This window comes from Streptomyces umbrinus (genome assembly GCF_030817415.1).
Lineage (GTDB): Bacteria > Actinomycetota > Actinomycetes > Streptomycetales > Streptomycetaceae > Streptomyces > Streptomyces umbrinus_A.
The window spans coordinates 5789834-5847504 of sequence record NZ_JAUSZI010000002.1 but is presented as its reverse complement, the minus strand read 5'-3'; the positions used below and the strand labels follow the sequence as shown (position 1 = coordinate 5847504).

43 protein-coding genes, 7 tRNA genes, 1 other RNA gene and 3 pseudogenes (2 of these 54 running past the window's edge) are annotated in these 57671 nt (G+C 70.5%); 27 read left to right on the top strand and 27 right to left on the bottom strand.

Annotated elements, in window-relative coordinates:
• A protein-coding gene (locus tag QF035_RS25560) for a helicase HerA-like domain-containing protein (protein WP_307522927.1) crosses the window boundary here: on the top strand, nt 1-940 show its 3' portion. Its footprint begins 677 nt before the window's first position; 940 of the gene's 1617 nt are visible here — the last part of the coding sequence; the start codon falls outside the window, past its left edge; it ends in the stop codon at nt 938-940.
• 58 nt (nt 941-998) lie between these two features.
• Here QF035_RS25560 and QF035_RS25555 read toward each other — a convergent pair whose 3' ends face one another.
• The 4 genes from QF035_RS25555 to QF035_RS25540 all read right to left on the bottom strand — a co-directional run bounded on the left by QF035_RS25555 (nt 999) and on the right by QF035_RS25540 (nt 4068).
• Nucleotides 999-1154 carry a hypothetical protein gene (locus QF035_RS25555; RefSeq protein WP_307522926.1) on the bottom strand — a complete coding sequence of 52 codons (156 nt, stop codon included), beginning with the start codon at nt 1152-1154 and terminating at the stop codon, nt 999-1001.
• A 737-nt stretch (nt 1155-1891) separates the two neighbouring features.
• Complete coding sequence (locus tag QF035_RS25550; protein WP_307522925.1) at nt 1892-2596, bottom strand: HdeD family acid-resistance protein; 705 nt, start codon at nt 2594-2596, stop codon at nt 1892-1894.
• Between the two features lie 125 nt (nt 2597-2721).
• Nucleotides 2722-3315 carry an HhH-GPD-type base excision DNA repair protein gene (locus QF035_RS25545; protein WP_307522924.1) on the bottom strand — a complete coding sequence of 198 codons (594 nt, stop codon included), beginning with the start codon at nt 3313-3315 and terminating at the stop codon, nt 2722-2724.
• Between the two features lie 24 nt (nt 3316-3339).
• Nucleotides 3340-4068 carry a siderophore-interacting protein gene (locus QF035_RS25540; protein ID WP_307522922.1) on the bottom strand — a complete coding sequence of 243 codons (729 nt, stop codon included), beginning with the start codon at nt 4066-4068 and terminating at the stop codon, nt 3340-3342.
• Nucleotides 4069-4146: 78 nt separating this feature from the next.
• On the opposite strand from QF035_RS25540, the gene QF035_RS25535 reads away from it, so the two are divergent.
• The 4 genes from QF035_RS25535 to QF035_RS25520 all read left to right on the top strand — a co-directional run bounded on the left by QF035_RS25535 (nt 4147) and on the right by QF035_RS25520 (nt 10525).
• Nucleotides 4147-6927, top strand: coding sequence for a GNAT family N-acetyltransferase (locus QF035_RS25535; protein WP_307522921.1), 2781 nt, complete (start codon nt 4147-4149; stop codon nt 6925-6927).
• Nucleotides 6928-7039: 112 nt separating this feature from the next.
• Complete coding sequence (locus QF035_RS25530) at nt 7040-7519, top strand: cupin domain-containing protein (RefSeq protein ID WP_307531409.1); 480 nt, start codon at nt 7040-7042, stop codon at nt 7517-7519.
• Nucleotides 7516-8409 carry an SDR family NAD(P)-dependent oxidoreductase gene (locus QF035_RS25525; RefSeq protein WP_307522920.1) on the top strand — a complete coding sequence of 298 codons (894 nt, stop codon included), beginning with the start codon at nt 7516-7518 and terminating at the stop codon, nt 8407-8409. The genes QF035_RS25530 and QF035_RS25525 overlap by 4 nt, the downstream gene beginning before the upstream one ends.
• A 205-nt stretch (nt 8410-8614) precedes the next feature.
• Nucleotides 8615-10525 (top strand): copper resistance CopC/CopD family protein, encoded by a 1911-nt coding sequence (locus tag QF035_RS25520; RefSeq protein WP_307522918.1) that lies wholly within the window; start codon nt 8615-8617, stop codon nt 10523-10525.
• 6 nt (nt 10526-10531) lie between these two features.
• Here QF035_RS25520 and QF035_RS25515 read toward each other — a convergent pair whose 3' ends face one another.
• Entirely contained in the window at nt 10532-10987 is a 456-nt protein-coding gene (locus tag QF035_RS25515) for a MarR family winged helix-turn-helix transcriptional regulator (RefSeq protein ID WP_307522917.1), read from the bottom strand.
• A gap of 81 nt (nt 10988-11068) precedes the next feature.
• Between QF035_RS25515 and QF035_RS25510 the strand changes: the two are divergent.
• A pseudogene (locus QF035_RS25510) lies at nt 11069-11476 on the top strand (PaaI family thioesterase); the annotation flags it as partial.
• A gap of 79 nt (nt 11477-11555) precedes the next feature.
• Here QF035_RS25510 and QF035_RS25505 read toward each other — a convergent pair.
• Nucleotides 11556-12958: pseudogene (locus QF035_RS25505) on the bottom strand (DUF2079 domain-containing protein).
• 656 nt (nt 12959-13614) lie between these two features.
• Between QF035_RS25505 and QF035_RS25500 the strand changes: the two are divergent.
• The 4 genes from QF035_RS25500 (at nt 13615) to QF035_RS25485 (ending at nt 17042) form a co-directional block, all read left to right on the top strand.
• Complete coding sequence (locus QF035_RS25500; protein ID WP_055614605.1) at nt 13615-14133, top strand: toxin-antitoxin system HicB family antitoxin; 519 nt, start codon at nt 13615-13617, stop codon at nt 14131-14133.
• Between the two features lie 111 nt (nt 14134-14244).
• The gene (locus tag QF035_RS25495) at nt 14245-15087 is read left to right on the top strand and encodes a DUF4097 family beta strand repeat-containing protein (RefSeq protein WP_307522916.1); all 843 of its coding nucleotides are present in this window, start codon (nt 14245-14247) and stop codon (nt 15085-15087) included.
• 102 nt (nt 15088-15189) lie between these two features.
• Nucleotides 15190-16254 carry an ATP-binding cassette domain-containing protein gene (locus tag QF035_RS25490; RefSeq protein WP_307522915.1) on the top strand — a complete coding sequence of 355 codons (1065 nt, stop codon included), beginning with the start codon at nt 15190-15192 and terminating at the stop codon, nt 16252-16254.
• Nucleotides 16251-17042 (top strand): ABC transporter permease, encoded by a 792-nt coding sequence (locus tag QF035_RS25485; RefSeq protein WP_307522913.1) that lies wholly within the window; start codon nt 16251-16253, stop codon nt 17040-17042. The genes QF035_RS25490 and QF035_RS25485 overlap by 4 nt, the downstream gene beginning before the upstream one ends.
• 138 nt (nt 17043-17180) lie before the next feature.
• Here QF035_RS25485 and QF035_RS25480 read toward each other — a convergent pair whose 3' ends face one another.
• From QF035_RS25480 to QF035_RS25460, 5 genes are all read right to left on the bottom strand, one after another.
• Nucleotides 17181-18113 (bottom strand): alpha/beta fold hydrolase, encoded by a 933-nt coding sequence (locus QF035_RS25480; protein WP_307531408.1) that lies wholly within the window; start codon nt 18111-18113, stop codon nt 17181-17183.
• A 275-nt stretch (nt 18114-18388) separates the two neighbouring features.
• Nucleotides 18389-19009, bottom strand: coding sequence for a mycothiol-dependent nitroreductase Rv2466c family protein (locus QF035_RS25475; RefSeq protein ID WP_307522912.1), 621 nt, complete (start codon nt 19007-19009; stop codon nt 18389-18391).
• A gap of 331 nt (nt 19010-19340) precedes the next feature.
• Complete coding sequence (locus QF035_RS25470; protein WP_307522910.1) at nt 19341-20762, bottom strand: ATP-binding protein; 1422 nt, start codon at nt 20760-20762, stop codon at nt 19341-19343.
• A gap of 37 nt (nt 20763-20799) precedes the next feature.
• Nucleotides 20800-23253 carry a helicase C-terminal domain-containing protein gene (locus QF035_RS25465; RefSeq protein WP_307522908.1) on the bottom strand — a complete coding sequence of 818 codons (2454 nt, stop codon included), beginning with the start codon at nt 23251-23253 and terminating at the stop codon, nt 20800-20802.
• 275 nt (nt 23254-23528) lie between these two features.
• Nucleotides 23529-23616 (bottom strand) — tRNA-Ser (locus QF035_RS25460).
• 71 nt (nt 23617-23687) lie between these two features.
• Between QF035_RS25460 and ffs the strand changes: the two genes are divergently transcribed.
• From ffs to QF035_RS25430, 6 genes are all read left to right on the top strand, one after another.
• Nucleotides 23688-23786, top strand: an RNA gene (gene ffs / locus QF035_RS25455) — signal recognition particle sRNA small type.
• A 151-nt stretch (nt 23787-23937) separates the two neighbouring features.
• Nucleotides 23938-26265 (top strand): DNA polymerase III subunit gamma and tau, encoded by a 2328-nt coding sequence (locus QF035_RS25450; RefSeq protein ID WP_307522907.1) that lies wholly within the window; start codon nt 23938-23940, stop codon nt 26263-26265.
• Nucleotides 26266-26393: 128 nt separating this feature from the next.
• Complete coding sequence (gene purD, locus QF035_RS25445) at nt 26394-27653, top strand: phosphoribosylamine--glycine ligase (protein WP_307522906.1); 1260 nt, start codon at nt 26394-26396, stop codon at nt 27651-27653.
• A 325-nt stretch (nt 27654-27978) separates the two neighbouring features.
• Complete coding sequence (locus tag QF035_RS25440) at nt 27979-29769, top strand: hypothetical protein (protein WP_307531407.1); 1791 nt, start codon at nt 27979-27981, stop codon at nt 29767-29769.
• Nucleotides 29770-30001: 232 nt separating this feature from the next.
• A complete protein-coding gene (locus QF035_RS25435) occupies nt 30002-31528 on the top strand; it encodes a N,N-dimethylformamidase beta subunit family domain-containing protein (RefSeq protein WP_307522905.1) in 1527 nt (508 codons plus the stop codon).
• Nucleotides 31529-31622: 94 nt separating this feature from the next.
• A complete protein-coding gene (locus QF035_RS25430) occupies nt 31623-32522 on the top strand; it encodes a phosphoribosylaminoimidazolesuccinocarboxamide synthase (RefSeq protein WP_307522904.1) in 900 nt (299 codons plus the stop codon).
• A gap of 60 nt (nt 32523-32582) precedes the next feature.
• Here the strand turns inward: QF035_RS25430 and QF035_RS25425 are convergent.
• The 8 genes and pseudogenes from QF035_RS25425 to QF035_RS25390 all read right to left on the bottom strand — a co-directional run bounded on the left by QF035_RS25425 (nt 32583) and on the right by QF035_RS25390 (nt 37351).
• A tRNA-Gly gene (locus tag QF035_RS25425) sits at nt 32583-32655 on the bottom strand.
• 23 nt (nt 32656-32678) lie between these two features.
• On the bottom strand, nt 32679-33299 hold the full coding sequence (locus QF035_RS25420; RefSeq protein WP_307522903.1) for a response regulator transcription factor: 621 nt from the start codon (nt 33297-33299) through the stop codon (nt 32679-32681).
• Nucleotides 33296-34611: pseudogene (locus QF035_RS25415) on the bottom strand (sensor histidine kinase). The gene QF035_RS25420 and the pseudogene QF035_RS25415 overlap by 4 nt, the downstream one beginning before the upstream one ends.
• Nucleotides 34612-34634: 23 nt before the next feature.
• Nucleotides 34635-35441, bottom strand: coding sequence for an ABC transporter permease (locus QF035_RS25410; RefSeq protein ID WP_307522901.1), 807 nt, complete (start codon nt 35439-35441; stop codon nt 34635-34637).
• Nucleotides 35438-36400 (bottom strand): ABC transporter ATP-binding protein, encoded by a 963-nt coding sequence (locus QF035_RS25405; RefSeq protein ID WP_307522899.1) that lies wholly within the window; start codon nt 36398-36400, stop codon nt 35438-35440. The genes QF035_RS25410 and QF035_RS25405 overlap by 4 nt, the downstream gene beginning before the upstream one ends.
• Before the next feature lie 159 nt (nt 36401-36559).
• A tRNA-Gly gene (locus QF035_RS25400) sits at nt 36560-36635 on the bottom strand.
• A gap of 81 nt (nt 36636-36716) precedes the next feature.
• A tRNA-Gly gene (locus QF035_RS25395) sits at nt 36717-36788 on the bottom strand.
• Nucleotides 36789-37033: 245 nt separating this feature from the next.
• Nucleotides 37034-37351 (bottom strand): histone-like nucleoid-structuring protein Lsr2, encoded by a 318-nt coding sequence (locus QF035_RS25390; protein WP_055613837.1) that lies wholly within the window; start codon nt 37349-37351, stop codon nt 37034-37036.
• Between the two features lie 370 nt (nt 37352-37721).
• On the opposite strand from QF035_RS25390, the gene purS reads away from it, so the two are divergent.
• The 9 genes from purS to purM all read left to right on the top strand — a co-directional run bounded on the left by purS (nt 37722) and on the right by purM (nt 47011).
• Nucleotides 37722-37985: a phosphoribosylformylglycinamidine synthase subunit PurS gene (purS, locus tag QF035_RS25385; protein WP_055613836.1), complete on the top strand. Its 264-nt coding sequence runs from the start codon at nt 37722-37724 to the stop codon at nt 37983-37985.
• Nucleotides 37982-38662 (top strand): phosphoribosylformylglycinamidine synthase subunit PurQ, encoded by a 681-nt coding sequence (gene purQ, locus QF035_RS25380; protein ID WP_307522897.1) that lies wholly within the window; start codon nt 37982-37984, stop codon nt 38660-38662. Before purS ends, purQ begins: the two co-directional genes overlap by 4 nt.
• Nucleotides 38659-40917, top strand: coding sequence for a phosphoribosylformylglycinamidine synthase subunit PurL (purL, locus tag QF035_RS25375; protein WP_307522896.1), 2259 nt, complete (start codon nt 38659-38661; stop codon nt 40915-40917). The genes purQ and purL overlap by 4 nt, the downstream gene beginning before the upstream one ends.
• Before the next feature lie 192 nt (nt 40918-41109).
• Nucleotides 41110-41604, top strand: a complete 495-nt coding sequence (locus tag QF035_RS25370) for an ArsR/SmtB family transcription factor (protein ID WP_307522895.1) — start codon at nt 41110-41112, stop codon at nt 41602-41604.
• Nucleotides 41605-41635: 31 nt separating this feature from the next.
• Nucleotides 41636-42529: a M23 family metallopeptidase gene (locus QF035_RS25365; protein ID WP_307522894.1), complete on the top strand. Its 894-nt coding sequence runs from the start codon at nt 41636-41638 to the stop codon at nt 42527-42529.
• 10 nt (nt 42530-42539) lie between these two features.
• Nucleotides 42540-43337, top strand: a complete 798-nt coding sequence (locus tag QF035_RS25360; protein WP_307522893.1) for a maleylpyruvate isomerase family mycothiol-dependent enzyme — start codon at nt 42540-42542, stop codon at nt 43335-43337.
• An 86-nt stretch (nt 43338-43423) separates the two neighbouring features.
• A complete protein-coding gene (locus QF035_RS25355) occupies nt 43424-44284 on the top strand; it encodes an META domain-containing protein (protein ID WP_307522892.1) in 861 nt (286 codons plus the stop codon).
• Nucleotides 44285-44346: 62 nt separating this feature from the next.
• On the top strand, nt 44347-45873 hold the full coding sequence (gene purF, locus QF035_RS25350) for an amidophosphoribosyltransferase (RefSeq protein WP_143643622.1): 1527 nt from the start codon (nt 44347-44349) through the stop codon (nt 45871-45873).
• Between the two features lie 52 nt (nt 45874-45925).
• Complete coding sequence (purM, locus tag QF035_RS25345; RefSeq protein ID WP_307522890.1) at nt 45926-47011, top strand: phosphoribosylformylglycinamidine cyclo-ligase; 1086 nt, start codon at nt 45926-45928, stop codon at nt 47009-47011.
• A 202-nt stretch (nt 47012-47213) separates the two neighbouring features.
• On the opposite strand, the gene QF035_RS25340 is transcribed toward purM, so the two are convergent.
• Together QF035_RS25340 and QF035_RS25335 are read right to left on the bottom strand one after the other, a co-directional pair.
• On the bottom strand, nt 47214-47465 hold the full coding sequence (locus QF035_RS25340; protein ID WP_055613827.1) for a DUF3073 domain-containing protein: 252 nt from the start codon (nt 47463-47465) through the stop codon (nt 47214-47216).
• 301 nt (nt 47466-47766) lie between these two features.
• Nucleotides 47767-48864, bottom strand: a complete 1098-nt coding sequence (locus QF035_RS25335; RefSeq protein ID WP_307522889.1) for a Leu/Phe/Val dehydrogenase — start codon at nt 48862-48864, stop codon at nt 47767-47769.
• Nucleotides 48865-49097: 233 nt separating this feature from the next.
• On the opposite strand from QF035_RS25335, the gene QF035_RS25330 reads away from it, so the two are divergent.
• Nucleotides 49098-49973 carry a hypothetical protein gene (locus QF035_RS25330; RefSeq protein ID WP_307522887.1) on the top strand — a complete coding sequence of 292 codons (876 nt, stop codon included), beginning with the start codon at nt 49098-49100 and terminating at the stop codon, nt 49971-49973.
• Between the two features lie 582 nt (nt 49974-50555).
• Entirely contained in the window at nt 50556-50762 is a 207-nt protein-coding gene (bldC, locus tag QF035_RS25325; RefSeq protein ID WP_027749187.1) for a developmental transcriptional regulator BldC, read from the top strand.
• Between the two features lie 517 nt (nt 50763-51279).
• Here bldC and QF035_RS25320 read toward each other — a convergent pair.
• From QF035_RS25320 to QF035_RS25295, 6 genes are all read right to left on the bottom strand, one after another.
• Nucleotides 51280-51471 carry a DUF6274 family protein gene (locus QF035_RS25320; protein ID WP_200396847.1) on the bottom strand — a complete coding sequence of 64 codons (192 nt, stop codon included), beginning with the start codon at nt 51469-51471 and terminating at the stop codon, nt 51280-51282.
• A gap of 320 nt (nt 51472-51791) precedes the next feature.
• A tRNA-Asp gene (locus QF035_RS25315) sits at nt 51792-51866 on the bottom strand.
• Nucleotides 51867-51960: 94 nt separating this feature from the next.
• Nucleotides 51961-55917 carry an ATP-dependent RNA helicase HrpA gene (gene hrpA, locus QF035_RS25310; protein ID WP_307522885.1) on the bottom strand — a complete coding sequence of 1319 codons (3957 nt, stop codon included), beginning with the start codon at nt 55915-55917 and terminating at the stop codon, nt 51961-51963.
• 108 nt (nt 55918-56025) lie between these two features.
• Nucleotides 56026-56099: transfer RNA gene (locus tag QF035_RS25305), tRNA-Phe, on the bottom strand.
• Nucleotides 56100-56122: 23 nt separating this feature from the next.
• Nucleotides 56123-56197: transfer RNA gene (locus QF035_RS25300), tRNA-Asp, on the bottom strand.
• Nucleotides 56198-56536: 339 nt separating this feature from the next.
• Nucleotides 56537-57671 carry the 3' portion of an MFS transporter gene (locus QF035_RS25295; protein ID WP_307522884.1) on the bottom strand. Its footprint extends 161 nt past the window's final position, so the window shows 1135 of its 1296 coding nt (coding positions 162-1296); its start codon lies beyond the right edge, outside the window; its stop codon occupies nt 56537-56539.

Here is a 57671-nt window from a genome sequence, read left to right as displayed (position 1 = left end):
GCGCTCGCTGACGGCGTTCGAGGCGCAGGGGATGAGCCCGTTCTTCGGGGAGCCGGAGTTCGACACGAGTGAGCTGTCGCGCGTGGCGAGGGACGGGCGGGGCACGGTCTCTGTTCTGGAGCTGCCCGCAGTGCAGGACAAGCCGCAGCTCTTCTCCACGTTCCTGATGTGGCTGCTCGCCGACCTCTTCCACGATCTGCCGGAGGTCGGTGACGTGGACAAGCCGAGGCTCGTCTTCTTCTTCGACGAGGCGCACCTGCTCTTCAACGACGCGTCGAAGGCCTTCCTGGACGCCATCACCCGGACCGTCCGGCTGATTCGCTCGAAAGGGGTCGGTGTCTTCTTCGTCACGCAGACGCCCAAGGACGTGCCCGGAGATGTCCTCGCCCAGCTCGGCAACCGGGTGCAGCACGCGCTGCGCGCCTTCACGCCCGACGACCAGAAGGGCCTCAAGTCGACCGTGAAGACCTTCCCCAACTCCCCGTACGACCTGGAGGAGGTCCTCACCGCGCTCGGGACCGGCGAGGCCGTGGTGACCGTCCTCAGCGAGAAGGGCGCGCCGACGCCGGTCGCGGCGACACGGCTGCGGGCGCCGGAGTCCCTGATGGGGCCCGTCGACCCGGCCGTCCTCGACCGGGCGGTCGAGCAGTCGCCGCTGTACGGGCGTTACGCGGAGGCGGTCGACCGGGAGTCGGCGTACGAGAAGCTGACGGCGAGGGAGAAGGAGGCCGCGTCCTCCCCGGCGCCCGCGGCGCCCTCGGCCCCCGCGGAGTCGGCTTCGTCGCGGGGCCGCGGCCGGCAGGCCGACGACCAGGACTCCTCCGTCGTCGAGCAGGTCGTCGGCAGCGGTGTCTTCAAGTCCCTGGCCCGGAGCCTGGGTACGCAGATCGGTCGCGAGATCACCCGGTCGATCTTCGGAACGGCTCGGCGGAGGCGGTAGCCCCGTGCCGGGGGCCCGGGGAGGCGGTACAGGTCCGCCTCCCCGGCGGTGGGGCGGCTCAGTCGCGCTTGTGGTCCTTCGGCGGGGACTGCTGCTCCGGGGCGGGTTCCGGGGTGACCTGGTGGGTGTCACGCGCCGGCGTCGGCTTCGGGGCGTTGCGGAGGGATTCGGCGCGTACGAGGGCACGCAGGATCGCGTACGGGTCCTTCGACATGGGGGTCCTCTCGTGCTGCTGGTGGGGAGGGGGAGCGGTCCGGAGCGGGACCGTCAGCAGCGGAGGACCATGCAGCGCTGGGCGCGCGGGGTGGGGGCGTACGGAGGTACGGGGTGGGCGTGTGGCCTCGGGCGCGGGTGAGTGGGGACGGGGGGTCGTGCGGGGCGCTGGGGTACGAGGGGGCGGTGGCCCTGGCGGGCCGGGGGGCGTAGGGCTGTGTCCAGGAGGTCGTGGGGGTGTTCCAGACCGGACTCGGTGGAGACGGCGGCCGGTGGTGCGGTGCGGGTTCCTGTGTGGCCGCCCACGGCACTCACCGTGCACGTCGCGCACAGCACGGCCGCGAGCGCCATGAGGAACCGTGGCCAGGTGGGCCGACGGTTCCGGCGCTCGCGCCGTGGGGTGAACCGGTCGGGGCTCATGAGTGGTCATGTCCCCGGGACGGGTGGGTGGTTCATCGGCCGGGTCCCGAGAACCCCCCTCTTGGCGTACGCCGTCGCCTGCGGCGGGCTGCGTTTTCGGGTGCGGGTGAGTGGGGGCTTGTCGCGCAGTTCCCCGCGCCCCTGGAGTGGGTGGGGGTTCGGTGTGGTGGGTGGGTGCGGGTTCGTTCGGGCTGAGCGCGCAGTTCCCCGCGCCCCTTAAAGACGAAAGCCAGGGGCGCAGCCCCGCTGCTTCAGGGGCGCGGGGAACTGCTTGACAAGCCCCCACCGGGCCCGCACCCGACCACAACCCGGCCCACCTCAAAGCGCCCGCGGCGCATACCGCGCCCGCCTGCGCAGCTGTACCGCCGTGATGATCTCCGTGATGCCGAGGGCCAGGAGCCAGCAGCCGCCGACCACCGTGAGGACGGCGACCGACTCGAAGGGGGAGACGATCAGGACGACGCCCGCGAGGAAGCTGAGGACGCCGAGGAGGATCTGCCAGCCGCGGGCGGGGGCGGACGGGTCGGACACGGCGGCCAGGGTCTGTGTCACGCCCCGGAAGAGCCAGCCGATGCCCATCCACAGCGCGAGCAGCAGGATCGACTGCATCGCCCCGCGGAAGCAGAACAGGCCGAGCAGGATCGACAGGGCTCCGCTGATGAAGGCCATGACCCGCAGGGAGGTCGCCGCGTGCGTACCGAAGGCGGAGACCAGTTGGAGTACGCCGCTGAAGAGCAGGTAGAGCCCGAAGAGCACCCCCGCCGCGAACAGCGTCGCCTCCGGCCACACCAGGATCATGACGCCGAGCAGCAGTGTCGCGATCCCGGCGGCCAGTACGGCCTGCCAGGCGGTGCGCGTGAGGCGGAAGAGCGGATTCTCGGGTCCGCCGGGACCACCGAGTCCTCCGGAGCCACCGAGCCCTCCGGGTCCGCCGGGCCTCTCCGGCCGGTGCGGGTCGCGGGCCGCGTGGACCCGCCGGTCGTCGTCCGACCCCCAGGGCGCTCTGCTCGGTACCTCGGCCATGCTCCATGCTCGGACCGGCGTCCGGCACCCCGCCACCCGGGACGGCCGACCGACTGACCCCTCCCCCGGCCGTCCCCTCGCAGCCCCCTCCTACGCGCCGCGGGTCGCCTACGCGCCGCGGGCCCTCACTTGCCGGAGGCCTTCGCCGCCTTCGCCGCCGCCTTCATCTCCTGCTTGTGCGCCCGTACCTTCACCAGCGATTCCGGCCCCGTGATGTCGGCGACCGAGCGGAAGGACTTGTCCTCCCCGTACGCACCGGCCGCCTCGCGCCAGCCCTTCGGGCGTACGCCGAGCTGCTTGCCCAGCAGCGCGAGGAAGATCTGCGCCTTCTGGGCGCCGAAGCCGGGCAGCTCCTTGAGACGGCGGAGGAGTTCCTCGCCGGTCTTCACGCCCTCCCAGACCTTCGCCGCGTCCCCTTCGTAGTGCTCCACGAGGTACTGGCACAGCTGCTGGATCCGCTTCGCCATCGAGCCCGGGTAGCGGTGCACGGCCGGCTTCTCGGACAGCAGCGCCGCGAAGGCCTCGGGGTCGTGCGCCGCGATCTCGTGCGCGTCGAGATCGTCCGTGCCGAGGCGCTGCGCGATCGTGTACGGGCCCGCGAAGGCCCACTCCATCGGAACCTGCTGGTCGAGGAGCATGCCTACGAGCGCGGCGAGCGGGCTGCGGCCGAGCAGTTCGTCGGCCTCGGGCTGCTGGGCTAGGTGAAGCGTGGCGTCCATGCTCCGATCATCGCGCGTGGCCGCTCAGGCCGCGCGCCAGTACCCCAGCGCGTTCACCCGCTGTTTGGGCAGCGCCAGCTCCTTGCGGAAGTAGGCGGCAAGCGCCCGCGTCGTCGCCGTGTCGCAGGCGATCCAGACGTACGGGTCGGCCGCGTCCTTCAGAAGTTCCGGCACGGCCTCCTTCACCTGGGCCACCAGGTGCGCGCCCTTGTCGAGCCGGGGGACCGTACGGACGTCATGGCGGTCCGGGTCCGCCTGGAGGGGCAGGCCGTCCAGGCCCTCCGCCGACTCGAACCAGATCGTCGTGGGCGCCGAACCCACCGCCCCGAGAAGGGAGTTGAGCGCGGGGAGGGAGGCCGTGTCGCCGATCGCCAGGACGTGGGAGGGTGCCGGGTCCGGGTCCGTGAAGCCCGTGCCCTGGACCGTCGCCTCGATCGTGTCCCCGGGCTTCGCGGCCCGCGCCCAGTCGCTCGCGCACCCCTCGTGCAGCGCGAACTCCAGGCTGAAGGTCCCCGCGTCCGGATCCGGATCCACGAGTGTGTACGCCCGCTGGTGCGGCTTGCCCGCGTTGTCGAACCACAGTCGCACCCACATCGTCGGGTGCACCCCGGTCGCCGCGAGCATGCCGCCGTCGGTGAGGTGCACCCGGCGGTAGTGCTCGGTGACGTCCGCCGCTCCCGTGACCGTGAACTCGAAGTCCTTGCCCCGGAACAGTTTGAGGACCGCGCCCTCCCAGCCGTGACCCTGCCCCATGACGTCTTCACCCTTCGCGTACGATTCCGGCGCACCTTACTTAGGTGAGCCTAACCTAATCCACATGGGAGACACAGGGTGACCGTCGAGATCTACCGTGATGCCTGGGGTGTCCCACATCTGCGCGCGGGCGACGCGCGTGAACTCGCCCACGCCCAGGGCCTGGCCACCGCCCACGACCGCGCCTGGCAGCTGGAGGTCGAACGGCACCGGGCGCGCGGCACCTCGGCCGCGTTCCTCGGCGCGGACGCGCTCGGCTGGGACCGGTTCGCGAGACAGGCCCGGCTCGACGACACGGCGAGACGCTGCTTCACCGCCCTGGAGAGACGGGACCCCGAGACGGCCGCCTGGGTCCGGGCGTACGTCGACGGGGTCAACCAGGGCCTGCCCGAAGGCGCCCGCCGCGCCCCCGAGTTCGCGAGCGTCGGCCTCGCCCCCGACCACTGGGAACCCTGGACCCCGCTCGGCGTCTGGCTCGCCACGCACATCCTCTTCGCCGGGTTCCCGGCCAAGCTCTGGCGCGAGGAGGTCGTACGCCATCTCGGTCCGGACGCGGTCGGCCTCTTCGCCACCGACGGACCCGGCACCTCCGGCAGCAACGGCTGGCTCGTCACCGGCGAGCGCACCGCCACCGGCGGGCCGGTCATCGCCGGCGACCCCCACCGCTACATCGAGGCCCTCGGCGTCTACCAGCAGATCCGCCTGTCCTGCCCGGAGTTCGACGTCATCGGCCTCGCCGTGCCGGGCGTCCCGGGCATCGCCCACTTCGGCCACACGGGCACGGTCGCCTGGTCGATCACCAACGCGATGGCCGACTGCCAGGACCTGTACCGCGAGCGGCTCCGGCGGACCGGCCACGGCGACCGGGTGGAGGCGCTCGGCCCGGACGGGGCCTGGCACCCCGCCTCCCGCCACACCGAGTTCATCGAGGTGGCCGGCGGCGACCCCGTTGAGGTGGAAGTGATCGAGACCGACCGCGGCCCGGTGGTCATCAACGGCGACACGGACCCGTACGGCGACACGGACCCGTACAGCGACACGGACCCGTACAGCGACGGCGACGGCGACACGGACGGTGGCAGCGGCAGGGACCGCGGCGGCGACGCCTCGACCGCCCCCCTCAGTCTCCGCCACCCGCCCCGAGTCACCGAGGACCTCGGCTTCTCCTCCCTCCTCCCCCTCCTCCGCGCCCGCCGGGTCGCCGACGTGGACCGCGCGTTCGACGACTGGGCCGAACCCGTCAACGTCGTCCAGGCCGCCGACGCCGAGGGCGGTCTGCTGCACCGGGTCGCGGGCAGGGTCCCGGTCCGGAGCGAGGACAACCGCACGCGGATCGTCAACGCCTGGGAGCCCGGGCACGAGTGGCGCGGCTGGTACGCCCCCATGCCGCGCGGCACGGTCGACGACGGCATCGCGGTGATGGCGAACCAGCGCGGCCCGGCGACCCCGCTCGGTGTCGAGTTCGCCCCGCCCCACCGGGCCACCCGGCTGCGCGCACTCCTCGGCACCCGGCGGGACTGGTCCGCCGCCGACATGGCCGCCCTCCACATGGACACCCATCTCGCCTCCGCGGCCCCGCTGTTGGACCGCCTCGCCGCCCTCGACGGCCTCACCCCCGAGGCCGCCTCCCTGCGCGACCGGCTCCTCCACTGGGACCGCCACATGGCAGCCGACAGCACGGAGGCGGCCGCCTATGCGGCGGGCCGGGGCGCGGTCGTACGCCGCCTCGCGGCCCACCCCGCCCTGGCCCGCCTCGCCGAACCCCCGCTGTACCCCGAAGTCTTCCGCCCCTGGCTCGCACTCGTCCCCCGAATCGCCTTCGCACTCGAAAGCCTGCTCAGGGCCGAGGAGTTGTACGGGATCGACCGTGCCGAGGTCGTCAGGGCGGCCGTGGAGGAGGTGGCCGGGGACCCGCCGAGGGGCACGTGGGGCGACACCCACCGCCTCGCTTCCTGGCGGGCGCTGCCGGACCCCTCGTACGACGAACGGGAGCCCGGGCTCTCCGGCGACCACGACTGCGTGCTGTGCACCTCCGCGGTGCCGGGGCTCACCGACCGGGCCGCCCGCGGTCCCGCCGCCCGCTATGTGTGGGACGTCGCGCGGCGCGAGAACAGCCTCTGGGTGGTGCCGTTCGGTGCCTCGGGTGTCCCGGATTCACCGCACCACCGCGATCAACTCCCCTTGTGGGTCCGGGGAGATCTCGTCCCCGTCGTGACCGACTGGACCCAGCTCATGGAGGACACAACGATGACGTCAGAGCCGTACGCCGCGAGCCGTGAGGCCGTTCACGAGCAGGTCGTCGACGGTCTCGGCACGGTCCGCGTCCTGCGTGTGGACCCGGACGCCGACCTGGACGTGCTCCATGCGTGGGTGACGGCCGAGCGTGCCCGGTTCTGGGGCATGGGCGGCTTCGGCAGGGAGCAGGTGCTGGAGACGTACCGGCATCTCGACTCCCTCGACACCCACCACGCCTACCTGGCCGTCCTGGACGGCCGGCCGGCCGCGCTCTTCCAGACGTACGAGCCGGAGGCCGACCGGGTCGGTGAGTGCTACGAGGTGGAGCCGGGCGACATCGGCGTCCATCTGCTGATCGCGCCCGCCGGCGAGGGCGACGAGCGGCCGGGGCACAGCTCGGCGCTGCTGACCGCGTTCACCGAGTATGTGCTGGGCGTCCTCGACCGGCGCCGGGTCGTGGTCGAACCCGACACCCGCAACGCGAAGGCGATCACCCGCCTGACCCGCCAGGGCTTCGTACTCGGTCCACCGGTCGTGCTCCCGGAGATCGACCTGCCGGAGGTGTACCTGCCGGCGAAGAAGGCCCAACTGGCGTTCCTGACAAGGGAAGCCGCGGGTTTTTAGGGACGAGGGGGGCGACGACTGCCTCGGTGCGACGCCGGGCGTTCCGCGCGTCGCGGTCCGGTTGGCGCATCGCCAACTCCCTTTGGGGCATGGTCGGTAGGTGGTCCATGACATCACTCCCGAAGCCCTTGTCGCCCACTACAAGCTGGAGCCCATCCCCAAGGAGGGCGGTCTCTTCGCCCGTACCTGGGCGGGTCCCGAACGGCCCGACGGCCGCCCCGAGGGGTCCGCGATAGTGGTCCTCCTGACCGCGGAACCCGATGACTTCTCCGCGCTCCACCGACTCCCCGCCGACGAGACCTGGCACTTCTACCTGGGGGATCCGCTGGAGATGCTGCTCCTGTCCCCCGACGGCACGTCCCGTACGGTCCTGCTCGGCCCCGACGTCCTCCGCGGCCAGCACCTCCAGTACACCGTGCCCGCAGGCACCTGGATGGGCGCGCGGGTCGCGACCGCCACCGGCTGGTCGTTCTTCGGGTGCACGATGGCGCCCGGTTTCACCTACGAGGGGTACGAGCACGGGGACGCGGCGGAACTCACCGCCCGCTACCCGGACCGGGCCGCGCGGATCGCCGCGCTGAGCCGCCCGTGAGCGGCCAGGACGGCGTACACCGCGACGGACACCGCCGCGGACTTCTCGGTGGACTTCTGGACGGGCAGGTCGCCCTCGTCACCGGAGCGTCGGGCGGCATCGGCCGGGGCATCGCGCTGCGGTTCGCCGAGGCGGGGGCGGCCGTGGCCGTCCACTTCCGTACGAACGCGGAGGCCGCCCGTGAAGTCGTCGACCTCATTGTCGGCTCGGGCGGACGCGCCGTCGCCCTGCGTGCCGATCTGACCATCGAGGACGAGTGCCACCGCCTGGTGCGCGAGGCGGCCGACCGGTGCGGCGGCCGGCTGACGGCCCTGGTCAACAACGCGGGCGTACAGCCGGTCCAGGAGCTGCCCGGGATGACGGCGGGGGACTGGCGGGCGGTGGTCGACGCCAATGTGTCGAGCGTGTTCGCGTGCACGCAGGCGGCGGTGGAGGCGATGCGCGACGGGAGGGAGCAGAGCGGTCCTAGTGACCTGAGTGACCCGGGCGGCCCGAGTGACCCGGGCGACCGGCGGGGCTCGTCCGGTGGGCCTGTGGGCAGCATCACGCACATCGCGTCGATCGAGGCCACACACCCCGCTCCCCTGCACGCCCACTACTCCGCGTCCAAGGCGGCCGTCGTCGCGCACGCGCGCTCGGCGGCCCTGGAGTACGGTCCCTACGGAATCCGCGTGAACACGGTCTCCCCGGGGCTGATCGACCGCGCGGGCCTCGCGCAGGCGTGGCCCGACGGCGTACGGCGCTGGCAACAGGCGGTGCCCACCGGGAGGCTGGGGCGTCCCGAGGACGTGGGCGACGCCTGTGTCTTCCTCGCCTCGCCGATGGCCTCCTGGATCACCGGGCACGACCTGGTCGTGGACGGCGGGGTGTCGGCGCGGCCGACCTGGTGAACGCCGGTGCCCGGGCGGTCCTGGTCGGCCGGTGCGGGCGCGGGCCGTGTTGAACAAGGTGTCGCGTACATCCGTACTCCCACCGAGGCCGTAGCCGCGGACAGCCGCAGACGTACATGGACGTGCAGGGCGAGCAGGACGAGCAGTAGGGAGAGGCGACGTGGGCCGAGTGCGCCGCATACACCGAGTGCTACGGGTACTACGGGTGTCGGCGCCACGCCGGGCAGTCGCCCTCGTCGTCCTGCTGGGCACGCTGTTCCTGCTGGGCGGCGCGGGCCCGGCGTCCGCCCACTCGGCCGTGCGCGAGACGACCCCCGGTGAGGGAACCGTCCTCAAGTCCGCGCCGAAGCAGGTCACCATGACCTTCACCGAGTCGGTCGGCATCACCGACGACTCGGTGCGCGTCCTCAGCCCCGAGAACCGCCGGGTGAACGCGGGCGACACCGAGCACGCGTCCGGCCGGTCCGACACGGTCCGGGTGCCGCTCGACGACGGCCTGGCCGACGGTACGTACACCGTGGCCTGGCGGGTGGTCTCGGCGGACAGCCACCCCATCTCGGGTGCCTTCACCTTCTCCATCGGCAAACCGTCCGAGACCACGGCGTCCGTCTCCGCCGAGCCGGCCGTGAACCCCGCCTCGGGCGCGCTCTACGACATCGCCCGCTACGCCGCGTACGCCGCCGTCGCCCTGCTCATCGGCGCGGCCACCTTCGTCCTGGTCTGCCGCCCGCCCTCCGCCGAGCCGCTGCGCGGACTCGTCCGGGCCGGCTGGTGGGTCCTCGTCGCCACGACGGCCGCGCTCCTGCTGTTCCGCGGCCCGTACGAGCGCGGCACCGGCCCCTCCACCCTCCTCGACCCCGAACTCATCGAGAACACCCTGACCAGCAGGCCGGGCTGGGCCCTGCTGGCCCGGCTCGCACTGCTTGCGGGGGCGGCGGTCTTCCTCGTACGGGTCGGTCGGGGCGCATCGGCGGAGACGGAGGGTCCGGAGAAGGAACAGGTGCGGCCGAAGCCGGTCGTGCTCGCGGTCGGTGGGCTTCTCGCCGTCGGTCTGGCGGGTACCTGGGCGGCCGCCGAGCACGCGTCCGCCGGGATCCAGGTCCCCCTGGCGATGACCTCCTCCGTACTGCACCTGCTGGCGATGGCGGTCTGGCTGGGCGGTCTCGCGGCGCTCCTCACCACGCTCCACCGCTCGGAGGCGCTGCTCTCGGCGGCCTCCGTTGCCCTCTTCTCGCGCCTCGCGTTCGCCTCGGTCGGCGTGCTGGTGCTGACCGGCGTCTACCAGTCCTGGCGGGGGCTCGGCTCGTGGGACGCGGTGTTCGACACGTCGTACGGCCGGATCCTGGTCGCCAAGGTGTGCGCGGTGGTCGTACTGCTGGCGGCGGCGGGTTTCTCGCGCCGCTGGACGGGCCGGCTGACGGACGCGGAGGAGCCGTTGCGGGTCCCGGTGCTGGAGACGGTGGGGGCGCGTGCGGGCGGGGGCGCTGACTCCGGCCCTGGGGCGGGTGGTTCGAGTGGGGACACCAGGGAGTCCACGTCGGGGGAGTCCACGTCGGCCGCGGCCGGAGACGGGTCCGGCGAGAAGCCCGACAACGAGTCCGGGCCGACCTCTCTGCCCAGCGCCCGCCGCGGTGCCCTGCGCCGCTCGGTTCTGGCCGAGGTCGTCGTGGGCGTGGTCGTGCTGGTGATCACGACGGTTCTCACCGGTACGCAGCCGGGGCGCGCCGAGATCGAGACGGCGGCGGCCGAGGAGACCGCGGCGGCCGGTCAGCGGACCGCGTCGACGACGCTGATCCCCTTCGACGTCGGTACTCCGGGCGGCCACGGCAAGGTCCAGATCGTCCTGGAACCGGGCCGTGTCGGCGAGAACACGGTCGAGGCGGTCATCATCGGTCCGGACGGAGGCATCGCCACGGTCCCCGAGATCCGCCTCTCCTTCACCCTCGCCTCCCAGAAGATCGGCCCGATCGACGCCGGCCTCACCGACAAGGGTGGCTACTGGGGCACCTCGTCCCTCAACCTGCCCATCCCGGGCACCTGGACGATGAAGGTCACCGTCCGCACCTCGGACATCGACCAGGTGTCGGAGACGCGCCGGGTGAAGATCCTCCGCTGACCTCGGTCAGGACTCCCAGTGCGCCAGTCGGCGGAGGGCCGCGGCGGTGCGTACGAACTCGTCCTCGCCGAGAAGAGCCCGCATCTCGCCGTTGAAGCGGTCGATCTCGGGCTGGGCGGCGCGCAGGGCACCGGCTCCCTCGGACGTCAACTCCAGTGTCACGGCCCGGTGTTCGCGCGGGTGGGCCTGCTTGGTGACGAGACCGGCCGTGGTGAGCCGGGTGACGAGCGCGGTGACGGCGGACTCGCGCAGCCCCAGGGTGCGGGCCAACTCCCGCTGGGTGACGCCGGGTTGCTCGCGCACGGCGAACAGCGCGCCGAGCTGCGCCGTGGTGATCCCGGCGGCGGCCAGACAGCGCCGGTCCGCGGTCGTACGCAACTGGTGGGCCGCGCGCTGGAGATGGAAGAAGAGGCGCGGGTCGGGCTCGGGGGTGTCCCCGGGGTCGGGGCCGGTCTCGGACATGGGGCGATCTTGACAGATCCGGCGGATGCGCGGGATTCTCACTTCACTAGTGAAGTGAAGTGAAGTGAGGCGAGGTGTGGTGTGAGTGACATCCCGGATCTGGCGGCTGCCCAGAAGGTGCTGGCGGCCCAGCCCTTCAGCAACCTGGTCGGTGCCCGACTGGTGTCCTTCGGGGACGGTGAGGCGACGCTCGAGCTGGACATCCGCGACGACCTGCGCCAGCAGTACGGCTTCCTGCACGGCGGTGTGCTGGGTTACGCCGCGGACAACGCGCTGACCTTCGCCGCGGGCGCCGCGACCCACTCCCGGCTGATCACCGCCGGCTTCACCATCGACTATCTGCGCCCGGCCGAGGGCGTACTGCTGCGGGCCCGCGCGCAGGTCGTCCGGGCCGGCCGCACCCGCGTCGTCTGCCGCTGCGACCTGTCCACCGTGGACGACGAGGGCGCCGAGAGCCTGTGCGCCGTGGCGCAGGGCACGATCGCGGTGCTGGGCTCTTCCGAGGAGTCGGAGGGATCGGAGGCAATGGGGGTGTCGGGGGAATCGGGGGAATCGGGGGAAGGCGCGATCAGGGGTCGAGCTTGAGGACGACGTATCCCTCGACGGTGCCGACGAGCGAGTAATCGGCGCGGGGGTGGAGTTGCCGCGCGCGGGCCTCGATGTCGCGGATCCGGTCGCGGGAGTTCTGCAGGGCGATGTAGTCGGGGGTGATCCCGCGGGTGTCGCCCACCCACAGGACACGGCAGCGCGAGGTGAGGCGGCTGCTCGGGCGGATGTCGGCCTCGACGGTCGCGCCGTCCGGGATCCGGTCCAGGAGACGCTCGACCGCGGTGACGCGCGCCGGCTTGCGGTAGGCGGCGGGCTCGGTCAGTACGGCCATCGGGAGCGTGGTCGTGAGCGACAGCGCGGCCGCGGCGACGGCCGCGGGCAGATGATGCGCGTACGTACGCAGCCAGGGCCGCGGGCTGTACCGGGCACCGGCGAGGGCGTCGACGAGGGCGAGCGCGACGACGGGCATCAGGACCGCGCTGTAGTGCCAGTCGGTCCCCCAGTAGTGGTCGTCGGAGGAGAGGAACCGCCACCCGAGCGTGGGCAGTGCGACGACGGACAGCGTGGAGCGCAGCGCCAGCAGCCCGGTGGTCGGCACCAACAGCCAGGCGAGGGTGCGGAGTTTGTCGCCCGTGCCGTCGAGGAGGGTCGAGCCGCCGTCGACCTTGGTCCAGTAGTCGTAGCCGCCGGTCGTGTTGAAGGCCGGGATGACGAAGACGAGTACGACCAGGGTGGCGGCGATGCCGAGCGCCGCCACGGCGAGGGCGTACAGGGTCGTGCGCCGGGAGTCGCGGCGGCACCGCAGGGCGACGACGAGGGCGATGGCCGCCACCGTCACTCCGAGGTCCTCCTTGACCAGCACCAGGGGCAGCGCCCAGAGCAGCGCCGCGCGCCACCGCCGGGCCAGGACCGCCTCCAGACTGAAGGCGATCAGGGGCACGGCGAAGCAGATCTCGTGGAAGTCGAAGTCGACGGCACGCTGGATGCCCCAGGACAGGCCGTACGCGATGCCGAGCGCGAGCCCGCGTGGACGCCCCAGCAGCCCGGCGGCCGCACGGGTCACCGGCACGGCCGACAGCGCGAACAGCGCGGCCTGCGCGACGAGCAGGGTGAGCGGGGAGGGGAAGACCCGGTAGACGGGGGCGAGGAGAGCGGTGACCGGGCTGAAGTGGTCGCCCAGGACATTGGCCCCCGGCCCCTTCAGATCGACGACGGGCGCCTGGAGGTGCGCGTACGCGCGGACGGCCTGCTCGAAGATGCCGAGGTCCCAGGAACGGGTGGCCAGGTTCCGGTAGCGGGCGAGGGAGAGGCCGTGTAGGCGGCGAAGAGGACGACCGCGAGGAGACACGGGTCGAGCCGGCCCGGCCGGCCGGCTCGGCGGGGGCGCCGGTCACGCGGGGGGAGCGCGACCGGCCCGGGTATCGCGACCCCGAGTGTCCGTACCGGGGCCTGTGCCTGTGCCTGTGCCTGTGCCGGTGTCTGGGCCGGTATTCGTGTCGGTGGGGATGTCGGTGACGTCTGCGCGGCCAGGGCGTCCTGCGGCGGGCCGGGAAGAGCCTTGGTCACGAGCGGTCCTTACGAGCCGTCGGCGCACCGGGCAACCAGGAAGTCATCGGTCGGGTAGTCGATGTCGGCACTGGGTTTCCGAGGGACAGGGCTTCCGAGGGACAGGAATGGAGACCAGAGCATGACACGGACCTCGATCCCCACGCGATGGAGGCCCGTGTTTCCGCAGTTCAGGGGCTGTGGAGGAGACCGGATTCGAAGGAACGGGCCTCGCTGATGGCCTCGCATGGCATCACATGACGTCGAGTCGCGTCGGGTGGCGCGGGTTGGTGCCGGGCGGCACCGGTGGCGCGGATTGGCGCCGATTGGCACCGAGTGGTGCCGGGCGGTGTCATTCGGTGCCGCGCGGTGCCAATCCCAGCCATGAAAGGTGCGTGAGCGCTCTTGGTGCCACAATCGCTCAGCTAGGTGCCAGTTTATTTTCGCAGGTCAAGCTGATTGTGTTGATCGCTGAATCCGAGACTTCACCTCAGGGCTTGCATGTGGCGCCATTGTGGTGCCATCATGGCGTCATGGACCTCACCCCGTATGTCGACAGCCTCCGCCGCGAACTCGCGGTGGCCGCCGAAGCCGGCGGCGACGAAGCCCGCGAGCTGGCGGAGAGGCTGACGGCTCCCCTGGAGTCGGCGACCCGGCTGATCATGCTCAACGTGCTCTCCGCCGCGACGGACGAGATCACCCGTGAACTCGCCCCCGGCTCGGTCGACGTACGGCTGCGCGGGCTCGACCCCGACTTCGTCGTGACACCGCCGCCCACCGACGGCGGCGCCTCCGCGGAGCCGGCCGAGCCCGTCGAACCGCTAAGGGCCCCGGCCCCGGCCGACGGCGACGAGAGCGGCACCGCCCGCGTCAACCTGCGTATGCCGGCCCACCTCAAGGCCCGCGCGGAGGAGGCCGCGACCCGCGAGGGCCTGTCGGTCAACGCGTGGCTGGTGCGCGCGGTGTCGGCCGCGGTCGACGGCGGCACCCGGCCGCGTACGACCGAGAGGACCCAGACCATCGGCCAGAGCATCACGGGCTGGGTGCGCTGACGGCGCCCGCGCCCCCCGCCACTTCACTCACATCACTTCACGTACGCCACTTCACTCACACCACGTCCCACCAGCGGGGACGGCCCAAGGACTCAAGAGGACGGGACAGCCATGCCTTCTTTCGAAACTCCCGAACCGATCTCGGCCACCGCCTACGTGTACGCCGGTTCCATCCGGTTCACCACGGGCGACCGCCTCGACACCGTCGTCGACGTGCGGCCCCGTGACCCGAAGAAGGACCTGGACGTACGGACGGCCGACCAGACCGAGGTCTCCTACGCGAGCGGCACCCTGACCGTCACCACGCCCAAAGCCAACCTGCTCGGGCGCGGCGGCACCGTCGACGTGTCCGTGGAACTGCCCACGGGCTCGAACGTCGACATGACCGGCGCCGGGACCCAGATGATCGGCGAGGGCCGGCTCGGCGAGGTCCGTGTGAAGATCTCGGCGGGTGACGTCCGCCTCGACACCACGGGCCCGCTGCAGCTGAAGGTCTCGCACGGCTCCAGCACCGTCGACCGGGTCGAAGGCATGGCCGAGATCACCACCAGCACCGGCAACGTGCGCGTCGGCGTTGTCGACGGCCCCGCCGTCCTGAAGAACTCGCACGGCAGCACGACCGTCGGCGCCGTGACCGGCGAGCTGCGGATGAGTGGCGCCAACGGCGCGATCGACATCGCGCGCGCCGAGGCCTCGGTCGTCGGCACCACGACCAACGGCTCCCTTCGCGTCGCCGAAGTCACCCGCGGCAACGTCCAGTTGGAGACCTCCAACGGCGCCATCGAGGTCGGTATCCGCGAGGGCACCGCCGCCTGGCTCGACGTCAGCTCCAACCGCGGGCACGTACGCAACACGCTCGCCGCGTCCGAGGCCCCGGACCAGACCGAGGAGACCGTCAAGGTCCGCGCACGGTCCAACTGGGGAAACATCGACGTCCTCCGCGCCAAGGCCTGAGCACCCTCGCCTCGCCGGGACCCGCCCCGCCCTGCCCGGCCCCGCACCAGCCTCATCTCCTCCGATGTCCCAACCCCTTCAGCCTTCTAACGGGAGGGCTCCATGCCTTCATCTGTCATGCCCACGTCCAATCAGCGTGACGGCCACGCATCGCCGGCCGCCGTGTCCACCGTCGGTCTGCGCAAGTCGTTCGGCGACAAGACCGTCCTCGACGGCATCGATCTGCACATCCCGGCCGGGTCCGTCTTCGCCCTGCTCGGCCCGAACGGCGCCGGCAAGACCACCGCCGTGAAAATCCTGTCCACCCTCATCTCCGCCGACGGCGGTCAGGCCCAGGTCGCGGGCCACGACGTCACCACGTCACCGGACGGGGTGCGGGCCGCGATCGGTGTCACCGGTCAGTTCTCCGCCGTGGACGGTCTGATCACCGGCGAGGAGAACATGCTCCTCATGGCGGACCTGCACCATCTCTCGCGCAGCGAGGGGAGGCGGGTCACCGCCGAACTCCTGGAGCGCTTCGACCTGGTGGAGGCGGCGAAGAAGCCCGCCTCGACCTACTCCGGGGGTATGAAGCGCCGCCTGGACATCGCGATGACCCTGGTCGGCAACCCGCGGATCATCTTCCTCGACGAACCGACCACCGGCCTCGACCCCCGCTCCCGCCACAACATGTGGCAGATCATCCGCGAACTGGTCACGGGCGGCGTGACCGTCTTCCTCACCACCCAGTACCTGGAGGAGGCCGACGAACTCGCCGACCGCATCGCGGTCCTCAACGACGGCAAGATCGCCGCCGAGGGTACCGCCGACGAACTCAAGCGCCTGATCCCCGGCGGACACGTACGCCTGCGCTTCGACGACCCGGCCGCGTACCAGACGGCCGCCGACGCCCTGCGCGAGGCGACCCTCCCCCACTCTCGGCTTCGCTCGAGCGGGGGGACCCCCATCGACGAGGCACTCTCCCTCCAGATCCCCAGCGACGGCAGCCAGCGCGAACTGCGCTCCATCCTCGACTGGCTGGACGCGGCCGGCATCGAAGCCGACGAACTCACCGTGCACACCCCCGACCTCGACGACGTGTTCTTCGCCCTGACCGGCCCGGCCAACATCCCCAGCCAGCCCAGCCAGCCCACTCAGCTCAACCAGCCCAAGGAGGATGCCCGATGAGCTCCCTCGCCCTCGCCGTGCGCGACTCGTCCACGATGCTGCGCCGCAACCTCCTGCACGTGCGGCGCTACCCGTCCCTCACCCTGAACCTGCTGCTCACCCCGGTCGTGCTGCTGTTGCTCTTCGTCTACATCTTCGGCGACGTGATGAGCGCCGGCATCGGTGGCGGCGGCGCGGACCGCTCCGACTACATCGCCTATCTCGTGCCGGGCCTGCTGCTGATGACCATCGGCGGCACCACGATCGGTACCGCGGTGTCCGTCTCCATGGATATGACCGAGGGCATCATCGCCCGCTTCCGCACGATGGCGATCCACCGCCCGTCGGTGCTCGTCGGACACGTCGTCGGCAGCGTCCTGCAGTGCGTGATGAGCGTGGTCCTCGTTGGGGCGGTCGCGGTGGCCATCGGCTTCCGGTCCACGGATGCGACAGTCTTGGAGTGGCTGGCGGCGTTCGGACTGCTCGTGCTCTTCGCCCTGGCGCTCACCTGGATCGCGGTCGGCATGGGCCTGATCAGCCCGAACCCCGAGGCCGCGAGCAACAACGCGATGCCGCTCATCTTCCTGCCGTTCATCTCCAGCGCCTTCGTCCCGGTCGACGCGATGCCGGGCTGGTTCCAGCCGATCGCCGAGTACCAGCCGTTCACGCCGGCCATCGAGACCCTGCGCGGGCTGCTGCTCGGCACCGAGATCGGCCACAACGGATGGCTCGCCCTCGCCTGGTCCCTGGCGCTGACCGCACTGGGCTACTTCTGGTCGACCGCGAAGTTCAACAGCGACCCGAAGTAACCGCCGCCGAAGGGCCCCACCGTTCGCGGTGGGCCCTTCGACATCGTGCCCGGCGAGGCACGAGCGGAAGACGAGTGGAGGACACGAGCACGGGAGAAAGGGGGAACTGGCAGTGTCCGGGCCGGAGTTCCTCGGCGACTACGAGCGGGCCGTGGCCTGTGCGGTGACTCGCTGGATGGCCTTGACGGCGATGTCGGGACGGTCGACGTGTATGTAGTGGCCGCTTCCGGCGGCGACGCCTATCCGGCTGCGGCCGGAGAGCGCACGCCACTCCTCCTGACCCTCGGCCCACATCGCTTCCAGGGCGGGCCCGTAGTCGGGGACCTCGGCGTACTGGGACTCGTGCCTGATGATCTGCACCGGGATGTTCCCCGCGGAGCGGACCTTCGCGTCGGCGATGATGAACTTCTCCGGGTTCTGGCCCTCGTTCACCGCGATGGTCTGGTCACGCAGTTCGGCCGCCATGCCGGTGGCCGACTCGGGGATCGCCTTCGAGACGCCCGCCGTGAGGGCCGGGATCGTGGCGTCCATCAGGACCAGGCCCTTGACCCTGTCCCGGTGGTCGGGGGCGTAACGGGCGGCGATCAGTCCGCCCAGCGAGTGGCCGGCCAGCACGACCGGGCGGTCACCGGCGACCCGGTCGAGCACGCCCGTCAGGATCCTGGAGCTGTCGTTGATGGTCTGCGTGCCGTTCGGCTGGTCGCTCTCGCCCTCGCCGAGCCGGTCGTAGGAGCAGACCCGGGCCTTCTTGCTCAGGGTCTTCTGCAGGCCGGCCATCGTGTCCAGCCCGTCGCCCCCTCCGGCCATCAGGACGACCACCGGCTTACGGTCCACCGAGCGGCCGGAGCACGAGACGTTGACCGAGTAGCTGCCGACACGGATCTTCTTGGTCCCCGAGAACGAGTCCCCGTGCCCGTGCCGCGCGGTCGTGATGGAAGTCGATTGCGTCTGCACCCGGACCTGCACCTTCGTCTGTGCCTGAGCCGCCTGGGCGGTGGCCTCCCCGAAACCGACGATGCCCGCACCGGCCACGGCACAGAACGTCGCGGCCACGGCAGTGGTCTTGAGCATGCGGTTCACGAGGACCTCCAAAAAAGACAAGGGGAAGACGGGGAGAAGACGAGGAGAGGACAAAGGGCTGGGAACGAGCCGGTCGGCCGGAGTCCGTCGGCGACAACTCAGACGCTACGGATCAGGCGGCCCAGGATCGTCACCCCCCAGGGCTCACTCACGCGTAGCTCTCCAGGGGGACAACGGTTACGCCCCGGCCTCTCGGCCGGCGCCGGCCAATGCGCGCGAGCCCCCGCCGGATGCGCCGTGTCGGTCGCCCACGTCAGCCGCCCGTGTCAGTCACCCATGTCGAACCGAGGCTCTTCGGTACGGGTCCGCTTGACCTCGTAGAAGCCCGGAACAGCGGCCAGCAGCAGAAAGCCGTCCCACAGCCGTCCGGCCGTCTCCCCGGTGGGCGCGGGGGAGACGACGGGACCGAAGAAGCCGACCCGTTCGCCACCGGGCCCGGCGACCGACAGCACCGGGGTGCCGATGTCGTCGCCGGCTAGGGCGACGGCCTGCGCGTGCGAGGACCGGATCGCCTCGTCGTACGCGGTGGACTCGGCGACCTCGGCGATCCCCTCCGGCAGCCCGGCATCGGCAAGGGCCGCCGGGAGGTTCCCCCAGTCGCCCCGGATATGAAATCGGGTGCCCATCGCGGTGAAGAGGTCGCCGAGCGCCCGCTGACCGAACTGCTCCTCCACGGCGGCACACACGCGCACCGGGGCCCACATGTAGTCGCCCCACTCGCCCTCGGGGTTGTCGTCCCGGTGCTCGTTGAGCACCGACAGACTCATCACCCGCCAGCGGACGGCCACCGGCCGCACCTTGGTGACCTCCACCATCCACCGTGAGGTGATCCACGTGTACGGGCAGACGGGGTCGAACCAGAAGTCCACAGTCCGCTGTTCGCTCATCCGATCGCTCCTGAGACGGAAAACGACGAAGGGCACAACGACGAAGGACACAACGACGAAGGACACAACGACGAAGGACACAACGACGAAGGGCCCCACCGCGAGGTGGGGCCCTTCGACGTTAGTGCCCGGTGAGGCACTGGCGGAGGATACGAGATGCGAACTCGTGAGGGGTTGCCCCCAACACGCTTTCCAAATGTTCGTCTGGGGGGTTCCGGGGTGTACGGGAGCGTTCTGACCTGCGATGGAGTGGGGGTGGTCGGGACTTCTGGACAGTGCCGTACGCAGGTGAACGCAACCAGAACTGCAACCAGGGCATCTCAGCCGCTGCTCATGCTCTGCGCCAGGCGCTGAGCAGTTCGTCGGGACCGTACGCCGCATGAAGCCCAGCACAGCTGGTTCCGTTTCGGGAAACTGCCACGAGCGGCACTGGCTCGTCGGTGATCGCCGCCCGGTGCTTCTGCAGTGCGGCCAGGTCGTGGCTGTCGAGCGGGGAGTTCTCCAGCCACTTGATCGAGCCGAGGAAGAGCAACTGCTTGGCCACCGGCTGCCGGTCGGCGCCCACCAAGTCGATTTCGACGTCGTTGCTGCGGGTCCAGTAACCGCCGATCGCCGGGGCGGCGGGCAGGAGCCCGTCCGGCAGGAGACGGGCGAGGGATTCCCGGACCAGGGGCTCGATCGCGCGGCCCCGCCAACTCGTCCACTGCTCCCTGATCCGGCTCAGTGTGAGATCTCCCCGCATCCGCTCGATCTCCGCCATGTGTGGATCCAGAAACGCGAGCCAGAACCGCAGGTAGGGGTCTGCCACTCGGTAGCGGCGTTCTTTCGACGGGCGCAGGGAGAGGGGCAGTTCGGCTGCCACCACCCGCTTCGCGGTCAGGACGTCCGTTGCCCGGGTAAGCGTGGTGTGGGCGATGCCGCCGGCGGCGCGCGCGATGTTGGTGAAAGTTCGTTCTCCGGCTCCGACGGCCCGTAGGACTTCCCTGCTCATCGCCTGCGGTGGGAATTCCGCGGCCAGTGAGCGTTCGGCGGAGACCAGCAGCGCCGAGATCGGGTTGTCGAGCGAGTCGCGGAGGAACTCCCAGACGTCCGCTCCGGCCCGCCACTCCGCACAGATCAGCGGAAGACCGCCCGTGATCAGGGCGGCGTCGAAAGCGACCGCCGGCGACAGGTCGAGCATCTCGCGGATGTCGGCCGGGTTCAGCGGTCCCACGACCATTTCCCGGCCCCGCTGATGGAAGGGGCGGTCGTAGCTGTTCAGCGCCTCCATCATCGACAGGTCGGATCCGACCAGGAGGAGGAGCACGGGCTTGTGGCTGAGCAGCCTGTCCCAGGCCCGTTGCAACATCCCCTCGAACGCGTCGATTCGGTCCATGAGATACGGAACCTCATCGATGACGACCACGCTCGGGCTGTCGTCGGGCAGGACCTCCGCAAGCAGCCTGAATGCCGCATTCCACTGCTCGGGGGCCTCCTCCGAGAACAGTCCCCGCTCCGGGAGGGTGGATCTGGCGACGGCGTCGAGCAGCTCCGTCAGCTCGTCGTCCGCAGTACCGCCCGCCGCGGTGAAGAAGAGGTACGGCGTCTCGGTGCGCCGGAGGAATTCCTCGACGAGGCTGGACTTGCCGACCCGCCGCCGTCCGCGCATGAGGATGCACTGGCCTGGTTTCGCCGACCCGGCGGCATCATGAACCGCCTGCAAGGCGTTGCCGAGCACGTTCAGCTCGCGGTCCCGCCCGATGAAGCGACGCATGGCAAGCCTCCCGTAGGCAATAGTATCGGAAGGGATACTATCCCTGTCGATACCATTGCCTCTTCTGTTCGGGCATGACGCTGTGGATGCGGGAGAGGGTGAAAACGCGCTCGGCCTCCCGAAGGTGGCACCAGGCTTCCAGGTAGGGCGGGTCGAGTGCGAGGCGGCTGAGGGTGCGCTCGGTCCGGTTGCCCGAGGTGGCGACGTACTCCACGGTGATGGCCTGACCGGCATCGATGGCATGCGCGAGTTGGCGGATGTCGCTGTACGGCAGGCGCTTCGCCCACCCTGCGACGATCTCTTCGGTGTCCGTGGCGAAGGGAGCTCCTCCGTCGAACGGCGCGGGTTCGGGAGTCGTGGGCGGGGCGGCCAGCAGCTGGTTCGCCAAGGTGTTCAGGTCGGCGGCGGGTGCCTTCGTGCGCGTGGCAGCGACAGCGATGCGGCGGCCGTCCCGCGTGCTGGTGCCGCGTGGAGTGGGAACGGGAGCTGCGGCCCGCTGAGGCCGGGCCTTCTCGATGCGTACCGTGCCCTCGGCCGTCTCGGCGACAGGGGCGTACCCCTCGGCCCGGAGCGCGGCGAGGGTCGTGTCGATCGGGCTACGGCTGATGAGCACTGTCGGCGCCAGCTGCCGCAGTCCGAGCCCGGCGAGCCCTCGGTGGGCGGCGAGCTCGGCCAGCAGCACGGGCTCGTCGCCGTGGATGACGCAGGCGGCAGGGGCGATGCGCACGCGTCCGTGGCCGCGCGCGGTGTCGGCGATCAGATACGACAGCGGCTGTGGCAGGGGCCCGCCGGCGACAGCGGCCAGGTGGGCTGTGATGTCCTCGGGGGTGCGGCCGGCATCCAGAGCCCGGCGGATGCCGCCGACGCTGAACCGCCACACCGATGCCGTGCCGCTGGTCTCTCGATCGGCGACGGAATCCAGGAGCGCGGTCAGTCGCGCGGACGGCGTGCCGGTGACGACGGCGGTGAGGTCGGCGCCGATCCGAGCCACTGCCGTGGCCGAGGGGACCAGTCGTCGGCACTCGATGCTCAGCCCCTCCGTATCGCCGGTCCGCAGGCGGATGCCGAGAGCGGACAAGGCGCCACGTGCGAGTACTCCGAGGAGCTCGGCCTCACGGATCACGGCGGCGAACGGCGTTCCGTCCTGGGGTGACGAGTCGGCGAGGGGGCGGTGCCAGGCGATCAGTGGCCCCAGATCCGAGGCGACTCCCGCGCCCTGCCCTGCCGGGAGCTGTGCTGCTGCGGCCAACAGCCCGAGGCGGGCCTGCACACAGCCGCCGCAGGGAGGCGCTCCGGCGACGGCAGGGAGCGCTCTGTTGTCCTCGTCGCGCGCCTGGGTGGGGGTGAGCGGCAGGTTCTGCCATGCCTGGAGCAGCACTGCGAACTGCTCCGGGGGTTCCTGTTCCGCCCAGGCGTCGTATGCCTCGGTGGGGGACACACGGTCGCCGTCCCGGCCCAGAAGCCCAGCGGCGTACGAGGTCTCCAGGGTGATGCGTACGACAGCGTCGTCGGCCTGGGCCGCCTTGCCGATCCGGGCCAGTTCACGTGCACCGATCCCGCCGGACTTCAGCCGGGCCGGTGCCGTTGCCGAGCAGGCCGCCAGGACCGAGGCGGCATGGGTTACGAAGGCCGTGGCCGCGGCCGATGCTTCGCGATCGGTCTCCGCCGGGGTGACAGATGCCGGCCGGGGGCACGGTGGGGCGGGCTCGAACGGGGCGTGCCAGCCGGGCCCGCGCAGCGCGAGTGCCACCTCGGCGGGCATACGCGCCGGGCCGTATCGGTGCCGGTCCTGGATCAGGAGCCCCCGGTCCAGTGCCCATCGCGCACCCGGTTCGAGGTCGGGCCCAGGAAACCCGGACACGACGAACTGCGGCTGCCTCGTAGCGGCCCGCGCCAGGCGGTCGAGCAGTTTCCGGGCGGTCTCGGGGGCCTTTGCGACCACGGAGGTGATCTGCTCCGGGTCGCTGTGGTGCTCCACCAGGGCGGCCAGTCGGTGCGGCTTGGCGCCCGGCGGCTTGACGCCCAGTGTCACCAGCATGCCGCGCAGTTCGTCGGAGGTCGTGCCCGCGAGCAGTTCCTCCAGCGGAGCATCCAGCCCAAGGGGTGTGTCCCATGCCTGCCGCAGCGGTCCGGTCATACGGAGCTGCCCCGCGCCGTCCGGCCAGACCAGAGCGTGATCGGCCAGCGTCTCCAGCACGGTGTCGAGTTCGCAGGCGGTTGCGTCGTCCACGGCTCCCAGCAGTTTCACCAGAGCATCGCGCGATGCGTGGACCCCAAGCGCCGCCAGCGCCTCGGCCACCTGGAGGTGCGGCAGCGCGAGCCGCGGCAGGACCAGCGCCACCGATCCCGGGCGTTGAAGCCGATCCGCCAGTTCCCCCAGCGAACGCGGCTCCGGAAGCGACACGGCGTCCTGCCGTGCCCCGAGCACGCGTGCCAGACGAGAGCCGTCGAGGCTGCCGAGCCATGTCGCCAGCGTGGATCGGGACTTCATGCGACGTGCACCTCGTCAGACCAGGGAGCTTCGTAGCGGGGCCGGGTTCAAGGATGGCGTATCCCCGTGATCCGTGGGTGCCGCAAGGGGCAGGTTCCCCCTTGGCGGGCGTCGGCGGCTTGTGGGCCGTCTCAATTGCGAGCTGAGAGGGCCCGACAGATCAGCTAAATGTCTGAAATGGAAGCTTATAAATGCAACCAGAAATGCAACCAGTGCACGACGAAGGGCCCCACCGCGAACGGTGGGGCCCTTCGACATCGTGCCCGGTGAGGCACTGGCGGAGGATACGAGATTCGAACTCGTGAGGGGTTGCCCCCAACACGCTTTCCAAGCGTGCGCCCTAGGCCACTAGGCGAATCCTCCGCGGCAAACAATACAAGACGTTGAGGAGTGCTCGCGAACTCGTTCCCCCCGCTCAGATCGGGTACTGTGTGCGTAGCCCCTCACGTGGCGCTATCTGACTGAACTCCCCCAGGGCCGGAAGGCAGCAAGGGTAGGTTGGCTCTGGCGGGTGCGTGGGGGGCGCTTGCGTTTGCGGGGCCGGCGGAGTCGAGGGTGCGGCCCTCGTGGAGCCGAGGATGCGGCCCCGGTGGAGCCGTGAGTGCGGCCCGGTGCCGGTGAGGCGGAGCGGTGAAGTCCGGCGGGCGGTGCTCGTTGTCAGTGGGCGCCTATAACCTCGTACGTGTGTCGTCTCTCGCGCTGTACCGCCGTTATCGCCCGGAGTCGTTCGCCGAGGTCATCGGGCAGGAGCATGTCACCGACCCGTTGCAGCAGGCGCTGCGGAACAACCGGGTCAATCACGCGTACCTGTTCAGCGGGCCGCGTGGGTGCGGGAAGACGACCAGCGCGCGGATCCTGGCGCGGTGTCTGAACTGCGAGCAGGGGCCCACACCGACGCCGTGCGGGGAGTGCCAGTCCTGCCGGGACCTCGCGAGGAACGGGCCGGGTTCCATCGACGTGATCGAGATCGACGCCGCCTCGCACGGTGGCGTGGACGATGCCCGTGACCTGCGCGAGAAGGCGTTCTTCGGACCCGCGAGCAGCCGGTACAAGATCTACATCATCGACGAGGCCCACATGGTCACGTCGGCCGGGTTCAACGCGCTGCTGAAGGTCGTCGAGGAGCCGCCCGAGCACCTCAAGTTCATCTTCGCCACCACCGAGCCCGAGAAGGTCATCGGGACCATCCGGTCGCGTACGCACCACTATCCGTTCCGGCTCGTCCCGCCCGGGACCCTGCGGGAGTACCTGGGCGAGGTGTGCGGGCGCGAGGGCAGTCCCGTCGAGGACGGGGTGTTGCCGCTGGTCGTGCGCGCCGGCGCCGGGTCCGTGCGTGACTCCATGTCCGTCATGGACCAGCTGCTGGCCGGCGCCGGGGACGACGGCGTGACGTATGCCATGGCCACCTCACTGCTCGGTTATACGGACGGGTCGCTGCTCGACTCCGTGGTCGAGGCCTTCGCCGCGGGGGACGGCGCCGCCGCCTTCGAGGTCGTCGACCGGATCATCGAGGGCGGAAACGATCCTCGGCGGTTCGTCGCCGACCTGCTGGAGCGGTTGCGGGACCTGGTCATCCTGGCGGCTGTGCCCGATGCCGGGGAGAAGGGGCTCATCGACGCCCCCACCGATGTCGTGGAGCGGATGACGGCCCAGGCCGGAGTGTTCGGCGCCGCCGAGCTCAGCCGGGCCGCCGATCTCGTCAACGAAGGGCTGACGGAGATGCGCGGGGCCACCTCGCCCCGCCTCCAGCTCGAACTGATCTGCGCGCGCGTGCTCCTGCCCGCGGCCTACGGGGACGAGCGGTCCCTCATGGCCCGGCTCGACCGCATCGAGCGCGGGGTCAACTTCACGGGGGCGGCGGCTGCCGGAGCGCCCGCCATGGGGTACGTGCCCGGGCCCGACGCGCATGCCGGAATGCCGACCGGGGTGCCGGGCGGCGGTATGGCCGCTTCCGCTTCTCTCGCTCCTCCCGGTCCCCCCGTCCCGCCGGGTGGCGGGCCCGCCGCCGCTCGCGCTGCGGTACGGGGAGCGGGGGCCCCCGGTGGAGACACGGGTCCCGGGGCGGCCCCAGCCCCCACACCAGCCCAGGCCCCCGCCTCGGCCCAGGCCCCCATGCCGGCCCAAGCCTCCCCGGGAGCCGCGCCTGCTCCCGCCCCGTCCACACCCACGCCCGCCCCCGCTCCCGAACCGCCGCCCGCCCAGGCGCCCCCCTCCGCCCCCGCGGCCGGTGCCGCTCCCGGTGCCTGGCCCGCCGCGACCGCCGCGGGCAGTGGCAGGCGACCCGGCGGGTGGCCGACCGCCACACCCGCGGGCGGGGGACAGCCACCGGCCGCGGCACCTGGCCCGCCCGCGCCCCAGGCCGCCCAGCCCCAGGCTCAGGCCCCCGCGCCGACGGCTTCGTACGCCTCCCCTCCGCCCGGCGGTGGCCCCGACCCCCGCATGCTGTGGCCGAACATCCTGGAGGCGGTGAAGAACCGACGCCGCTTCACCTGGATCCTGCTCAGCCAGAACGCGCAGGTGACCGGCTTCGACGGCACGACCCTCCAGATCGGTTTCGTCAACGCGGGCGCTCGGGACAACTTCGCGAGCAGCGGCAGCGAAGAGGTGCTGAAGCAGGCGCTGACCGAGCTGTTCAACGTGCACTGGAAGGTCGAGGCGGTCGTCGACCCGTCCGGCGGTTCGGCACCGCCGCCCGCGCCCGGCCCCGGGTCCGGTTACGGCGGTGGTTACGGGGCCGGCGGTGCCCCGGCCCCGGCGGCGCCGCGCCCTGCCCCGCAGCAGCCGACGGCTCCGGCTCCCCGGCCTGCCTCCTCGGCTCCCCAGTCCCAGTCGGCGCCCGCACCCAGCGCGCCCGCTCCCCGCCCCTCCGCGCCGGAGCCGCCCCCCATCTCCCCCGAGGACGACACCCCGGAGGACGACGATCCGGACCTCGACGAGTCCGCCCTGTCGGGCCACGAACTGATCGTGAGAGAGCTGGGAGCGACAGTGGTGGAGGAGTTCTCGAACGAGTAGTAACGAGCAGCAACCAGTAGCAGCAGCGAGCAGTAACCAGTAGTGGCAACGAGCAGCAACCAGTGGTTGTGAGCAGTGGCGGGCCCACGCAGACCCGCCCCCGAAACACGGCAGCTAGTCTGACCCCCGTGAAGGTCCTAGTAATCGGCGGCGGTGCCCGCGAACACGCCCTGTGCCGTTCTCTCTCCCTCGACCCCGACGTCACCGCGCTGCACTGTGCCCCAGGCAACGCGGGTATCGCCGAGGTGGCCGAGCTGCACCAGGTCGACGCCCTCGACGGCAAGGCCGTGGCCGCGCTGGCCACCGGGCTCGGCGCCGAGCTGGTGGTCGTCGGCCCGGAGGCGCCCCTCGTGGCCGGGGTCGCCGACGCCGTGCGCGAGGCGGGCATCCCGGTGTTCGGCCCCTCCAAGGAGGCCGCCGAGCTGGAGGGCTCCAAGGCCTTCGCCAAGGACGTCATGGCGGGTGCGGGCGTCCCCACGGCCCGCTCGTACGTCTGCACGAACCCCGACGAGGTCGAGGAGGCGCTCGACGCCTTCGGAGCCCCGTACGTCGTGAAGGACGACGGTCTCGCGGCCGGCAAGGGCGTCGTCGTGACCGCCGACCTCGACAAGGCCCGCGAGCACGCCAACGCCTGCGACCGTGTGGTCATCGAGGAGTTCCTCGACGGCCCCGAGGTCTCCCTCTTCGCGATCACCGACGGCGTGACGGTCGTCCCGCTGCAGCCCGCGCAGGACTTCAAGCGCGCGCTCGACGGCGACGAGGGTCCGAACACCGGCGGCATGGGCGCGTACTCGCCCCTCCCGTGGGCCGACCCGAAGCTGGTCGAGGAGGTCATGCAGACCGTTCTGCAGCCGACCGTCGACGAGATGCGCCGCCGCGGCACCCCCTTCTCCGGGCTCCTCTACGCCGGTCTCGCGATCACCTCGCGCGGCGTACGGGTCATCGAGTTCAACGCCCGCTTCGGCGACCCCGAGACGCAGGTCGTCCTCGCCCGCCTGAAGACCCCCCTCTCCGGCATCCTCCTCGCGGCGGCGGACGGCACCCTGGTCGACCTCGAACCCCTCCGCTGGAGCGACGACGCGGCCGTCACCGTGGTCATCGCCTCGCACAACTACCCGGACACCCCGCGCACCGGCGACCCCATCGAGGGCCTCGACGAGGTGGCGGCGCAGGACGCCCCGCACGCGTACGTCCTGCACGCGGGCACCAGGCGCGACGGTGACGCCATCGTGAGCGCGGGCGGCCGGGTGCTCTCCGTCACGGCCAGCGGCAAGGACCTCACCCAGGCCCGCGCACGTGCGTACGAAGCGGTCAACCGAATCCACCTCGACGGCGGCCAGCACCGTACGGACATCGCGGCGAAGGTTGCGGGAGCGGCACAGGCGTAACCGACAGTTACGCCCCTTCACCTGCGTCGACACGCACCGCGGAATCACCCCGGGCCCCGGATCCTGCACAGGATCCGGGGCTCTTTCGTCAGCCACCTCTGCCCAAAGCCATTCCATCGAGTGACCGATGCCCCATCCGGCTGACGAGGGCCGGGGCCCCAACTAGGGTGCGGCGCAAGCGTTCCGGCACTTGGCCCACCGGCATTGCGATGTCGGTCGTGGGTGCCACAGTGGGGGAGTGAGCAACGCCATGGACGTCCGCCGGCAGTGGCTGGGTATGCACGCGCCGGGCGGGCAGTAGGGGGTGACACCGGTCGTGTCCGGTATGGGTGTGGAGGTGGGCGCGCAGGCCGCGCGCTCACGGGCTCTCGCCGTGCTGCGGGTCCGCAGCAGGGCGCTGGCCGTCGCCCTGCTGCCCGCGGCCGTCGCCGTCGTGCTGCTCGTCGGCGGGTCGACGGGCCACATCGACGGCCCCGGCTGGGCGGTCACGCGGTGGGTCGTGTCGGGGTTCGCCCTGTTCGTTCTCCTAGCCGCGGCGGGCATCGCGCTGGTCGTGGCCCGTTCCCGGCCCGCCGTGAGCCCCACGGTCACCATCGCCGAGGAGTCGGCGCCCGATCTCTACCGCATGGTGCGCGACCTGGCCGACCGCCTCGAAGTGCCCGCGCCCTCCGCGATAGCGCTCACCCCGGACTGCGACAGCTGGCTGGAGGACCGCACCCACCGGGCCCACGGCACGCCCCGGCCGGAGGCCCGCGACGAGATCGAGGGCGTACCGGGCGTCCGGGGCCTCCCGTCGGCCCACCGTCGTCCGCCGGCCGCGCCCGTCCTCGTCATCGGCTCGCCCTTCCTGTGGTGGATGCGGGTCGGCGAACTGCGCGCCGTCCTCGCGCCGGTGGTTGCCGGTACGGGACCGTCGGCGCACCCCGACATAGCCGCGGCCCGGCGTTTCGTCCGGGGGCTCGACGCGGCGGTGGCCGTGACCTCGGCGCCCCGCGGACCCCTGTCCAGGACGGTGCTCGGCGGGGTCGGCTGGGTGGTGCGGCTTCTGCTGCGCAGTTGTCGCGTGCATGCCGCCGAGATGGAGCGGGGTGTAGCCGCCGCGGCGGCGGAGCGTGCACAGGCTGTGGATTACGGTCTGCGGATCGTCGCCCAGGAGCAGGTGGGGCTGGCGTACGCGGGCTGGGACCGGCTGCTGACGCGGGTCGCGCTGCCCGCCTGGCGCATGGGGCGCTGGCCGTCCCGGCTTGACGCGGGCGTGGTCGCGGCCCTCACCGAACTCTCGCGTCGCGACCGCCTTGCCGAGGGGTTCGCCTCCCGGCTCGGCGAGCGGCCCGCCTGCGACCTGCTGGAGGAGCCCGGCGCGATCGACGAGGCGGCGTCCCTGCTGGCCGCGCGACTCTTCCACGGCGGACCGGCCGAGACCGGCCCCGACTGGGCGCCGGTCGACTGGGACGAGTATCCGGACGAGGTCGTGGACCGGAAGTGGCGTACGGACGCGGCGCGGTTGCACCGGGTGCTGGACGCTCTCGGAGTGAGCCGGTCCTCCGGCGCCGGCGCCTCGGATCCGGAGGGGCCGACCTTGGCCCGGGTGATGGATCACCTCAGTGACGGGGAGCCGCGGGAATCCGGGGACCCCGGGGATCCGGCGCTCGTGGAGAGGCCCGAGACCGCGGCGTACGAGGACGAGGACGGCGGGCCGGAGAACGAGCGGAGTTCGGCGCTGGCGGCGGGGCTCAGTGCGGAGGTGGCGCGCGAGGAGGCCGCGGTGTCGGCCGGGGCCGCCGCTCCCTCCGGGGCCGCCGGGCAGGTCGGTCCGGACATGCCCCTCTGGGACGACGGTTCGCTGCCGCTCTTCCCTCTGCAACCGCCCCGGACCGGGCGGGAGCTGCTGGCCGACCACGTCACGGCGATGGTCTGCTGTGCGGCGATGGACACGGCCGGGGCCGCTCCGGGGCTCGACTGGCTCGACGGCCCGTCGCTCCTCCTCAACGGCGAACGCTCCGTGGACCTCGGACCCCGAGTCCTGAGCCTCATCGAGGAGGGCGACCCCGCCCCCCTCCGCACCTGGCTCCTCCACCTGGGCATACGCCCCGAAAAGCCCGTCCGCCTGATCTGACGCTTTTCAGGGGCGCGGGGAACTGCGCACCCAGCCCCCACCGGGCCCGCACCCCACCACCCACCCGCACCCCACTCCCCCCTGACCCTCCCCGCCCAACCGCCGGAGGCAATTCGCGACGAACAGTGACGGCGCGCGTGCGTAATGTGATGTGCTGGGACCGCTCATTGAGAAGGAAAGGGCCTGCAAGGGCCGACAGGGGCTGACGGGGGCACGAGGGAGGGAACGCGGTATGGGGTCGGAGCAGATTCGCCGGTGGGAGTCGGGAGCGCTGGCGCATGCCGTCACGGACCCCTTCGGACAGGGCCCCCTCCCATGGCTGCGCGGCAGTGAGCACTACTTCGACGACACGGGCCACGTCGTCCCCTGGTACGTGGACCACGCCCCACCCCCGGGCGCGAGTTCCCCCGGCGGCCGCAACCACCAGCGAACCACCGGCCCGCGCGTCCCCACCCCCCGCCAGACCGCCGGAGACCCCCGCACCGCGGACGACGTCCACCGGCAGATCAAGGGCTTCGCCTCCACCGGCGCGGCCGCCCCCGGCGAGGCCATCGACTTCCACATCACGGTCGACCCGCCGCAGCAGTTCAGCGTGGACATCTACCGCATCGGCCACTACGGCGGCGACGGCGCCAGCAAGATCACCACCAGCCCCCGCCTCCCCGGCATCGTCCAGCCGCCCCCGCTCACCGCGGACCGCACGGTCTCCTGCCACCACTGGTGGCTCTCCTGGCGGCTGCAGATCCCGACGTACTGGAGCATCGGCGCGTACGTGGCCGTGCTGACCACCGACGACGGCTACCGCTCCCACATCCCGTTCACGGTCCGCGACAACCACCCCGCCGACCTGCTGCTCCTCCTCCCGGACATCACCTGGCAGGCGTACAACCTCTATCCGGAGGACGGCCACACGGGCGCGAGCCTGTACCACGCGTGGGACGAGCACGGCCGGCTGCTCGGCGAGGCCGAGGCCGCCACGACGGTGTCGTTCGACCGCCCGTTCGCGGGCGCGGGCCTCCCCCTCCACGTCGGCCACGCCTACGACTTCATCCGCTGGGCCGAGCGCTACGGCTACGACCTCGCGTACGCCGACGCCCGAGACCTGCACGCCGGCCGCGTCGACCCCATCCGCTACCGGGGCCTGGTCTTCCCCGGCCACGACGAGTACTGGTCGACGGCCATGCGCCGAACCGTGGAGGTCGCCCGCGAGCACGGCACGTCCCTCGTCTTCCTCTCCGCCAACACCATGTACTGGCAGGCGGAGCTGGGCCCGTCCCCGTCCGGCGTCCCCGACCGCCTGCTGACCTGCCGAAAACGCCGGGGCCCGGGCAAACCCGCACTGTGGCGTGAGGTCGACCGCCCCGAGCAGGAGCTCCTGGGCGTCCAGTACGCGGGCCGGGTCCCCGAGGCGCACCCCCTGGTCGTCCGCAACGCCGACCACTGGCTGTGGGAGGCGACCGGCGCCCACGAGGGCGACGAGCTGGAGGGCATGGTCGCCGGCGAGGCCGACCGCTACTTCCCGCGCATCACGCTCCCCGAGCACGAGGGCCGCATCCTCCTCTCGCACTCCCCGTACCGGGACACCGAGGGAGCCATCCGCCACCAGGAGACGTCCCTGTACCGCGCGCCCTCCGGCGCCCTCGTCTTCGCGGCCGGCACCTTCGCCTGGTCCCCGGCCCTGGACCGCCCGGGCCACATCGACACCCGCGTCCAGCGCGCCACCGCCAACCTCCTGGACCGCATCTGCAAACGCGACTGAGCCCGTGGAAGACCTTCACACCCGACCCCTGGCCGGCCCGGTTCTTCCCGTACGGGAGAATCGACCCAGTTGGCCAGAAAGACGGGGAGGAACCGTGTCCGGATTCGTAGAAAAGCCCGAGCCCGTCGAGGTGCCGGGTCTGGTGCATCTGCACACCGGCAAGGTGCGCGACCTGTACCAGAACGAGGCGGGCGACCTCGTGATGGTCGCCAGCGACCGCATCTCCGCCTTCGACTGGGTGCTGCCCACGGAGATCCCCGACAAGGGCAGCGTCCTGACGCAGCTCTCGCTGTGGTGGTTCGACCAGATCGGCGACCTGATGCCGAACCACGTCCTCGGCACCGACCTCCCGCCCGGCGCCCCCGACGACTGGGCGGGCCGCACCCTGGTCTGCAAGTCGCTGCGGATGGCCCCGGTCGAGTGCGTGGCCCGCGGCTATCTCACCGGCTCGGGTCTCGTCGAGTACAACCAGACCCGTACCGTCTGCGGCCTCGCCCTCCCCGAGGGCCTGTCCGACGGCTCGGAGCTGCCCGCCCCGATCTTCACCCCGGCCACCAAGGCCGCCGTCGGCGAGCACGACGAGAACGTCTCGTACGAGGAGGTCGCCCGGCAGGTCGGCGCGGACACCGCGGCCCAGCTGCGCCAGGCGACGCTCGCCGTCTACGGCCGGGGCCGTGACATCGCGCGCGAGCGCGGGATCATCCTCGCGGACACGAAGTTCGAGTTCGGCTTCGACGGCGAGACGCTCGTTGTCGCCGACGAGGTGCTCACCCCGGACTCCTCCCGTTTCTGGCCGGCCGACGAGTGGGAGCCGGGCCGCGCGCAGCCCTCGTTCGACAAGCAGTTCGTCCGCGACTGGCTGACCTCCGCCGAGTCCGGCTGGGACCGCAAGAGCGAGCGTCCGCCGCCGGCCCTGCCCCAGCAGGTCGTGGACGCCACCCGCGCCAAGTACGTGGAGGCGTACGAGCGCCTCACGGGCACCACCTGGAGCTGAGCGCCCTCGGTCAGCACGAAGAAGCCCCCGGTCGCGATGACCGGGGGCTTCCTTCTGCTGAGCGGACGACCAGGTTCGAACTGGCGACCTCAACCTTGGCAAGGTTGCGCTCTACCAACTGAGCTACGTCCGCACTGCGCCGTGGCGCGAGAGCAACTATACCCAACCTCGCTCCCGCGCGAGACGCACCGCCGAGTGCCGGTTCTCCACCCCGAGCTTGGTGACGGCCGACGACAGATAGTTCCGTACGGTCCCCTGCGACAGCGCGGCCCGCTCGGCGATCTCCGCGACGGGCGCCCCGTCGGCGGCCAGTTCCAGCACCTCCGCCTCGCGCGCGGTCAGCGGAGAGTCCCCGGAGGAGATCGCGTCGGCGGCCAACTCCGGGTCGACGTAACGGTTTCCGCCATGGACGGTACGGATGATCTCCGCGAGCCGCTGAGCGCTGACGGTCTTCGGGACGAACCCGCGCACACCCGCCGCAAGCGCCCGCTTCAGATGCCCCGGACGCCCGTGGCTGGTCACGATCAGCACCCGGCACGCGGGCAGTTCGACCCGCAGCGATGTGGCCACCCTCACACCGTCCGCCCCGGGCATCCGGAGATCCAGTACCGCCACATCGGGTTCGTGGGCCCTGGCCATCGCCAGCGCCTCGGGCCCACTGGCCGCCTCCGCCACCACGAGCAGGTCGTCCTCAAGTCCGAGCAGCGCGGCGAGCGCCCCCCGGATGAGGTGCTCGTCGTCGGCGAGCAGCAGCCGGATGGGGCGTACGGGTGTCATGGGGCGACCTCTTCGTTCACAGTGCGCGGGGCGGGAGACGGGGAAGAGGACGGCGGTGGTGACGTGGACGGCTGCCCTGACGCGGGCGACGAGGAGGTGGGCGTCGCAGGCAGCGGAACCTCGGCCACCACCCGGAACCGGTCACCGTCGACCGGCCCCGCCTCCAGCGTCCCGTCCACCGCCGACAACCGCTCCCGCAGCCCGGCGAGGCCGGACCCCTTGCTGGTGGGCGTACTCGGCACCCTGTCCCTCTCCACCCCGTCGTTCTCCACGGTCAGGACCACGCGGGCCCCCTTCACCTGCAGTGACACCCGGCAGTGCCCCGCGTCCCCGTGCCGCAGCACGTTCGTGGTCGCCTCCCGTACGACCCAGCCGAGCGCCGACTGGACCGCCGAGGGCAGCTCCGACGCGGACCCGGTCACCGTGCACTCGACTCCGGCCGCGGTCAGCACGCCCTGCGCGCCCAGGAGCTCGACGCCGAGGTCGACCTCGCGGTAGCCGCGTACGACCTCGCGGACCTCCTTCTGAGACTCGCGGGCGATCCGCTGCACCTCGATCATCTGCTCCACGGCCTCGGGCCGTTCGCGGCGGGCGAGCTGGACGGCCAGCTCGCTCTTCAGGGCGATCACCGCGAGGTTGCGGCCATCACGTCGTGCAGGTCCCGCCCGAAGCGCAGCCGCTCCTCGGCGACGGCGAGGCGGGTACGGGTCTCGCGGGCCGCGTCGAGTTCGAGCACGGCTCTCAGCAGCCACACCGAGAAGAGGGAGGCGAGGCAGATGAACCCGCCGATCAGCAGTACCCCGGCCATCGTGGCCAGTGCGCTGTAGGCGGGCATCCCGACCAGGAACGCCGTGGCCCCGGAACCGGCCGCGAAGCCGCCCAGGAGTGCCAGCGCGTGCCGTCGGGACATCCCGAGGGCCATGAGGCCGAGCCCGTAGGGCACCACCACGATGAAGAACACGCCCATGGTGCTGTCGATCTCTTCGCCGCCCGGCCCGTGCTCGGTGAGTGCGAGTGCCCCGATCCCGAGCAGCGCGGTGAGGACAGCGAGCGCCGCGATCAGCCGCACGGGCTGCTCACGGCGGCCGCACGTCCAGTCGAGCGCCCGTGACGAGGTCACCAACCCCAGCAGGGCGTGCCCGCACAGCGGCAGGAACACCCAGAGGGTGAGTGGCATCCCCACCTCTCCGAAGACCGGCAGCCCGACCACGCTCACCTCGACCAGCGCGAAGCTGTAAAAGGACCACCGGGTGTACGTCTCGACCTTCGCCGGCGTGGTCTTGCCGTGCCACCAGGCCCCCGGCCCGCGCATACCCGCTCCCGCCTCATCGCCGTTCAGTGCCGTGGCTCCCACCGGAACCACCGCTGTACAGCAAACACCGAGAGCACGACCCAGGCCACTGCTGTGGCGATGGCGCCCAGGGCCTCGTACGCGCCGAGGTTCCCGGTCCAGCCACCGCGTATGAGCGTGATCACCGGGGACAGCGGCAGCAGTTCGCAGACGGTGGCGAGCCGGTCGGGCATGAGCTCGAACGGTATGAAGGTGCCGGAACCCATCATGGAGACGAGCAGCAACGGCATCGCCGCGACCTGGGCGCCCTCCAGGCTCCTGCTGAAGCTCGCGACGACGGCCGCGATGGCGGGCCACATGACGAGTCCCAGCAGCAGACCCAGGACGGCGAGGTGCGGTGCCTCGGGCGCTCCCACGTCGAGGAGCGCCGCGCACGCGATCGTCAGGACCACGCACTGCACGAGCCCGATCAGGACCGACGGCAGTGCGGCTCCGGCCAGGATCTCCACGTCCCGCAGCTCCCCGGTGCGCAGCCGCTTGAGCACCAGCTCCTCACGGCGGGCGGCGTAGACGCTCACCAGCGCGCTGTAGACGGCGAAGAGCAGGGAGAAGCCGACGGCGGAGGGCAGGATGACCGAGCCGACCGAGAGCCCGGCCTCCTCCAGATCCATGTCCTCGACCGCCGTGCGCAGGCTCAACGGCATGATCAGCGGTACGAACAGGGCCGCGAAGAACGTGGCCTTGCTGCGTCCGAGCAGTGTCAGTTCGGCCCGTGCGAGAGCCATCATCCGCCGTGCGGCGGTCGCGGGCGTACCGGCCTGTGCGGCCTTGGTCACAGTCTCCGCGCTCATGCCACGCGCTCCTTCTCGGCCGTCATCTCCGACGTCTGTGACGCCTCGCGGGCTATCCGCAGGAACGCCTCCTCCAGCGACCCCGACCGGACATCGAGCCCCCGCAGCTCGACCCCCGCCCGCTGTGCCCACACGAGGAGCTCGGTGGCGGCCCGCTGCAGTTCGAGCGTCCGCAGCCGGAGCGTCCGGCCCTCCATCTCGTGGTCGGTGATTCCGAGCGAGGCGAGCGGCGGCAGATCGCCGGGGAAGTAGCCGGCGGGCAGCTCGAAGGAGATCCGGGACGGCTGGGAGGCGGTCACCTCGGCCGGAGTACCGGTGACGGCGATGCGCCCGGCGTGCAGGATCGCGAGCCGGTCGGCGAGCCCTTCCGCCTCTTCCAGGTAGTGGGTGGTCAGCACCACGGTGGTGCCCGTCTCGCGCAGCTCGCGCACCAACTCCCAGGTCTCCTGGCGCCCTTCGGCGTCGAGTCCGGTCGTCGGCTCGTCCAGGAAGAGCACCTCGGGCCGCCCGAGGATCGCGCACGCCAGGTCCAGTCGCCGCTTCTCGCCCCCGGACAGTTGCTTCACGCGCACGTCGGCCCGCCGCGACAGACCGACCAGCGCCAGCGCCTCGCGCTCGGGCCGGGCCCCGCTCGTGCAGCCCGCCCACATCCGTACGGTCTCCCCGACGGTCAGCTCGGACGAGAAGCCGCCCTCCTGGAGCATGACGCCGATGTGCGGGCGCACCTTGGCGCGTTCGGTGTACGGGTCGTGGCCGAGGACGCGCACCTGGCCGCCGGACGGCGGTGCGAGCCCTTCGAGCAGTTCGACGGTGGAGGTCTTGCCCGCACCGTTGGTCCCGAGGAGCGCGAACAGCTCCCCGCGGCCGACGGAGAAGGACACCCCCCGGACCGCCTCGAACTCTCCCCCGTACACACGTCGTAGATCCGTGACCTCGATCACGTGCTCGTTCGTGTTCATGAGACCAGCCTCCCCGCCGCCGACGGGCGGGAGCAGTGCGCGCTGTCACCGCTGCACATGACAAATGTCAGACGGCCTCGGTCACACAGTCCCAGCCGTGGGGAGCACAAGCAGGCACACGAGAAAGGCCCCGATCGTGATGACCGGGGCCTTACTTTCTGGAGCGGACGACCAGGTTCGAACTGGCGACCTCAACCTTGGCAAGGTTGCGCTCTACCAACTGAGCTACGTCCGCATTTGCCTCCGACCGGCTCTCACCGATCGGCGCAGGCACCAGCCTACCTGATCAAAAACGCTGACCAGACCGGCAGTGCAGAGCGGGTGACAGGAATTGCACACTGCGCCTTCCCCCTGGAAGGGGGATGTTCTACTACTGAACTACACCCGCGCGACTCCGGGACCGGGCCTTTCGGCCTTGCCCCTCGGCGTGCTCCAGACTCTAGCTGATCAGCAGGGGTACTACGCAAGTCGGCTGCTCCCAGGGCCGGATGACGGCTTCCGGGGGCCCGGCTTCCGCGTATGAGTCGGCTCGGGGAGGCCGTGCCCCGTTAGGGGCGCGGGGAACTGCGCGACCAGCCCACTCGAACCGGCACCCGACAACGGACCCGCGGAAGCCACGCCGCCCGCCGGAGGTCACTGCGCAGCGCTGAACGCCTCATAGACCCGCTTGGGGATCCGCCCCCGAGCCGGCACCTCCATCTTGTGCGACTGGGCCCACGCCCGAACCGCCGCCGGATCGGGCGCAACAGCCGTCTGCCGGTACGCCTTGCCGGACCGAGACCGCTTGCGCCCGGCCTCCAGGTACGGCTCCAGCGCCTTACGCAGTTTCTTGGCATTGGCTTGATTCAGGTCGATCTCGTACGACTTGCCGTCCAGACCGAAGGCGATCGTTTCCGCCGCTTCCGAGCCGTCGATGTCGTCGAAGAGAGTGACTACGACACGCTGCGCCACGAATATCGGTCCCTTCGTGCGGCACCTCTCCAGCGACACGTGATGACGTGCGGAGATGCCGACTGTCCGGCTGTTTTTATGGGCGATTGGGCAAAGTATCGGCTATTGCCAATTCCTTTGTACAGTGCCCGGCAATCCAATGTGAAGCTCGACTAAATCTCTTGGCGTGTCTCAAGGCAATAGGAGACCGGGTCCTGATCCGGATCTTTCCCAGGATTTTTCGTGAAGGTAGCCCCTTCATCCCCGGTCGATAGCGTCTCGATGCGGAATCGTGATGGCCATCACGTAGATTCCTACGAATCTACCCGCGTAGAAATTTTGTACGGGTAGTCTGAACGAACCTGCTCAGCACCACACACCGGGAGTGCCAGTGGCACGCGTCGTAGTCGACGTCATGCTCAAGCCGGAGATCCTCGACCCCCAGGGCCAGGCGGTGCAGCGTGCACTGCCGCGTCTCGGTTTCGAAGGCATCGCCGACGTACGTCAGGGAAAGCGATTCGAACTGGAAGTGGACGGACCGGTGGACGAAGCCGCCCTCGCCCGCATCCATGAACTTGCGGAATCCTTCCTCGCCAACACCGTGATCGAGGACTTCACCGTCAAGGTCGAGGAAGTCGCGGAGGCAGGAAAGTGACCGCTCGTATTGGCGTCGTCACTTTCCCGGGAAGCCTCGACGACCGGGACACCCAGCGCGCGATCAAGCTCGCCGGTGCCGAACCCGTCGCTCTCTGGCACAAGGACAAGGACCTCAAGCAGGTCGACGCCGTGGTGCTGCCCGGCGGTTTCTCGTACGGCGACTATCTGCGCGCAGGAGCGATCTCGCGCTTCTCGCCGGTGATGGAGACCGTGATTGAGCAGGCGAAGTCGGGAATGCCGGTGCTCGGCATCTGCAACGGCTTCCAGATCCTCACCGAGGCCCATCTCCTCCCGGGCGGGATGCTCGGCAACGACCACCTGCACTTCATCTGCCGTGACCAGAAGTTGCGGGTGGAGAACGCGGGGACGTCCTGGACCGCCGACTACGAGTCCGGCCAGGAGATCCACATCCCGCTGAAGAACATGGACGGGCGGTACGTCGCCGACGAGCACACGCTCGACATGCTGGAGGCGGAGGGCCGGGTCGCCTTCCGGTACGTGGACTTCAACCCGAACGGCTCGCTCCGGGACATCGCCGGCATCACGAACGAGGCCGGCAACGTCGTGGGCCTCATGCCGCACCCCGAGCACGCCGTCGAGCCGCTCATCGGTTCCGGCCGCACCGACGGCCTCCCCTTCTTCACCTCGATCCTCAAGAAGCTGGTCAACGCATGAGCCGGACGCCTCTGGACACGGTCGAGCACGCGGCCGAGACCCCCGACGTCGAGCTGCCCTGGGCCGAACTGGGCCTGAAGAAGGACGAGTACGAGCGCGTCGTCGAGATCCTCGGCCGCAGGCCCACCGGTGCCGAACTCGCCATGTACTCCGTCATGTGGTCCGAGCACTGCTCGTACAAGTCCTCCAAGGTGCACCTGCGCCAGTTCGGCGAGAAGGCCCCGCAGTCGGACGCCCTCCTCGTCGGCATCGGCGAGAACGCGGGCGTGGTCGACGTCGGCCAGGGCTACGCGGTCACCTTCAAGGTCGAGTCGCACAACCACCCGTCGTACGTCGAGCCCTACCAGGGCGCGGCCACCGGCGTCGGCGGCATCGTGCGCGACATCATCGCGATGGGCGCCCGCCCGGTCGCGGTCGTCGACCCGCTGCGCTTCGGCGCGGCCGACCACCCCGACACCAAGCGCGTACTCCCCGGTGTCGTCGCCGGCATCGGCGGCTACGGCAACTGCCTGGGTCTGCCGAACATCGGCGGCGAGGTCGTCTTCGACGTCTGCTACCAGGGAAACCCGCTGGTCAACGCCGGTGCCATCGGCGTCATGCGGCACGAGGACATCCACCTCGCGAAGGCGTCGGGCACGGGCAACAAGGTCATCCTGTACGGGGCCCGCACGGGCGGCGACGGCATCGGCGGCGCGTCGATTCTGGCGAGTGAGACCTTCGACGACGCCAAGCCGTCGAAGCGCCCCGCCGTCCAGGTCGGCGACCCCTTCCAGGAGAAGCTCCTCATCGAGTGCACCCTGGAGGCCTTCGCCGAGAAGCTGGTCGTCGGCATCCAGGACCTCGGCGCGGCCGGACTGTCCTGCGCCACCAGCGAGTTGGCGTCCAACGGCTCCGGCGGTATGCGCGTCACCCTGGACGACGTACCGCTGCGCGACTCCACGCTCTCGCCCGAGGAAATCCTCATGAGCGAGTCGCAGGAGCGCATGTGCGCGGTCGTCGAGCCGGAGAAGGTCGACCGGTTCCTGGAGATCTGCGACAAGTGGGACGTCATCGCCACGGTGATCGGTGAGGTCACCGACGGCGACCGTCTGGAGATCTTCTGGCACGGCGGCAAGATCGTCGACGTCGACCCGCGCACGGTCGCGCACGACGGCCCGGTCTACGAGCGCCCGTACGCCCGCCCGGAGTGGCAGGACGCCCTTCAGGCGGACGACGCCAACAAGCTGGCCAGGCCCGCCACTTCGGAGGAGCTGAAGGACCAGGTCCTCCAGCTCGTGTCCTCCCCGAACCAGGCCTCCAAGTCCTGGATCACCTCCCAGTACGACCACTTCGTGCAGGGCAACACCGTGCTGGCCCAGCCCGAGGACTCGGGCATGATCCGCATCGACGAGGAGTCCGGCCTCGGCGTCGCGATCGCCACGGACGGCAACGGCCGCTACACCAAGCTGGACCCGTACCACGGCGCCCAGTTGGCCCTGGCCGAGGCGTACCGGAACGTGGCGACGACCGGCGCCAAGCCGCTCGCCGTCTCCGACTGCCTGAACTTCGGTTCGCCCGAGGACCCGGCCGTCATGTGGCAGTTCGCGGAGGCCATCCGTGGACTGGCCGACGCCTGCCAGCAGTTGGGCACCCCGGTGACCGGCGGCAACGTCTCGCTCTACAACCAGACGGGCGAGGTGGCGATCCACCCGACGCCGGTCGTGGCCGTGCTCGGTGTCATCGACGATGTCGCCCGCCGCACGCCGGTCGCCTTCCGTGAAGAGGGCCAGCTGCTCTACCTCCTCGGCGACACCCGCGAGGAGTTCGGCGGTTCGGCCTGGTCGCAGGTCGTCCACGACCACCTCGGCGGTCTGCCCCCGCAGGTCGACCTGGAGCGTGAGCGACTGCTCGCCGAGATCCTGATCTCCGCCTCCCGCGACGGCATGATCGACGCCGCGCACGACCTGTCCGACGGCGGTCTGATCCAGGCCGTCGTCGAGTCGGCGCTGCTCGGCGGCAAGGGCGCGCGTCTCGTCGTACCGGACGGGCTCGACGCCTTCACGTTCCTCTTCTCCGAGTCCGCGGGCCGTGCGATCGTCGCGATCCCGCGCTCCGAGGAGCTCCGTTTCAACGACATGTGCGGGGCGCGCGGCCTGCCCGTCACCCGCATCGGTGTCGTGGACGGTGACGCGGTCGAGGTCCAGGGCGAGTTCACCCTCTCCCTGACCGAGCTGCGCACGGCCCACGAGGGGACGATCCCGGCGCTGCTGGCGTAGGCGCTCCGCTGGGGGCGGGGCTTCGTCTGCGAGTCCGTTGTGGCTTGTCGCGCAGTTCCCCGCGCCCCTGACGGGGCGCTGTTGTTGGCGCATGTCGAAGGGCCCGACCGGAATCCGGTCGGGCCCTTCGACATGCCCGAGTGCACACCGCCGCCCCTTGACCGCATATACGTAATTACGTAATCTCGTCTCATGGATCTGGAGCAGCGCGTCGCGGAGCTGGAGCGGCGTCTCGACGCCCTGGAGAGCGGTGAGCCAGCCGCGCGTGCGGGCGACGGCGACTTCTGGGCCCTCGAAGGGCTCAGGGCGCAGTTGGCCGATGTCGAGGGCGGGGGTGTGCTGTTCACGGGTTCGGTGCTGCTGCCGACCGAGGAGCGGTACGAGTGGCAGTACGGCATGACCACCGACCAGTTGCTCGAAGCCGACTGGAGCGAGGCGGCCGACGTGTTCGCCGCGCTCGGGCACCCCATGCGGCTGCGGCTGCTGCGCGAGATCGTCGGCGGCCGGCGCACGGCCACCGAACTGGCCGGGCTCGACGACGTGGGCACGAGCGGCCAGATCTACCACCACCTGCGGCAGTTGACCGCCGCGGGCTGGCTCCGGCAGGCGGGGCGTGGCCGTTACGAGATTCCGGGGAGCCGCGTCGTACCGCTCCTCGTGGCCCTCACCACGGCTCAACCGGTCTGAGACTTCGACGACTTCCGGCCCTGGGGGAACCATGTCCATCCGCAAGACCGCGATGATTCTGTACCGGATACTCCTGCCGACCGGCTTCGCGCTGGTCCTGTGGGACGTCTTTCTTCCCGGCTATCCGTTCGGCTGGGGGTGGGCACTTCTGCCACTGCTGCTGACCTTCCCGCTCTGGATGTTCGTGAGCCGGACCGGGCCCCGGCGCGAGGCCCTCGACCATCCGCCGGTCGAGGTGGAGCCTCCCGTGGGGGGTCGCTGGTCCGCCATGAACAGCCCGGCCACCAAGGTCCCCAGCCACGGCACGCACGCGTACGGACAGACGTACGCGATCGACATCGTGGCCGAGCCCGCCGCATCGGAGAACAGCCGTCCCGCGTTCGCCAAGCTCTGGCCGGTCGTCCGCCGCAGCCGCGCCTTTCCCGCCTACGACGAACCGCTGTTCGCCGTGGCCGACGCCACCGTCGTGCACGCGTCCGACTGGATGCGCGATCACCTCAGCCGCAACTCCCTTCCGGCGATCGCCTACTTGCTGCTCGTCGAGGGGACGGTCAGGGGGCTCGGCGGCGCCCCGTGGATCACCGGCAACCGCATTGTGCTCGACCTCGGCGACGGGGTGTACGCGATGTACGCGCACGTGAGGCGGGGCTCGCTCAAGATCAGGCCGGGCGACCGCGTACGCGCGGGACAGCAGATCGCCCGCTGCGGCAACTCGGGCAACTCCACCGAGCCACACGTGCACTTCCAACTGATGGACAGCCCGGACCTCGACGCGGCCCGCGGAATCCCCTTCACCTGGAGCGAAATCGGAGTCCCGGCCAACAAGGAAACGTTCACAGCGGCGCCCCGTGGGGGCGCGGGGAACGGCGCGACCAGCCACGACGAACCCGCAGACGAAGTACCCCACTCCAAGCGGAGCGCATAGGCTCGCCGCCATGCCACCGGCCAAGAAGCGCACCCGTACCTACGACCCGGCGAAGACCCGCGCGGCGGTCCTCGCCCAGTTCGGGAACGTACGGGCGGCGGTGCGCGGCCTGACCCCCGAGCAGCTGGCCGGGCCGACGCGGCTCGGGGACTGGACCGTACGGGAACTGGCCGCGCACGTCACGATGGCCGCCGAGACCGTCAGCCGGAATCTGGAGCGGGACGAACCGGCGAAGGCGGAACTGACCCTGCTGGAGTGGCCGTTCGCGACCGGCGCCAGGGCGGACGACATCGCTGAGGGCACCCGCGAGCTGGCCCGGGCGAACCCGGACCTCGACGCGCTCTATGCCCACACGGAGCAGCGCCTCGCCGAGCACCTGGCGGCGGCCTCCGGGGCTCGCCTGCTCGCCGCCCGCACGGGTTCCATGACCCTCGCCGACTATCTCGTCACCCGCACGGTGGAGCTGGTTGTCCACACCGACGACCTCAACGCGGCCGTCCCGGGCCTCGACGTCCCGTACGACCGCCAGGCCCTCGCTGCCTGCACCCGCTTCCTCGCCGACGCGCTCGCGGCGAAGGCGCCCGGTGCCTCCACCGAGGTGCGCGTACCGCCGTACGCGGTCGTGCAGTGCGTGGAGGGCCCGCGCCACACCCGCGGCACCCCGCCGAACGTCGTCGAGACCGACCCGCTGACGTGGATCCGGCTCGCGACCGGGCGTACGGAGTGGAAGGTGGCGGTCGGCGACGCGAAGGTCAGCGCGAGCGGGGAACGCGCCGACCTGGGCGGGCTGCTTCCCCTTATGCGCTGACGGCGCCGCCGGGGTCAGCGGTCGGGCGTTGCGCGGCCGTTACCCGGCGAGGGAACCAAGCACCCCACCCGTCCCGTCAAAGCGGCATGCACACGCAGCGTCTCAACCTCAGCGCCCTCAGCCCGCGGGTCGGCCTCAGCGCCCTGGCCGTCACCGGACTCCTCGCCACAGCCGCCTGCGGAACGGAGAGCGGCAGCGATGATTCCGGTTCCGGTTCCGTCGGCACCCGGCAGGCCACCGAGATCACCGGCAAGCAGTGGAACGTCGAGAGCGTGACGGCCGACGGCAAGACGCGGGACGCCCCGGCCGGCGCCCACATCGAGTTCGGCAAGGACGGCAAGGTGGGCGGCAACTACGGCTGCAACTCCTTCGGGGCCACCGCGGAGATCAAGGGCGACACCATCAAGATCGGCGACGACGCCATCAAGACCAAGAAGGCCTGTACGGCCGAGGGGGCGATGGACTTCGAGTCCCAGCTCGGCGGCGCGATCTCCGGCAGCACCGCCAAGGTCGTGGTCAACGACGACAAGCTGACGCTCACCACCGAAGACGGGTACACCGTGAACCTCACCGCCGACAAGCCGGCCGAGCTCTACGGCACCAAGTGGAACGTCACCGCGATGACGAAGGGTGCCGCGAAGGGCGAATCGGGCGTTGCCCTGGCCTCCGAGGCCGACGGCAAGGTCCACCTCACCTTCGACAAGGACGGCACCGTCCGCGGTCAGCTCGGCTGCAACAAGGTGACCGCGAAGGCGACGGTCGGCGACGGCACTATCACTCTGGGCGCGCCGGGCACCACCCGGAAGATGTGCTCCGCCTCACTCATGGACACCGAGAAGACCCTCCTGAAGCTCTTCGGCGGCACCGTGAAATACCAGCTGAAGGGCAGCACGCTCACGCTGACCAGCGAAAACGGCCCGGGCGTCGAAGCGGTCGCCGCCAAGTGATCCATTAGGGTCCCTGGATCCCCAATTCGGACCAGTGGTCGATCTCGCCTACACTCGGTGGCGTGCCACGTGGTGACGGTCGACTCAGTCATGATCTGCTCCCCGGCGAGAAAGGACCCCAGGACGCTTGCGGCGTCTTCGGAGTCTGGGCTCCCGGTGAAGAGGTCGCCAAGCTCACTTACTTCGGGCTCTACGCCCTCCAGCATCGAGGCCAGGAATCCGCGGGAATCGCGGTCAGCAACGGCTCCCAGATCCTTGTCTTCAAGGACATGGGGCTAGTTTCCCAGGTCTTCGACGAGGCTTCTCTCGGTTCGCTCCTAGGTCATATCGCGGTCGGTCACGCCCGCTACTCGACCACCGGCGCGTCCACCTGGGAGAACGCCCAGCCCACCTTCCGTGCCACCGCGCACGGCTCCATCGCGCTCGGCCACAACGGCAACCTGGTCAACACGGCCGAGCTCGCCGAGATGGTCGCCGACCTGCCCAAGCAGGAGGGCCGCACCCCGCGTGTGGCGGCGACCAACGACACGGACCTGCTCACGGCCCTGCTGGCCGCCCAGGTCGACGACGACGGCAAGCCGCTGACCATCGAAGAGGCCTCGGGCAAGGTCCTCCCGCAGGTCAAGGGCGCCTTCTCGCTCGTCTTCATGGACGAGCACACGCTGTACGCGGCCCGTGACCCGCAGGGCATCCGTCCGCTGGTCCTCGGCCGTCTGGAGCGCGGCTGGGTCGTCGCCTCCGAGTCCGCCGCCCTCGACATCTGCGGTGCCGCCTACGTCCGCGAGATCGAGCCGGGCGAGTTCGTCGCCATCGACGAGAACGGCCTGCGGACCTCCCGATTCGCGGAAGCGAAGCCCAAGGGCTGTGTCTTCGAGTACGTGTATCTGGCCCGTCCGGACACGGACATCGCCGGCCGGAACGTGTATCTCTCCCGTGTCGAGATGGGCCGCCGTCTCGCCAAGGAAGCCCCCGCGGAGGCCGATCTGGTCATAGCGACTCCGGAGTCGGGCACGCCCGCCGCGATCGGTTACGCGGAGGCGTCCGGCATCCCGTTCGGTGCCGGTCTGGTGAAGAACGCGTACGTGGGACGTACCTTCATCCAGCCTTCACAGACCATCCGTCAGCTGGGCATCCGTCTGAAGCTGAATCCGCTCAAGGAAGTCATCAAGGGCAAGCGCCTGGTCGTCGTCGACGACTCGATCGTGCGCGGCAACACACAGCGTGCGCTGGTCCGGATGCTCCGCGAGGCGGGCGCGGCGGAGGTCCACATCCGGATCTCCTCGCCCCCCGTGAAGTGGCCCTGCTTCTTCGGCATAGATTTCGCCACCCGCGCCGAGCTGATCGCCAACGGCATGACGATCGAGGAGATCGGCACCTCGCTGGGCGCCGACTCCCTCTCGTACATCTCCATCGACGGCATGATCGAGGCCACGACCATCGACAAGCCGAACCTCTGCCGTGCCTGCTTCGACGGCGAGTACCCGATGGCGCTCCCGGACCCCGAGCTGCTCGGCAAGCAGCTCCTGGAGACCGAGCTGGCCGCCGGGCCCGCCGCCACGGCCGCGGCCGACGCGATCCGTCGCCCGTAGACAGCCCGTAATACCTGCTTACCTGCAGTACGACACGAAAGTTCTCACCGTCATGTCTGAGACAACTGGTGCCAGCTACGCAGCTGCTTCTTACAAAACAGCAGGTGTCGACATCGAAGCGGGCGACCGCGCCGTCGAACTCATGAAGGAGTGGGTGAAGAAGACGCAGCGCCCCGAGGTCCTCGGCGGCCTCGGCGGCTTCGCCGGCCTCTTCGACGCCTCCGCCCTCAAGCGGTACGAGCGCCCGCTGCTCGCCTCCGCCACGGACGGCGTGGGCACGAAGGTCGACCTCGCCCGCCGGCTCGGCGTGTACGACACGATCGGCCACGACCTGGTCGCGATGGTCATGGACGACATCGTGGTGTGCGGCGCCGAGCCGCTCTTCATGACCGACTACATCTGCGTCGGCAAGGTCCACCCGGAGCGCGTGGCGGCCATCGTGAAGGGCATCGCCGAGGGCTGTGTCCTCGCGGGCTGCGCCCTGGTGGGCGGCGAGACGGCCGAGCACCCCGGTCTCCTCGGCCCGGACGACTTCGACGTCGCGGGCGCCGGTACGGGCGTTGTGGAGGCCGACCGGCTGCTCGGCGCGGATCGCATCCGTACGGGTGACGCGGTGATCGCCATGGCGGCCTCAGGCCTTCACTCGAACGGGTACTCACTCGTCCGGCATGTCCTCTTCGACCGTGCCAAGCTGAAGCTCGACCAGCACGTCGCGGAGTTCGGCCGCACGCTCGGCGAGGAGCTCCTGGAGCCCACCAAGATCTACTCGCTGGACTGTCTGGCCCTGACCCGCACGACCGACGTGCACGCCTTCTCACACATCACGGGCGGCGGTCTCGCGGCCAACCTGGCCCGGGTGATCCCGGACGGCCTCCACGCGATCGTGGACCGCGCCACCTGGACCCCGGCCCCCGTCTTCGACCTCGTGGGCACCACCGGCCAGGTGGACCGCCTGGAGCTGGAAAAGACCCTCAACATGGGCGTCGGCATGATCGCGATCGTCCCCGAGGACTCCACGGACGTGGCCCTCGCCACACTGGCCGACCGAGGCGTGGAAGCCTGGGTTGCAGGCGAGATCACGGACCGAGGCGACCACGAGACGGGCGCAGCCCTGATCAACGACTACGCGCCCCGCTAGGGGCGCGCCCCGTAAGGGGCGCGGGGCTGTGTCGATATGCGGCTCCGCCGCGTGGGCGCGACCAGCCCAAACGGACGCGCAGATCAAAACGCGCCGTAGTCACCCCACTCCTGGCGGAGCGAACACGCGCAAAACCCGGTCCGGCGAATCCTGCACCCGGACCGGGTGAAGCGCAGCTAGAAAGACAAGCTCAGCTGGAGCGTCAAGCGCCGCGGCGTTGAGACGTGGGACCGGACTCGTCGTCCTCGTCCTCGTCATCGTTGTAGAGATCCGCGTACTGGGCGTACGGGTCGTCTTCCTCGTCGTCGTCCTCGAACGGCTCGCCATTCGGCGGCTGTTGCGAAGTCGAAGCGCCCAGCTCATTGGCCAGACGCGAGAGGTCAGTCCCGCCGCTGCTGTACTTCAGCTGGCGGGCGACCTTCGTCTGCTTGGCCTTTGCCCGGCCGCGCCCCATGGCTCGACCCCCTCGGATACGGGGCTCGACGGCCCCAGAGTCTTGACACGCGTTCATGATCTGGAACGGGCTCTCCGTGGAGAGACCGGTCCGTAGGGCTTCCACGGTACCTGAGCCCACGCCCATACGGTACGTCGCCCGCAGGACGCGCCTGGACCCAGAACCCTCGGGGTGCCCTGTCCCCGCTGGTCAACCGCGATTTTAACCTCTTCTTGGCGAACGACCCGCCGACGAACGTGAGAGTTCTCTCCAACACCCGCCGACGGGTACCCGCCAGACGCCCCGGAGAGGCCCTTGGGCCTCAGGGACGGCGTGCCTCCGCCATGCGGTGTTCGGCGATCCGGTCGGCCGCGGCGGCCGGCGGAATCCCGTCCTCCTTCGCACGTGCGAATATGGCCAGCGTGGTGTCGAAGATCTTCGCGGCCTTCGCCCTGCACCGCTCGAAGTCGAATCCGTGGAGCTCGTCGGCGACCTGGATGACACCGCCGGCGTTCACCACGTAGTCCGGCGCGTAGAGGATCCCGCGGTCGGCGAGGTCCTTCTCGACGCCGGCGTGCTCCAACTGGTTGTTGGCCGCACCGCAGACGATCTTCGCGGTGAGCACCGGCACGGAGTCGTCGTTCAGGGCGCCGCCCAGCGCGCAGGGGGCGTAGATGTCCAGCCCCTCGACCCGGATGAGCGCGGCCGTGTCCGCGACGGCCGTCACGCCGGACGACGGGTGCCTGTCCAGAATTCGCCGTACGGACTCCGCCCTGACGTCCGTGATCACGACCTCGGCGCCGTCCTCCAGCAGATGCTCCACGAGGTGGTGCCCGACCTTGCCCACGCCCGCGATGCCGACCCTGCGGCCGCGCAGCGAGGGGTCGCCCCACAGGTGCTGGGCGGAGGCCCGCATGCCCTGGAAGACACCGAAGGCCGTCAGGACGGACGAGTCGCCCGCGCCGCCGTTCTCGGGGGAGCGCCCGGTCGTCCAGCGGCACTCGCGCGCCACGACGTCCATGTCGGCCACGTACGTACCGACGTCACACGCGGTGACGTACCGGCCGCCGAGCGAGGCCACGAAGCGGCCGTACGCGAGGAGCAGCTCCTCGGTCTTGATCTGCTCGGGATCCCCGATGATCACGGCCTTGCCGCCGCCGTGGTCGAGGCCGGCCATGGCGTTCTTGTACGACATCCCGCGGGAGAGGTTCAGCGCGTCGGCGACGGCCTCCCCCTCGGTCGCGTACGGGTAGAAGCGGGTGCCGCCGAGGGCGGGGCCCAGGGCGGTCGAGTGGATGGCGATGACGGCCTTGAGGCCACTGGCCCGGTCCTGGCAGAGCACCACTTGCTCATGGCCGCCCTGATCCGAGTGGAACAGGGTGTGCAGTACATCAGCAGGGGCGCCGGTTACGTCGGTCACTGTGGTGACTCCCAGTTAAGAAGCGGCGGTTGGGGCGGCCTCCGTACGGGTGGCGGAGGTCTGTGTGGCATGAGATTAGAGCCTGGACGCGACCGCCATCCGCGCAGTGGTCAGGATCACCCTCTCGCGGAGTACGGTCACGATGGGGCGTGGGACGATTTGCAGTGTTTTCCCGCACTCCTGTGAGCGGGTTTCGCGGGTTTTCCGTCGGGTCGGCGGGGGAGGGAGCAAGCGTGCCCAAGGTGTCCTCGTTGATCGTCCCGTACGCGTCCTATCTGCGCGTGTACGAACCGCTCGCGGCCTTCCCGGAGCCGGAGCGCGGCCACTGGGCCCGCTACGCGCGCCGGCCCGACCGTCCCTCCTACCAGGACGAACTGCGCCGGTCGCTGGCCGACTTGCTGCCCACCCCGCCGATCCCGGTGCCGGTGCACGAGAGTGGTGACGCGTTCGTCGCGGACGTGGACGGCGTGTTGTGCGTGTGCCCCTGGCGGACCCGGCTGCGCGGCTGGCAGGCCCTGGGCGACCTGGCCGAGGAGCTGCCCGCGCCGGTCCTGGAGGCGGTGCTCCCGGCGGTCGTACGCCATCAGGCGACCCAGGACTACGAGCGCTGGCTGAGCCGCAACCCCGATGCCCGGCCGTGGATCCGCACGTCGACCTGGCAGGTCCCGCTGAACTGGTTCGTGCTGGTGTCGGACGAGGAGCGCGAGTACGACAAGGGGACCGGCTCGACCGGCTCCGGGGGCGGTCCGGGGGCGGCGGAGGACCCTCCCGTCCTTCGCTACCGGACGCCGATGGTGCAGGCCCGGCGGCGGGTGGCTCGGGGCCTGCGGACGCTGCGGGACGCCCTCGACGAGGGGCCGCTCATCGACGGCCTGGTGGATGTCGGGCGCTGGCTGGAGGAGTTCCACCCGCGCTCGCTGGTGGAGCTCGACTACGGCGGCCTGGTGCACGTCCTGCCCGCCGGGGAGCTCGACGGCGACCATTCGGCGGCCGACGTCGCCGAGGGCATCGAGGCGCTGCGTACGGGCGACGGGCCCGGGGCCGGCGAGGCGTACGGCCGGCTCGTGGAGCGGTGGCGCTCGGTACGGGACCGTCGCTCGGCGAACTGAGGCCGAGGCCCCTGAAGCAGGGGCCCTGAAGCGGAGAGTCCGCATACTGGAGGTCCGCATACCGGCGTCGGAGGTTCGCCCGCCGGGGCGGGAGATGACCTGTGGGACTGATGGTCCCTGTGCGTCACGGGTTCTGACAGGACGTAAGTCCCTATCCGGGTCGTACGGGGTAAGCGTGACGGACGGCACTAACGCGGACCTTGCGTCTAACGCCCCTCCTCATGCCAAAATAGGACAAGGAGTCCGGGGAGGGCTCCTTCTGCCCACGTATGGGTGGAATCTCAGCATTGCACGCTATGGGGGGTCTGTTGACTCCTGATCGCCCTGTGACTGATCGTCACAGCGGTGTGACTGTCCGCTATGGCATGGTCCATCGGCTTCCGTCGCTGATGAACACCTGGGAGGGCAATTCCATCGGTTTGGCCGACGCGGCTGGACAGATGGTGTAGTTGTAGTGCCGAGGACAAGCCGTTCGTCCTATAACCGACTCGACCCGCATCCGCCATTTCGGGCAACGCGGGTCAAGGTGCAGAATTTAGAGGAAAGAACCGAGAAGGTTCGGTTCTCCCGAGGAGGCCGCTCATGACCGCTCGCACCCCTGATGCCGAGCCGCTGCTGACCCCCGCTGAGGTTGCCACGATGTTCCGCGTGGACCCGAAGACGGTGACGCGGTGGGCGAAGGCCGGCAAGCTCACTTCGATCCGCACGCTCGGCGGCCATCGCCGTTACCGCGAGGCCGAGGTTCGTGCCCTGCTCGCGGGCATCCCGCAGCAGCGCAGCGAAGTCTGAACAACAACTCCATAGCAGGGCATTTCGGCAGGTCCCCTAACTTGTCGGACTGCCCGAACCCAAGCTCCAAGCGACGCGGATCCTGCCCCAACGGGGTCCACGCCCGAGCGAGAACCACAAGCAACAAGGGTGCGTCGTAGATCGCGCTGGACTCCGCCGGGTCCAGTGCGATCTTTTTTGTGCGCCGATGGTGTGCCGACGGTGTCCGGTCATGCGCTGGTCATGGGGTACGCACAGGGTGCGGGGCCGGTCTGTGAGCGGCCTTGTCGCAGTCTGGGGAGACCTGTCGGATCAGCTGTGCATGGCCCCGGAGCGGGGTGCAATTGCACATATTAAATTGACCAGTTGTAGGTGGGGGGTAAGTTCCGCGGGTTTGAAAACTTATGCGGTGACACCCGTCACACGTCATGGTCCTTGATGTGGTTGGCGTTTCTGCGCTAGAGGGGGCCGTACGCATCTGGCGTCGCCCGAGGGGCAGTTGGGGTGCGGTCGGCTGCGGGGCGCGTCGGCGGTCCGCTCACGCCGGGGAGGGTGTCTCGTCCTCGTAGGGGGTCTCGGGGCTCTCCTGGTCGTAGGGAGCGCTCTCGGAGGCCAGCCGGAGGAGTCGGTGGCAGATCGGGCAGTGCCTTGTCAGGTGGCGGTAGCCGGAGGCGGCCGACAGGTGGGCGCGGAGGAGGGCTCGCGTCTCATGTCGAGCTGTCGCCGCCATGGTCACCTCCGGTGGGGTGTGCGGTGGGGTGTCTTTGGCCCTGGTTTTTAGGTACTGGGGGAATGTGACGGCGTCAAGCCCAGGTTGTGCGGGGTGCGCTGTGCGGGGCTGGTGGGGTTTGGGTGGCGGTCTGTTGCCGGATGCGGGGGGTTTCTTGGGGGTGCGCCCATGGGGGAGGGGCTTGGAGTGGCGTGCGCGGGTGCCGGACGTGGGGGCTTGTCGCGCAGTTCCCCGCGCCCCTGGCGGGGCGGGGCCCCGCTGCCCTGAAGAGGCATGACTAAGGCCCCGCATCCTTGCGGATACGGGGCCTTCATCTGATGCGGTCCTGACGGGATTTGAACCCGCGGCCTCCACCTTGACAGGGTGGCGAGCACTCCAAACTGCTCCACAGGACCAGGTTTCGCAGTGCGGATCTTGCGTTGCGCTGCGAGACAGGACTCTACAGGAGGGTGAGCCTCCTGGGCGAACTCACCCACTGTGCAGGCGCCGTTACGGGACGGCGGCGTCGATCGCCTTCACGATGCGCTTGTCGGAGACGGGGTACGCCGTGCCCAGCGCGTGGGCGAAGTAGCTGACCCGGAGCTCCTCGATCATCCAGCGGATGTCCAGGACCGACGAGGGCACGGGGCGCCCCTGAGGCATCTGTTCCAGGAGCCAGGCGTACTCGTCCTGCATCTCGTGGACCTTCTCCATGCGGCTGGTGTCCCGCTGGACGTTCGTCGGCATCTGCTGGAGCCGGCGGTCCGCGGCCACCAGATAGCGCATCAGGTCCGGCAGCCGCCGCAGACCCGTCTCCGTCACGAAGCCGGGCTTCACGAGAGCGTCCAGCTGCTTCCGTACGTCCGTGAGGTTCGCGAGCAGGACGGCACTGCGTACGCCCTTCAGACGGCGCTCACAGGCCTGCCAGGCGGCCAGGACCTGCTGCACCTGGTCGACCGTACGGACCGTCGTGTCGACGATCTCCGCGCGCACCTTCTCGTACAGCTTGCGGTACGACTCCTCGTCCCAGGCCGGGCCGCCGAAGTCGGCGATCAGCTTGTCGGCGGCGGCCGTCGCGCAGTCGTCGAAGAGGGCCTGGACGGAGCCGTGCGGGTTCGCGGACAGGGCCAGCTTGTGCGCGTTCGTGAGCTTGTCCGAGGCGAACTTGGCAGGGTTCACCGGGATGTTGCGCAGGATGAGCCGCCGCGTGCCCTTCCACATGGCCTGCTGCTGCTCGGCCTCGGTGTCGAAGAGGCGTACGGAGACGGTGTCGCCGTCGTCGACCAGGGCGGGGAACGCCTTGACCGGCTGGCCGGCCCGGCGCGTCTCGAAGAGACGGGTGAGGGAGCCGATGGTCCAGTCCGTGAGGCCCGTCCGTTCGATCGCTCCGCCGCCCTCCCGCTCGGCCGTCGCCGCCGCGGCCTGCGAGATCGCCTGGCGCGCCTTCGGCTTCAGGCGCAGCTTCAGGGCCTCCAGGTCCTTGTCCTCGGCCAGCTTGCGCCGCCGTTCGTCGACGATCCGGAAGGTGATCTTCAGATGGTCGGGGACCCGGGACCAGTCGAAGTCGTCGGCCGTGAGGGGCACGCCGACCATGCGCTTCAGCTCGCGCGCCATCGTCGTCGTCAGCGGCTCCTGCAGGGGCACCGCCCGGTCCAGGAACCGCTGGGCGAAGTTCGGGGCGGGGACGTAGTTCCGGCGGATCGGCTTCGGGAGGGAGCGGATCAGCTCCGTCACGACCTCCTCGCGCAGACCCGGGATCTGCCAGTCGAAGCCCTCGTCCGTGACCTGGTTCAGCACCTGGAGCGGGACATGGACGGTCACTCCGTCCGCGTCCGCACCTGGCTCGAATTGATAGGTCACCCGGAACTTGAGCGGGCCTTGACGCCACGTGTCCGGATAGTCGTCCTTGCTGACATCTCCGGCCCGTTCGTTGATGAGCATCGACCGCTCGAAGTCGAGCAGTTCGGGCTCCTCGTGGCGCTTGTGCTTCCACCAGGAGTCGAAGTGCGCCCCCGACACGACGTGCTCGGGCACCCGCTGGTCGTAGAAGTCGAACAGCGTCTCGTCGTCCACGAGGATGTCGCGGCGCCGGGCGCGGTGCTCCAACTCCTCGACCTCGGTGAGCAGTTTGCGGTTGTCCGCGAAGAACTTGTGGTGCGTACGCCAGTCGCCCTCGACCAGTGCGTTGCGAATGAAAAGCTCGCGGCTGGCCTCCTGGTCGATCCGCCCGTAGTTGACCTTCCGCTGGGCGATGATCGGCACGCCGTACAGCGTGACCTTCTCGTACGCCATCACCGCGGCCTGGTCCTTCTCCCAGTGCGGTTCGCTGTACGTGCGCTTCAGCAGGTGTTCCGCGAGCGGCTCGACCCACTCGGGCTCGATCTTCGCGTTGACCCGGGCCCAGAGGCGGGACGTCTCGACGAGTTCGGCGGACATCACGAAACGCGGGGGCTTCTTGAAGAGCGCCGAGCCGGGGAAGATCGCGAACTTGGCACTCCGCGCGCCCAGATACTCGTTCTTCGCCCCCTCCTTCACGTCCTTCATGCCGATGTGGGACAGAAGGCCGGCGAGGAGGGAGAGATGGACCTGCTGGTCCGGGGCGTCAGTACCCGCCGGAGGCTCCTCCAGATGGAGGCCCATCTGCTTGGCGACGGTCCGCAACTGGGTGTAGATGTCCTGCCACTCGCGGATCCGTAGGAAGTTCAGGTACTCCTGCTTGCACATCCGGCGGAAGGACGACGAGCCGCGCTCCTTCTGCTGCTCGCGCACATACCGCCAGAGGTTCAGGTACGCCAGGAAGTCGGACGTCTCGTCCTTGAAACGGGCGTGCTGCTGGTCGGCCTGTGTCTGCTTGTCGGCCGGGCGCTCGCGCGGGTCCTGGATGGATAGCGCGGCGGCGATCACCATGACCTCGCGCACACAGCCGTTCTTGTCGGCCTCCAGGACCATCCGGGCCAGCCGCGGGTCCACGGGCAGCTGGGCGAGCTTGCGGCCCCGGTCCGTGAGCCGCTTGCGGGCGTCCTTCTGGGCGGGGTCCAACGCGCCCAGTTCCTGGAGGAGTTGGACGCCGTCGCGGATGTTGCGGTGGTCCGGCGGGTCGATGAACGGGAACTTCTCGATGTCCCCGAGCCCGGCCGCGGTCATCTGGAGGATGACGGACGCCAGGTTCGTACGGAGGATCTCGGCGTCGGTGAACTCCGGCCGGGCGAGGAAGTCGTCCTCGGAGTAGAGGCGGATGCAGATGCCGTCGCTGGTCCGGCCGCAGCGGCCCTTGCGCTGGTTGGCGCTGGCCTGTGAGACCGGCTCGATGGGGAGGCGCTGGACCTTCGTGCGGTGGCTGTATCTGGAGATACGGGCGGTGCCCGGGTCGATCACGTACTTGATGCCCGGGACGGTGAGGGAGGTCTCGGCGACGTTGGTCGCCAGAACGATCCTGCGGCCGGTGTGTTGCTGGAAGACGCGGTGCTGCTCGGCGTGCGAGAGGCGTGCGTACAGGGGCAGCACCTCGGTGAAGCGGTAGTTCTTCTTCGTGATCGCGTCCGCGGTGTCGCGGATCTCCCGCTCTCCCGAGAGGAAGACGAGGATGTCGCCCTTGCCCTCGCCCTGGAGCTCCTCGACGGCGTCGCAGATCGCGGTGATCTGGTCGCGGTCGGAGTCGTCGCCGTCCTCTTCGAGGAGCGGGCGGTAACGGACCTCGACCGGATACGTACGGCCGCTGACCTCGACGATCGGGGCGTCCCCGAAGTGCCGGGAGAAGCGCTCGGGGTCGATGGTCGCGGAGGTGATGACGACCTTGAGGTCCGGCCGTCTGGGCAGCAGCTGGGCGAGGTAGCCGAGCAGGAAGTCGATGTTGAGGGACCGCTCGTGGGCCTCGTCGATGATGATCGTGTCGTAGGCGCGCAGCTCGCGGTCCGTCTGGATCTCGGCGAGCAGGATGCCGTCCGTCATGAGCTTGACGAAGGTGCCGTCCGGGTTCACCTGGTCGGTGAAGCGGACCTTCCAGCCGACGGCCTCGCCGAGCGTCACGTCGAGCTCGTCCGCCACGCGCTCGGCGACGGTGCGGGCGGCGATCCGGCGGGGCTGCGTGTGCCCGATCATGCCGCGGACGCCGCGGCCGAGCTCCATGCAGATCTTGGGGATCTGGGTGGTCTTACCGGAACCGGTCTCGCCGGCCACGATGACGACCTGGTGATCGCGGATGGCGGCCGCGATGTCGTCCTTCTTCTGGCTGACCGGGAGCTGCTCGGGATAGGTGATCGCGGGCACGCGGGAGCGGCGCTCGGCCATCCGGGCCTCGCCCTTGGCGACCTCCGCCTCGATCTCGGCGAGGACGGCGGCCCGGGCCTCGGGCTTGCGGATCTTGCGCGCGCCTTCGAGCCTGCGCCCGAGCCGCTGCGCGTCGCGCAGGGACAGCTCGGTCAGGCGGGGGGCGATGGCGCCGAAGGCGGGGGCAGGAGTCGTTGACATACGCCCTCCAGGATCTCACCTCGGGGAAACGAGGGGCGAACGCTTTTGTGCGGGCATACAACGCGGGCATACAACAAGGCCCCGATCCGGAGATCGGGGCCTGTGCTGTGGCTGGGGCCGGGGTCGAACCGGCGACCTACCGCTTTTCAGGCGGTCGCTCGTACCAACTGAGCTACCCAGCCGAGAGATTCACGAGGAATCTCAGCGGTCCTGACGGGATTTGAACCCGCGGCCTCCACCTTGACAGGGTGGCGAGCACTCCAAACTGCTCCACAGGACCAAGCTGTTGTGTGCGAACAGTGTCGCACACGGGGTTGCGTGCCCCCAACGTAATTCCGTCTGCCGCCGACGCCGGGAAGATGATTCCTGGTGAGGGAGGAGATGCTGGTCAGCTGGGGTGACGTCGCTGAAGCAGCGTATCAGAGGATGAGCGGTGGCCCGAAAACGCGCTGGGTGCGGGGCAGGTGACCCGGCGGCGGGTGCTGCTCGTGACCCACACGCGTGACGGCTGTACGTACGGCCCGGTCGTGATGGCGATTTTCCCGGCGGCGATACGGCCGTCGGACGGGATCGTCAGGTGGGCGGGACAGGCCGCGCCGTCGGCCCGCGGGGGCAGCCGTCACGGTGGCTCTTCGGCGGAGGGCAGCCTGCGCATGTGACGGATCTCCTTCCGCAGCAGGAACGGCAGTCCGCCGACGGTGACCAGGCCCGCGATGGCCAGGGCGGCGGCGAGCCCGGTGCCCTCGCCCCACACGTCGGAGGCCCAGCCGGCGAGGAGGCCGCCGGCCACCGCTCCCACGGGGATGGTGCACAGGTTGATCGTGCGGGCGGTGGCGTGCACCCGGCCCAGGAGGTGGGGCGGGGTGATCAGCTGGCGCAGGGTGATGACGGTGATGTTCCAGACCGGCAGCCACAGCGCGGAGACGAAGGCGATGGCGATGACCACCGCGCTCGATCCGGTCGCCAGGGCCAGCGGGGCACCGGCCCAGACGATCCCCTCGGTCGCGGTGGCGAGCAGGACGGGGCCGGCTCCCATCCGGTGGACGAGGCGACGGCTGACGACGGCGCCGAGTACGGCGGCCAGGGCGCCGGCGGTCAGGACCGCGCCGGCCAGTGCGGGGGACAGGTCCATGGCGCGGTAGAGGAACAGCAGCAGGATGGTGTCGACCATGGCCATGCTGAAGTTGCGCAGCGCGGCGGCGGCCGAGAGCCATCGCAGGACGGGGGTGCGCCACATGTACCGCGCGCCGTCCAGGATCTGTTTCCGCCAGGGGGCGCCGGTCGGGTCCGGTACGGCGGACTCGGGGGTGCGGATGGTGAGCAGGCCGGCCGCGGAGGCGAGGAAGCTGAGCGCGTTGGCCGCGACGGCGAGTGCGGGACCGAGCAGCTGGGTGACCGCGCCGACGATGGCGGGGCCGCCCGCGCGGGCCACACTGCTGGACATTTCGAGGCGCGCGTTGCCGAGCGGCAGGAAGTCGCGGCTGACCAGGCGGGGCAGATGCGTCTGGTAGCCGACGTCGAAGACGACGGTGCACACGCTCGCCAGCGCCGCCGCGGCGTAGAGGTGCCACAGCCCGAGCGCGTCCGTCAGCGCCAGCACCGCGACGGACAGGAAGAGGACCAGCCGCAGCAGATCCGCGCCGATCATGAAGGGGCGGCACCGGACGCGATCCATGAAGGCGCCGACGAACAGTCCGAGCGCGGGAAAGGCGATCGTCGCCATCGCGTGCAGCACGCCGACCTGGGGCCCGGTG

What these genes read in the sequence shown, in the direction of transcription:
- QF035_RS25540 (WP_307522922.1), bottom strand. Translation starts at nt 4,068, where the DNA reads ATGGGGCAGGGTCACGGCTGGGAGGGCGCGGTCCTCAAACTGTTCCGG.
- QF035_RS25365 (WP_307522894.1), top strand. Translation starts at nt 41,636, where the DNA reads ATGTCCATCCGCAAGACCGCGATGATTCTGTACCGGATACTCCTGCCG.
- QF035_RS25495 (WP_307522916.1), top strand. Translation starts at nt 14,245, where the DNA reads ATGCCTTCTTTCGAAACTCCCGAACCGATCTCGGCCACCGCCTACGTG.
- QF035_RS25360 (WP_307522893.1), top strand. Translation starts at nt 42,540, where the DNA reads ATGCCACCGGCCAAGAAGCGCACCCGTACCTACGACCCGGCGAAGACC.
- QF035_RS25405 (WP_307522899.1), bottom strand. Translation starts at nt 36,400, where the DNA reads ATGAACACGAACGAGCACGTGATCGAGGTCACGGATCTACGACGTGTG.
- QF035_RS25440 (WP_307531407.1), top strand. Translation starts at nt 27,979, where the DNA reads ATGGGTGTGGAGGTGGGCGCGCAGGCCGCGCGCTCACGGGCTCTCGCC.
- QF035_RS25485 (WP_307522913.1), top strand. Translation starts at nt 16,251, where the DNA reads ATGAGCTCCCTCGCCCTCGCCGTGCGCGACTCGTCCACGATGCTGCGC.
- QF035_RS25340 (WP_055613827.1), bottom strand. Translation starts at nt 47,465, where the DNA reads ATGGGGCGCGGCCGGGCAAAGGCCAAGCAGACGAAGGTCGCCCGCCAG.
- QF035_RS25490 (WP_307522915.1), top strand. Translation starts at nt 15,190, where the DNA reads ATGCCTTCATCTGTCATGCCCACGTCCAATCAGCGTGACGGCCACGCA.
- purM (WP_307522890.1), top strand. Translation starts at nt 45,926, where the DNA reads ATGTCTGAGACAACTGGTGCCAGCTACGCAGCTGCTTCTTACAAAACA.
- QF035_RS25555 (WP_307522926.1), bottom strand. Translation starts at nt 1,154, where the DNA reads ATGTCGAAGGACCCGTACGCGATCCTGCGTGCCCTCGTACGCGCCGAA.
- QF035_RS25465 (WP_307522908.1), bottom strand. Translation starts at nt 23,253, where the DNA reads ATGAAGTCCCGATCCACGCTGGCGACATGGCTCGGCAGCCTCGACGGC.
- QF035_RS25545 (WP_307522924.1), bottom strand. Translation starts at nt 3,315, where the DNA reads ATGGACGCCACGCTTCACCTAGCCCAGCAGCCCGAGGCCGACGAACTG.
- QF035_RS25370 (WP_307522895.1), top strand. Translation starts at nt 41,110, where the DNA reads ATGGATCTGGAGCAGCGCGTCGCGGAGCTGGAGCGGCGTCTCGACGCC.
- QF035_RS25550 (WP_307522925.1), bottom strand. Translation starts at nt 2,596, where the DNA reads ATGGCCGAGGTACCGAGCAGAGCGCCCTGGGGGTCGGACGACGACCGG.
- QF035_RS25475 (WP_307522912.1), bottom strand. Translation starts at nt 19,009, where the DNA reads ATGAGCGAACAGCGGACTGTGGACTTCTGGTTCGACCCCGTCTGCCCG.
- QF035_RS25355 (WP_307522892.1), top strand. Translation starts at nt 43,424, where the DNA reads ATGCACACGCAGCGTCTCAACCTCAGCGCCCTCAGCCCGCGGGTCGGC.
- purL (WP_307522896.1), top strand. Translation starts at nt 38,659, where the DNA reads ATGAGCCGGACGCCTCTGGACACGGTCGAGCACGCGGCCGAGACCCCC.
- hrpA (WP_307522885.1), bottom strand. Translation starts at nt 55,917, where the DNA reads ATGTCAACGACTCCTGCCCCCGCCTTCGGCGCCATCGCCCCCCGCCTG.
- bldC (WP_027749187.1), top strand. Translation starts at nt 50,556, where the DNA reads ATGACCGCTCGCACCCCTGATGCCGAGCCGCTGCTGACCCCCGCTGAG.
- QF035_RS25320 (WP_200396847.1), bottom strand. Translation starts at nt 51,471, where the DNA reads ATGGCGGCGACAGCTCGACATGAGACGCGAGCCCTCCTCCGCGCCCAC.
- QF035_RS25515 (WP_307522917.1), bottom strand. Translation starts at nt 10,987, where the DNA reads ATGTCCGAGACCGGCCCCGACCCCGGGGACACCCCCGAGCCCGACCCG.
- QF035_RS25420 (WP_307522903.1), bottom strand. Translation starts at nt 33,299, where the DNA reads ATGACACCCGTACGCCCCATCCGGCTGCTGCTCGCCGACGACGAGCAC.
- QF035_RS25410 (WP_307522901.1), bottom strand. Translation starts at nt 35,441, where the DNA reads ATGAGCGCGGAGACTGTGACCAAGGCCGCACAGGCCGGTACGCCCGCG.
- QF035_RS25435 (WP_307522905.1), top strand. Translation starts at nt 30,002, where the DNA reads ATGGGGTCGGAGCAGATTCGCCGGTGGGAGTCGGGAGCGCTGGCGCAT.
- QF035_RS25500 (WP_055614605.1), top strand. Translation starts at nt 13,615, where the DNA reads ATGGACCTCACCCCGTATGTCGACAGCCTCCGCCGCGAACTCGCGGTG.
- QF035_RS25470 (WP_307522910.1), bottom strand. Translation starts at nt 20,762, where the DNA reads ATGCGTCGCTTCATCGGGCGGGACCGCGAGCTGAACGTGCTCGGCAAC.
- QF035_RS25480 (WP_307531408.1), bottom strand. Translation starts at nt 18,113, where the DNA reads ATGCTCAAGACCACTGCCGTGGCCGCGACGTTCTGTGCCGTGGCCGGT.